The following is a 42,360-nucleotide window of genomic DNA, read 5'->3' as shown; positions in this document are numbered from 1 at the left end:
CGACCAGCACAAACGGGTTAAAACGCCAGCGTCCGGCGAGGACGCTTTTTCTCTTTTACCTTCCTGGTCAGGTGTTATCCAACGCGGTCCGGTTCGGCGTGGTATCGGTGACGTCGATGGTGTCGGTGACGTCGGCGGCCTCGACGACACGGGTCGGGTCGGCGGCGGCCTCCACGGTGTCGGCGCTGGTGACGGTGGTGGTGACCATCGGGGTTTCCGGTGCCAGCCAGAGGACGCCCGCCGGAGGCAGTTGCAGCACGGCCGAAGCCGGGCGGCCGTGCCACGGGTGCTCCTCGGCCTCCACCACGCCGAGGTTGCCGACACCGGACCCGCCGTAGACCTCCGAGTCCGTGTTCACCACCTCGCGCCACCGCCCCGCCACCGGCAGACCCACCCGGTAGTCGTGGTGCGGCATGCCGGCGAAGTTGGCCACGCACGCGAGCACCGAGCCGTCCTCACCGATCCGCAGGAAGCTCAGCACGTTGCCCGCCGAGTCGTTCGCGTCGATCCACGAGAACCCCTCGGGCCGGTTGTCCGCGCTGTACAAAGCGGGCGAGGAGCGGTAGACGCGGTTCAGGTCGCCGATCAGCCGGTGCAGGCCGCTGTGCAACGGCGACTCCAGCAGGTGCCAGTCCAGCGACCGGCTCTCCGACCACTCCTCCCGCTGCCCGAACTCACCGCCCATGAACAGCAGCTGCTTGCCCGGGTGCGCCCACATGAACGCCAGCAGCGACCGCAGCCCCGCGGCCTTGTTCCAGCCGTCGCCGGGCATCCGCTGCCACAGCGACCCCTTGCCGTGCACGACCTCGTCGTGCGACAGCGGCAGCACGAAGTTCTCGCTCCACGCGTACACCAGCGAGAACGTGATCTCGTTGTGGTGGAACGACCGGTGCACGGGCTCGCGCGACAGGTAGTGCAGCGTGTCGTGCATCCAGCCCATGTTCCACTTGAACCCGAACCCGAGGCCGCCCAGGTGCGTCGGCCGCGACACGCCGGGCCACGCCGTCGACTCCTCCGCCACCATCACCACACCGGGGTGGCGCTTGTAGACGGTCGCGTTCAGCTCCTGCAGGAACCGCACCGCGTCCAGGTTCTCCCGCCCGCCGTACTGGTTGGGCAGCCACTGCCCTTCCTGCCGCGAGTAGTCCAGGTACAGCATCGAGGCCACCGCGTCGACCCGCAGGCCGTCGATGTGGAACTCCTCGATCCAGTACAGCGCGTTGGCGACCAGGAAGTTGCGCACCTCGTTGCGCCCGAAGTCGAACACCAGCGTGCCCCAGTCGGGGTGCTCACCGCGGCGCGGGTCCTCGTGCTCGTACAGCGCGCTGCCGTCGAACCGGGCCAACGCCCACGAGTCCTTCGGGAAGTGCGCCGGCACCCAGTCCATGATCACGCCGACGCCGCGCTGGTGCAGCACGTCCACGAAGTGCCGGAAGTCGTCCGGCGAGCCGAACCGCGACGTCGGCGCGTAGTACGACGTCACCTGGTAGCCCCACGACCCGCCGAACGGGTGCTCGGCCACCGGCATCAGCTCCACGTGCGTGAACCCGGCGCCGACCACGTAGTCCGCCAGCTCGTCGGCCAGCTCCCGGTACCCCAACCCGGGTTTCCACGAGCCCAGGTGCGCCTCGTACACGCTCATCGGCGCGTTGATCCACTGCGTCGCGTCCCGCTTGGCCTGCCACTCCGCGTCACCCCACTCGTGCGCGGACCGGGTGACGACCGACGCCGTCGCGGGCGGTGTCTCGGTCGCGAACGCCATCGGGTCGGCCTTCTCGTGCCACCCGCCGTCCCGGCCGAGGATGCGGAACTTGTACCGGGTGCCCTCCGGGATGCCGGGGATGAAGATTTCCCACACCCCGGACGAGCCGAGCGACCGCATCGGGTTCGCCCGCCCGTCCCAGCCGTCGAAGTCGCCGCACACCCGCACACCGCGCGCGGTCGGCGCCCACACCGCGAACGAGACGCCCGAGACGGTGCCGTTGGGCGTGTCGTAGGTGCGCACCCGCGCGCCCAGCACGTCCCACAGCCGTTCGTGCCGACCCTCGCCGATCAGGTGCAGGTCCAGCTCGCCGACGGTCGGCAGCCACCGGTACGGGTCGTCCACCTCGACGAGGTCGTCGCCGTACTCGACCTCCAGGTGGTAGTCGCCTGCCGGGTGCTCGGGCAGCTCGCCCTCGAACAACCCGTCGGTGACCCGGTCCAGCTCGAAGCGCTTGTCACCCGCGATCACGGCCACCGCGGTCGCCCCCGGCCGCAGCGCCCGCGCGACCACGCCCTCGGGGACGTGGTGCACGCCGAGCACCGAGTGCGGGTCGTGGTGCGCCCCGGCCAGCAGCCGGTCGACGTCCTCGGGCGAGATCATGACTGCACCGCTCCCTCTCCAGTGATCCGCGCGATCGACGACAACGGGACCGTCAACCACTCCGGCCTGTTGGCGTGCTCGTACGCGACCTCGTACACGGCCTTGTCCAGCTCGAACGCCCGCAGCAGGTAGCCCCGCTTGCGCGGGTCGCCGATCGACTCCGACGCCGCCTCCGCGTAGCCCTCGGTGAACGCCGCGCGGTTGCGCCGCGCCCACTCCAGCGCCCGCACGGTCAGCTGGTTGTCCTCCGGCTGGCCGACCAACAGCTGGTGCGCCGCGTAGTCGAAGGATCGCAGCATCCCCGCCACGTCGCGCAACGGCGAGCGCAGCTCGGTCCGCTCGGCGATCGGCGAACCGGGCTCGCCCTCGAAGTCGATCAGCAGCCACCCCTGCACGGTCCGCAGCACCTGGCCGAGGTGCAGGTCGCCGTGGATGTGCTGCACGGCCACCGCGTCCGGGGTGTCCCTGGCCTGCTCGAACGCCTCCCGCAACGCGGGCACGTACGGCCGCAGCTCGGGCACCGCGGCGGCCACCTCGTCCAGCCGCGACACCATCGCCCGCACGGTCCGCTCGATGTCCTCGGCGTCCGCGTGCTGCGTGCCGAGCGCGCGCTCCAGGTCCGCGTGCACGGTGGCCACGGCCTGCCCGAGCCGCTGCGCCTCGCCCGCGAAGTCGCCGCCCACCTCGTCGGCGTGCAGGTCGGCCTCGGCCATCAGGTCCCGCACGCTCGTGGTGGCCATCGCCCAGCCGTCCACCGCGTCAGGCATGAACTGCTGCAGCATGCCGACGGTGGTGGTCTGGCCGTCGAGCCGACCCGTGATCGACCCGAGCGGCTGGGCGATGTGCTCGCACCCGACCTGGCGCAACGCCCGGTGCAGCACCAGGTCCGGGTTGTCGCCGTAGGTCAGCTTGCGGAACAGCTTGAGGATGTACTGGCTGCCGAACACGATCGAGGTGTTGGACTGCTCGGACGTGATCGGCCTGCCGCGCAGCCCGGTCTGCAGCTCCACGTCCGGCTCGTGCGCGAACCGCAGGCCCTCGACCTCGGCGCCCTCGGCGATCAGGTCGAGCAGCGCGCCGGTCAGCTCCGGCACGTGCGTCGCGTCGTAGTTGTCCACGTGGTCGGTGACCAGCAGCTGGTACGGCTCGCGCCGGTCCGGCTGCTCGACCTCCACCACCAGGTGCACCAGCACGGGCTCCTCGGCCCGCAGGACCGCCGTCCGCAGCGGGCGGATCGAGGTGACCGGGCGGTCCTTCCCGCCGAACCACCGCTGCGCGGGCAGCCACTCGGGCAGCTCGGCCATCACCTTGTCGACCAGGTCGTGCGGTTCGGTCACGTCCATCACCTCGGCTCGCTGTCGTCGCCGGCTTCCACGAGCTGGAACCAGTAGAAGCCGTGACCGGGCAGGGTCAGCAGGTAGGGCAGGTCACCCACGGTCGGGAACACCACCCCGCCGGTCAGCTCCACGGGCCTGCTGCCGTGGTGCTCCGACAGGTCCAGCTCGACCGGCTGCGGGAAGCGCGACAGGTTGTTCACGCACAGCACCACGTCCTCGTGGCCGTCGGGCCGCAGCCACCGCCGCCGGTAGGCCAGCACGCTCGGGTTGGAGCCGCCCAGGTCGGTGAAGTCGCCCTCGGCGAACGCGTGGTGCTGCTTGCGCACCTCGATCATCCGCCGCGTCCAGTGCAGCAGGGACGACTGGTTGTTCAGCTGCGCCTCGACGTTGAGCCCCTGGTAGCCGTACACCGGGTCCATGATCACCGGCAGGTAGATCCGGCCGGGGTCGCAGCTGGAGAACCCCGCGTTGCGGTCCGGGGTCCACTGCATCGGCGTGCGCACCGCGTCGCGGTCGCCCAGCCAGATGTTGTCGCCCATGCCGATCTCGTCGCCGTAGTAGAGGACCGGCGAGCCGGGCAGCGACAGCAGCATCGCGGTGAACAGCTCCTGCTGGTTGCGGTCGTTCTCCAGCAGCGGCGCCAGACGTCGTCTGATGCCGATGTTCGCCTTCATCCGCGGGTCCTTGGCGTACTCCGCGTACATGTAGTCGCGCTCTTCGTCGGTGACCATCTCCAGCGTCAACTCGTCGTGGTTGCGCAGGAAGATGCCCCACTGGCAGCCGTCCGGGATCTGCGGCGTCTGCGCCAGGATCTCCGAGATCGGGAACCGCGACTCCCGCCGCACGGCCATGAAGATGCGCGGCATCAGCGGGAAGTGGAACGCCATGTGGCACTCGTCGCCGCCGACCTCGGGGTTGCCGAAGTACTCGACCACGTCCGACGGCCACTGGTTGGCCTCCGCGAGCAGCACCCGTCCCGGGTACTCGTCGTCCACGACCTTGCGGCAGCGCTTGAGGAAGTCGTGCGTGCGCGGCAGGTTCTCGCAGTTCGTGCCCTCCGCCTCGAACAGGTACGGCACGGCGTCGAGCCGGAACCCGTCGATGCCCAGGTCGAGCCAGAACCGCAGCGTGTCCAGCATGGCTTCCTGGACGTGGGGGTTCTCGAAGTTCAGGTCGGGTTGGTGGGAGAAGAACCGGTGCCAGTAGAACTGGCCGCGCACCGGGTCGTAGGTCCAGTTGGACGACTCGGTGTCCACGAAGATGATCCGCGCGTCCGCGTAGCGCTGGTCGTCGTCGCTCCACACGTAGTAGTCGCCGTAGGGGCCGTCCGGGTCGATCCGCGACTGCTGGAACCACGGGTGCGCGTCGCTGGTGTGGTTGAGCACCAAGTCGGTGATCACCCGGATGCCGCGCCGGTGCGCCTCGTCCAGCAGGTACACGAAGTCCTCGACCGAACCGAACTCCGGCAGCACCGCGCGGAAGTCGGAGATGTCGTAGCCGCCGTCGCGCAGCGGCGAGGCGTAGAACGGCGGCAGCCACAGGCAGTCGACGCCGAGCCATTCCAGGTAGTCCAGCCGGGACGCCAGGCCCCGCAGGTCACCGGTGCCGTCGCCGTTCGAGTCGCTGAACGCGCGCACGAGCACCTCGTAGAACACCGCGCCCTTGAACCAGTCACGCTCGCGCGGCACGAGCTTGGCCGACCGGAAGTCCTCGGCCTGCGGTTCGACCAGCAGGCCGTCGGCGCCGATGGCCTCGCCGGTGTGCGGCACGTTCTCCAGGCCTACCAGCGCGGCGTCGGGTCGGGCCTCTTCTTGCATGTGTGCTCCACCTCGTCCCACCTCATTGGGGGTGCGTTCGGTCGCCCCTCGTGCTCTTCGGCGGGCACGGGGGCTGGGTAAAGGGGACCGGGCTGAGTTGTTCGCGCTAGCTGCTGAACCGCGCCCTAGGAGAATCTGCGCTGGACGCCCACGATGTGCGCCGCGGCGCGCCAGGGTTCCAGGCGGACGTAGTTGGCCTGACCCCAGTCCCAGGTCTCCCCGGAGACCTCGTCGTGCGCGATCAGCCGCTCGTGCCAGTCGACGCCGAGCGCGGGCAGGTCCAGCCAGACGGTGCCGTCCTGCGCGTTGTGCGGATCCAGGTTGACCACGACGACGACCGTGTCGCCGGTGCCCGGGTCCTGCTTGGAGTAGGCGATCAACGCCAGGTTGTCGATGTGGTGGAACCGGAGTGTTCGCATCTGCTGCAGCGCCGGGTGCGCCCGGCGGATCGCGTTCAGCTTGCGCAACCACGGTTCCAGCGACCGTCCCTCGGCCACCGCCGCCGCGTAGTCGCGGGGGCGGAGCTGGTACTTCTCCGAGTTCAGGTACTCCTCGCTGCCCGGACGCACGGCCTCGTGCTCGAACAGCTCGTAGCCCGAGTACACGCCCCAGGTCGGCGCCATCGTCGCCGCCAGCGCCGCGCGCAGCGCGAACATGCCCGGACCGCCGTGCTGCAGCGATTCGTGCAGGATGTCGGGGGTGTTCACGAACAGGTTGGGCCGCGCTTCGTCCCAGTGCTCGACCAGTTCGGTGCCGAACTCGGTCAGCTCCTCCTTGGTCGTGCGCCAGGTGAAGTAGGTGTAGCTCTGCGTGAAGCCGAGCTTGGCCAAGCCGTACAGGCGGGCCGGTCGGGTGAACGCCTCGGACAGGAACAGCACGTCCGGGTAGCGGTCCTTGACCGCCCAGATCAGCCACGCCCAGAAGTCCGGCGGCTTGGTGTGCGGGTTGTCGACCCGGAAGATCCGCACACCGTGGTCCACCCAGTGCAGCACGACGCGCAGCACCTCGTTGTAGATGCCCTGCGGGTCGTTGTCGAAGTTGACCGGGTAGATGTCCTGGTACTTCTTCGGCGGGTTCTCCGCGTAGGCGATCGAGCCGTCCGGCCGGGTGGTGAACCACTCGGGGCTCTTCAGCACCCACGGGTGGTCGGGGGCGCACTGGATCGCGAGGTCCAGCGCCACCTCGAGGTTCAGCTCGCGGGCACGGGCCACGAACGCGTCGAAGTCCTCGATCGTGCCCAGCTCGGGGTGGATCGCGTCGTGCCCGCCCTCGTCCGCGCCGATGGCCCACGTCGAGCCCGGGTCGTCCTCGGTGGCGGTGAGCGTGTTGTTCGGGCCCTTGCGGTTCACTCGCCCGATCGGGTGGATCGGGGGCAGGTAGGCGACGTCGAAGCCCATGGCCGCGATGCGGTCCAGCTCCTTGGCCGCGGTGACGAACGTGCCGTGCACCGGGACGCCCGCCTCGTCCACGCCGCCCGTGCTGCGGGGGAAGAACTCGTACCAGGACCCGAACGCCGCCCGCTTGCGGTCGACCCACACCTTCTGCGGCTTGCCCTTGGTGATCAGCTCCCGCACCGGGTGGTCGTGCATGATCCGCCGGACGTCGCTCGCGAGGGCGGGTGCGACGCGCTCGGCGAGGGGGCGGTGCTCGTCGCGCAGCGCGGTGGCCGCGTTGACCAGCAGCGGTTTGTCCTTGCGCCGGTCCGGGCGGCGGCTGACCCGGTCGAGCAGCAGCGCGCCGGTTTCCAGGTCGTTGGCCAGGTCGTCGGCGCTCTGGCCGGCGGCGATCTTGACCTCGACGGCGTGCTGCCAGGTGCTCCAGGGGTCGCTCCAGGCGTCCACGCGGAACGTCCAGGCGCCCTCGGCGTCCGGCACGACCGTGGCGGCCCAGCGGTCCAGGCCCACGCCCTGCGGCACCATCCGGGTTTGTCTGGCGACCCGGTCGTTCGGCCCCCGCCACACCACCGTGGCGGCCACGGCGTCGTGGCCCTCGCGCCACACCGTGGCCTCGACCGGGACGTGTTCGCCCACCACGGCCTTCGCCGGGTAGCGACCGCCGCTCACGGTCGGGGAGACCTCGTCGATTCCGAGTCGTCCGCTCATCGGCAGCGCCCCTCTCACCTGGTGTGACGCTTGCGCGTGCAAGTCTGCCCGCAGCGATCGGACCAGCCGTCACCGGGACCCGTACCTGCTGTTCCTACCCCTTCTGGTTGGATTGCACACTTGGCGGTGGTGTCCGTCTCGCGATGGAAGAGCAGATTCCCAGGTCGTGATCAGCTCTCGAGTCGAGCCACGCCGGACCGATCGGGCGAATCTTGATCACACGGTCGTGTTCATGATCGCCGCCGTCGTCACGCAGCGGCAGCCGCGTTGCCGTTTGCGCGCTGTGGTTGAAATAACTTGCGGCGCGCCGTTTCCGCTGGTGAGGCTGGATCGGTCCCTGCATCGGTTCGGGTGACCGTTGTCCCGCACCGCTGGATGGGGGATAAGGTCCGACGCCATGCGAGCACTTCGCCGGTTCACCGTCCGAGCCAGTCTGCCCGAGCCGCTGGCGGCCCTGGGCACCCTCGCCACGAACCTGCGCTGGACGTGGCACCAGCCCACCCAGGACCTGTTCGCGTCGGTCGACCCCGAGTCGTGGGCCGAGAGCGGCGACCCGTTGCGGCTGCTGTCCGTGGTCGCGCCCGAACGCCTCGAAGCGCTCTCCCGTGACGAGCAGTTCCTCGCGCACGCCCGCGCGCTGGCCGACGACCTGCACCGCTACACCACCGGACCCCGCTGGTTCCAGCGCCGCCAGGACGAGATCGCGCAGCGCCGCGACCACGACGCGCACCCACTGCCGAACGCGATCGCCTACTTCTCGATGGAGTTCGGCGTCACCGAGGCGCTGCCGAACTACTCCGGCGGCCTCGGCGTGCTGGCGGGCGACCACCTCAAGGCGGCCTCCGACCTGGGCGTGCCGCTGATCGCGGTCGGCCTGCTCTACCGGTCCGGCTACTTCCGCCAGGCCCTGTCCCTGGACGGCTGGCAGATCGAGCACTACCCGGTCCTCGACCCGCGCGGCCTGCCGCTGGAGCTGCTCACCGAGCCGTCCGGCGCGCCGATCCTGGTCCACGTCGCCATGCCCGGCGACCGGGTCCTGCGGGCCAAGGTGTGGAAGGCGCAGGTCGGCCGCATCCCGCTGCTGCTGCTCGACTCCGACGTGGAGGAGAACGACGAGGACCTGCGCGGCGTCACCGACCGCCTCTACGGCGGCGACCAGGACCACCGCATCCGGCAGGAGATCCTGGCCGGCATCGGCGGCGTCCGCGCCGTGCGCACGTACTGCGACCTGACCGGCCACCCCGCGCCCGAGGTGTTCCACACCAACGAGGGCCACGCGGGCTTCCTCGGCCTGGAACGCATCCGCGAACTGGTCACCGGCGAGGGCCTGGACTTCGACCAGGCGCTGGCGGCGGTCCGCGCGGGCACGGTGTTCACCACGCACACGCCGGTCCCGGCGGGTATCGACCGGTTCCCCGTCGACCTGGTGCAGCACTACTTCGGCGCCGAGACGCTGCTGCCGGGCGTGAACACCCAGCGCATCCTGGCGCTGGGCGCGGAGGACAACCCCGGCCTGTTCAACATGGCGCACATGGGCCTGCGGCTCGCGCAGCGCGCCAACGGCGTCTCCAAGCTGCACGGCACCGTCAGCCGGGACATGTTCCGCGCCCTGTGGCCCGGCTTCGACGCCTCGGAGGTGCCGATCGGCTCGGTCACCAACGGCGTGCACGGCCCGACGTGGGCGGCGACCGAGATGAGCAGGCTCGTCGGCGACGCGGAGGACTCCGGCGTCGGCCCGCACGGGTTCGAGCCGGTCACGGACCAGCGGCTGTGGGAGCTGCGCAACGACCTGCGCGCCAAGCTCGTCGACGAGGTCCGCCGCCGCACCCGCCAGTCGTGGCTGCAGCGCGGCGCGTCGGCGCTGGAGCTGGGCTGGACCGACTCGGTGTTCGACCCGGATGTGCTGACGGTGGGCTTCGCCCGCCGCGTGCCGACCTACAAGCGGCTCACGCTGATGCTGCGTGACGCGGACCGGCTGCGCGCCCTGCTGCTGCACCCCGAACGGCCGGTGCAGCTGGTCGTGGCGGGCAAGTCGCACCCCGCCGACGACGGCGGCAAGGCGTTGATCCAGCAGATCGTGCGGTTCGCCGACGACGCGGGCGTGCGGCACCGGATCGTGTTCCTGCCCGACTACGACATGTCCATGGCCCGGTACCTGTACTGGGGCTGCGACGTGTGGCTGAACAACCCGATGCGCCCGCTGGAGGCGTGCGGCACGTCCGGCATGAAGTCGGCGCTCAACGGCGGGCTGAACCTGTCGATCCGCGACGGCTGGTGGGACGAGCTGTACGACGGCAGCAACGGCTGGGCCATCCCGACCGCGGACGGCGTCACCGACCCGACCCGGCGCGACGACCTGGAGGCCGCCGCGCTGTACGACCTGCTCGGCAGCCAGGTCGCGCCGCTGTTCTACGACCGCGGTGAGGACGGCGTGCCGACCCGGTGGCTGGCCATGGTTCGGCACACGCTGGCGTCGCTCGGCCCGGCGGTGCAGGCGTCGCGGATGGTGCGCGAGTACGTGGAGAAGCTGTACGCGCCCGCCGCGTCGTCGGCCTCCTCGGTGGTCGGCGAGGGTTTCCGTGGCGCGAAGGAGCTGGCCGCGTACCGGCAGCGGCTGCGGGCGTCGTGGACGCGGGTGCGGGTGCTGGACTCGGAGATGTCGCTGAACGGGTCGGCCACGCCGCAGCTCGGCGCGCCGGTGGGCGTGCGGGCGCGGGTCGAGCTGGCCGGGCTGGAACCATCCGAAGTGGACGTTCAGGTGGCGCTGGGCCGGGTCGGCGACTCCGACGAGCTGTACGACGTGGTCACGCACGGGATGCGTTACGCGGGCAACGGCAACTACGAGATCGAGGTGCCGCTGCCGCACGCGGGCGCGGTCGGCTACACGGTGCGCGTGCTGCCGCGGCACGACCTGCTCGCGTCACCCGCGGAACTCGGTCGGGTCGTGCTGGCGAGCTGACATCGCTCGACCGGATGACCGTCGGCGTGACCGGCGGTCATCCGGTTCGGCGCTTTTTCACGCTTCCGCCCGGGGGTTTCTTCGGTCGGGTGAACTCGGCTTGTTCGCCGAGAGGTGTCGGTGTGTTCGTGCCTACGCTTGCGGCGTGAGGAAATTCGCGACGATCGGCACGGTGCTCGCCGTGGTGCTCGCGGTGGCCGTCATCCCGGCCGCGTCGGCGCCACGGCACTCGGCGGAACCTCCCGCCGCGTGCGCGGGACTGGTGACCCAGCTCGCGGACACGCTGAAGAAGGCCATCGAGCCGTTGGCCGCGAACCCGCCCGCGCCGGACAAGGTCGCCGCGCCGCTGGGTGACGTGCTCCGGTTGCTGGTGGCGATGACGGCGGCGAAGTGCCTGCCCACGCCGCCGACGACCGCACCGGCCGAGGTCCGGGCGCAGGGGCCGGAGCTGTGCCTGTCCCAGTCCATGGCGGTGTTCGCCGGGCTGTTCAGCGTGCTGAGCAAGGTCGTGCCCGGTGCCGTGGCGCCGGATCCGGGGAAGCTGCGCGGTGAGGTGCAGGCGTGGTTGAAGACGGTGGCCGACGCGGTGCAGACGTGCGGCCTGCCGGTGCCGCCCGACGGGATGCCGACCTTGCCGAATCCGCCGGCCTAGTTCGGTTCAGGAGATGTTGAGCCGGGCCGTGGTTTCCGCGACCCGGGGCATCCAGCCGGCGAGTTGTTGTGCCTCGACCAGGGTCTCGCGTGCCGCCGCGTTGTCACCCGCAGCCATCTGCGCGCGGGCGATCGTGGCGAGGGCGTCGGCGCGGGCCAGTCCGGTCTCGCTGGTGGCCTTGGCCTGCCTGGCGAGGGCGAGGGCGGCGGCGTGGTCGTCCTCGATCAGGGCGAGTTGTGCCAACGTGCCCGTGCAGCGGTAGCGCGGGTAGCCGAGGCTCATCGCGCCGTCGGCGGCTCGTCTCGCGGCGGGCACGCCGACGTCCGCGGGCAGTTGGCCGCCCTCGACGGCGTTGGCGGTGGAGCTGGCCATCGCCGCCAGGACGAACGCCATGTCGCGAGGTTCCAGGTCGGTGCGGCCCACCAGGCGGCTGACCGCGTGCAACGCCTCGCCGTACTTGGCGCGCAAGGTCAGCACGGAGGCGTGCGCGCCGATCGCGACCAGCAGCGTGGGGTGGCGTTCGACCAGTTCGTCGGCGATCGCCTCGGCCCGGTCGAGGTCGCCGACCGCAAGGGCGTCGGTCACCTGGTTGACCAGCGGTGTTGCCTCGTACTCCGCGGTCGTGCGGGCCGACGCGCGGGGCAGGCCGAACAGGAACCAGCCGGGTGAGGTGGTGCCCGCGCCGCGCCGCGGCCACAGGCCGTTGACCAGCACCGCCGTGCCCGCGACGGCGAAACCGCGCAGGAACGGCTGGTCGGTGTCCGACCAGACCAGCGCGCCGAGCCAGACCACCGCCACGACGGCCGAGGACAGCACCGCCGCCGTGAGGCCGGTGAACCACAGGCGATGGCGGACCGGCGCCTTGATCGACGTGAGGCCGACCGACATCAGCAGCGGGACCGTCCGCCACACCACCCGCCGCTGCGGCCGCGTCCACGTGCCGATCTCACCGCCGACACCGATCTCGACCAGTGACACCCGCACCCGGAACACCAGCGCGCCGACCAGCAACCCGAGCTGCAGCACCGCGTGCAACGCCCACGCCCCGACCGCGGCCCCGCCGAACGTCGCGACACCCGGCCGCCAGACCACGAGGACGACCAGGACCAGCCCGGTCAGCACTTTCCACACGACCAGGAGACGCGACCGCCGCGCCCGCGGTTCCCGAACGTTCAACTCGGGGGTCCTGAACGTAGGACACGGCCGTTCCGAACGTAGGACACGCGCGGGCTCAACGTACGACTCTCGCGCGTGTCCTACGTTCGGAACGCGTGTGTCCTACGTTCAGGTGCGGTGAGTTGAACGTTCGGGTCAGGTGACGGCTTGGGTGGCGCCCTGGCGGACGGGGAGGCCGGCGGCGGCGTAGGCGCGGAAGCCGCCGACCAGGTCGGTGGCGCGGGACAGGCCCACGCGTTGCAGGTCGCGGGCGGCCAGGCTGGAGGCGTAGCCCTCGTTGCACAGCACGACCACGGTGGTGTCGGCGGTGAAGCCGGGGATCCGGTGCTCGCCGCCCGGGTCCAGCCGCCACTCCAGCACGATCCGCTCCACCGGGATCGAGCCGGGCACCTCGCCCTCCGCCGCACGGTCGTGGTGCGGTCGGATGTCGACCACCAGCACGTCCGGCAACCCGGCCGGCTCCTCCGGCGACACCCGGCTCAACGACCGGCGCGCCTCCTCCAGCAACTCCTCGGCACTCACGGGCCCTCCTGGTCGGCCAGAACGCGCAGCTGCTCCAACGGCAGCCGCCGGGCGGGCAACGGCTGGATCTCGTGCGGGATGTCGGCGACGCTGCGGTACTCCCGGGTCGGCACCAGCGGCGGGGAGTGGGCGTGCACGCTCGCCGCGCCCACGGCACCCCCGGTTCACCACCTGGTGCGCACGCCCGGCGCCGAACCCCAGCGCGCTGTCCACGGGCCGCGAAGCACTGCGGATCGGCCCGCCGGGGTGGCGGTAGTCCTCCGCCAGCTCGCCGGTGAGCACGGTGAGCACGGTGAGCGAGCCCGCCGCGCCGCCGTGGTCGTGCGGCTCGGTGCCCTGACCGGGCAGCCGGCTCAGCAGCCACAGCTCGACGCCCTCGGTCAGCCCGAGCCGCGCCCACCAGCGCCGCTCCGGGTCGAACCGGAGGATCTCCGGCAACGGGGTGGTCAGTTCGGCACGCGCAGCAGCAACAGCGAGCGGCCCTCCAGCACGACGGTCGCTCCTGCCGCCAGGCTGCCCTCCAGCGCGGGCGTGCCGTCGGCGGTGGTCGAGTCGATCGTCGGCTCGTAACGCCCGCCGTACTCGGGCCCCGGCAGGGTGACCTCGATCGGGTCCGCACCCGCCTGCACGAGCAGCAGCCACGAGTCGTCCGACACCAGTTCGCCGTCACGGGAGCGCGAGAGGCTGTTCGACCCGTCGATCCACATGCCCAGGAACCGGCGGCCCTCGTCGAACCAGTCGGTCTCGGCCATCTCCTCGCCGTCCGGCCGGAACCACACCAGGTCGGGCGCGCCGGAGGCGGTGGTGCGGCCGTCGAAGAACTGCGGCTGCCGCAACGCCGGTGACGCCCAGCGCACCGCGATCACCCGCCGGGCGAACGCCAGCATCGCCTCACCCTCGCCGGCGAGCTTCCAGTCGACCCACGACGTCTCGTCGTCCAGGCAGTACGCGTTGTTGTTGCCGCCCTGCGTGCGCCACTGCTCGTCACCGGCGGTGAGCATCGGCGTGCCGGTGGACAGCATCAACGTGGCGAACAGGTTGCGCGCCTGCCGTGCTCGCAGCGCCAGCACCTCGGGGTCGTCGGTCTCGCCCTCGACACCGCAGTTCCACGACCGGTTGTCGTTGGTGCCGTCACGGTTGTCCTCGCCGTTGGCCAGGTTGTGCTTCTCGTTGTACGACACGAGGTCGCGCAGCGTGAACCCGTCGTGCGCGGTGATGAAGTTGACCGACTGCCACGGTCGCCGCAGGTCGTCGGCGTACAGGTCGGACGAGCCGGACAGCCGGTAGGCCAGGTCGCGCACGCTGGTCATGCCGCGCCAGAAGTCGCGCACGGTGTCGCGGTACCGGCCGTTCCACTCGGCCCACTGCACCCCGAAGTCACCCACCCGGTAGCCGTCACCGGTCGCGTCCCACGGCTCCGCGATCAGCTTGCACCGCGACAGCACGGGGTCCTGCGTGATCGCGGTGAGCATCGCCGACGCCCGGTCGAACCGCCCGCCGCCCGGCCTGCCCAGGGTGGACGCGAGGTCGAACCGGAACCCGTCCACGCCCATCTCGGTGGCCCAGTACCGCAGCGAGTCGGTCACCAGCCGGACGAACTGCGGCGACCCGGCCTCGGTGGTGTTGCCGCAGCCGGTGATGTCGAGCGTGCCGCCGCCGTCGATGTGCAGGTAGTAGCCGGGTGCGTCGAAGCCCCGGTAGGACAGCGTGGGACCCTCCGGCCCGCCCTCGCACGTGTGGTTGAACACCACGTCGATGATCACTTCGATCTCGGCGTTGTGCAGGGCGGCCACCATCGTGCGGAACTCCTCCACCTCGCGGCCCGGCTCGCTGGCGTAGGCGGGGTGCGGCGCGAAGTAGCTCAGCGGCGAGTAGCCCCAGTAGTTGTGCCTGCCGCCGCGGATCAACGACGGCTCGTCCACGAACGCGTGCACGGGCAGCAGCTCCACCGACGTCACGCCGAGCCGCGTCAGGTGCTCCAGCACGGCCGGGTGCGCCAGCCCCAGGTAGGTGCCGCGCTGGTGCTCGGGCACGGCCGGGTGCTGCTTGGTGAACCCGCGCACGTGCAGCTCGTAGATCACCGCCTCCTCGAACGGCACCTCCGGCTTCACGCCCGTGTCCGGCCCGCCGGGCGAGGTGACCACGGACAGCGGCACGCTGCCCAGCGAGTCGACCGCGGACGGCCCGCCGAGCATCGGGTCGCCCACGTAGCCCAGCGCCGCGTCCAGGGCGGAAAGGGTGCCCGTGATCCGCGTCGCATACGGGTCGACCAACAGCTTCGCCGGGTTGCACCGCAGGCCCCGGGACGGGTCGTATGGGCCGTGCACGCGGTAGCCGTAGCGCTGACCGGGCGTGACGCCGGAGATCAACCCGTGCCACACGCCGAACGTGCGCTCGGTCAGCTCGACCCGTTCCTCGGTGCCGTCTTCGCTGATCAGGCACACTTCCACCGCGTGCGCGGGTGGTGCCGAGACCGCGAAGCGCACACCTCCGGCCTCGGGGTGCGCCCCGAGGGGGAACGGTCGGCCCGCGAGCAGGATCGAGTCGGCAGCCATACGCCCGATCTTTCCAGCAGACACGACCGCTGTGGGCATGAGCGCGCTGAGGTTCACCGACCCCACCCATACCTCCCCCCGCCGGACCACCGGCGGTAGGGGGTGAAGAACAATGGCGGCGGCGATGCACCGACGGGGCGAGGGCAGGCGTGGAAAACGAAGATCTGGTCATCCACATGCAGGGTGTTTCGGTTCGACGTGGCAAGACCACGCTGGTCGGGGACGTCGACTGGAGCGTGGAGCTGGACGAGCGCTGGGTCGTGCTCGGCCCGAACGGGGCGGGCAAGACCACGCTGTTGAGGCTGGCCGGCGCGGAGCTGCACCCGACCAAGGGGAAGGTGCACCTGCTCGGCGAGCGGATCGGCCGGACCGACATGGCCGAGCTGCGGCCCCGGATCGGGCTGTCGTCGTCGGCGTTGAACGGGCGCATCCCGGCCGACGAGAAGGTGGTCGACCTGGTGGTCAGCGCCGGGTACGCGGTGCTGGGCCGCTGGCGCGAGGAGTACGACAAGCTCGACACCGGCCGCGCCAGGGAGCTGCTGGCCACGATGGGCATCGAGCACCTGGCCGACCGCACCTACGGCACGTTGTCGGAGGGTGAGCGCAAGCGCACGTTGGTCTCCCGGGCGTTGATGACCGACCCCGAGATGCTGCTGCTGGACGAGCCGGCGGCGGGCCTGGACCTGGGCGGTCGCGAGGACCTGGTGGCCCGACTGTCGGAGCTCGCGCTGGACCCGGACGCGCCGGCGATCGTGCTGGTCACGCACCACGTGGAGGAGATCCCGCCCGGCTTCACGCACGCGCTGCTGCTGCGTGACGGCGGCATCGTGGCGCAAGGCCTGCTGGACGACGTGCTGACCGAGGAGAACCTGTCGAAGACGTTCGACCAGCCGTTGGAACTCCAACGGTCGGGTGACAGGTACTTCGCCCGGCGCAAAACTACCGAGGGGTAACCTGCGAGGCGCACCGACGTCAGGTCGAGGAGGACCGCGTGGCTGAGTTCGTGAGGCTCGAAGTCGAGGACGGGATCGGCACCATCCGGCTGGACCGCCCGCCGATGAACGCGCTCAACCGGCAGGTCCAGGAGGAGATCCGGTCCGCCGCGCTGGAGGCGACCGACCGGGCCGACGTCTACTCGGTGATCGTGTACGGCGGCCCGAAGGTGTTCGCGGCGGGTGCGGACATCAAGGAGATGGCCGAGCTGTCCTACGCCGAGATGGCGGCCCGCGCGGGCGCGTTCACGTCGGCGTTGCGCGCGGTGGAGGAGATCCCCAAGCCGACCGTGGCCGCCATCACCGGCTACGCCCTGGGTGGCGGGTTCGAGCTGGCGCTGTGCGCGGACCGGCGGATCGCGGGCGACAACGCCAAGGTCGGCCAGCCGGAGATCCTGCTCGGCGTGATCCCCGGCATGGGCGGCACGCAGCGCCTGCCGCGGCTGATCGGGCCGTCGCGGGCCAAGGACCTGATCTACACCGGCCGGTTCGTCGGCGCTGAGGAGGCGTTGCGGATCGGCATGGTGGACGAGGTCGTGGCCCCCGACGACGTCTACGAGGCGGCGAAGCGGTGGGCGGGCCAGTTCGTCAACGGCCCGGTGCGCGCGTACGCCGCCGCGAAGGCCGCGATCGACGGCGGGCTGGACACCGACCTGGGCAGCGGGCTGAAGCTGGAGAGCCAGCTGTTCGCCGCGATGTTCGCCACCGAGGACCAGAAGACCGGCATGGCGTCGTTCATCGAGAACGGCCCGGGGAAGGCGAAGTTCAGTGGCCGTTGATCCCAAGCCGAACCCGCACGCCACCGCCGAGGAGATCGAGGCGGCGTACAAAGACCCCAAGCTCGCGAACGTGCTCTACCACGACTGGGAAGCCGGCACGTACGACGAGAAGTGGTCGATCTCCTACGACGAGCGCTGCATCACCTACGCCAAGGACCGCTTCCGGGCGGTCGCGGGTGACACGGGCCCGTACGAGCACGCGCTGGAGCTGGGCTGCGGCACGGGGTTCTTCCTGCTCAACCTCATGCAGGGTGACGTGGTCAAGCGCGGCTCGGTCACCGACCTGTCGCCGGGCATGGTCGAGGTGGCGCTGCGCAACGCCGAGCAGCTGGGGCTGCCGGTGGACGGTCGGGTGGCCGACGCCGAGCGCATCCCGTACGACGACGACACGTTCGACCTGGTGGTGGGGCACGCGGTGCTGCACCACATCCCGGACGTGCCCGCCGCTATGCGCGAGGTGCTGCGGGTGCTCAAGCCCGGCGGGAAGTTCGTGTTCGCGGGCGACCCGACGAACGTCGGCAACTTCTACGCCCGCAAGCTCGGCCAGCTGACCTGGTGGCTGACCACCAACGTGACCAAGCTCGGCCCGCTCAACGACTGGCGCCGGCCGCAGGAGGAGCTGGACGAGTCCTCGCGCGCGGCGGCGCTGGAAGCGGTCGTGGACCTGCACACGTTCGACCCGTCGGACCTGGAGCGGACCGCGCGGTCGGCCGGGGCGGTCGGGGTGCGGGCGGTGACCGAGGAGCTGTCGGCGGCGTTGTTCGGCTGGCCGGTGCGCACGTTCGAGGCCGCCGTGCCGCGCGAGAAGCTGGGCTTCGGCTGGGCGATGTTCGCCTACAAGACCTGGCAGCGGCTGTCCTGGGTGGACGAGAACGTGCTGGCCAAGGTGCTGCCGCGCGAGGTGTTCTACAACGTGTCCGTGACGGGCCGCAAGCCGCTCTAGTGGCCTACGCGTTCAGCCTCGACGACGTGGCGTACCTGCGTTCGGACGCCGGGTGCGCCGCGTTGTCGGCGCTGGCCGACCTGCCGCTGACGCCCGCGTCGCGGCTGGCCGACGTGAACCGGGCCAAGCAGGTCTCGCCGACCCACTTCGCGGCCGTGCTGGAGACGTTGCTGCTCCGGCGCAAGGCAGCGGCGAAGGTCGCTTTCCCCGACGGCCTGTTCACCTCCGACGCGTTGCAGCAGGCCACCGCGCACCCCGTGGCGGTGCACCGGGCGCGTCGGTTCACCGGGCCCGCGCACGACGTGACGTGCTCGATCGGCGCGGACCTCGCGGCGTTGCCGGAGGGCTCGATCGGGTCGGACCTCGACCCGGTGCGGCTGGCGATGGCGCGGCACAACCTGGGCGACGCGGTGCCGCTGGTCCGGGCCGACGCGTTGCGGCCGGTGTCGCGTGGCACGGCGGTGCTCGCCGACCCGGCCCGGCGGGACGCGAGCGGGCGGCGCACGTGGCACCCGGCGGACTTCGCGCCGCCGTTGGACGAGCTGGCCGACGCCTACGCCGGGCGTGACCTGGCGGTGAAGTGCGCGCCGGGCGTGGACTTCGCGGTCGCGCCGTGGGCGGACGAGGTCGAGCTGGTGTCGTTGGACGGGCAGGTGCGCGAGGCGTGCCTGTGGACCCGTGGCCTGGCCACGCCGGGCGTGACGCGGCGGGCGACCGTGCTGCGGTCGGACGGTCCGGAGTGGACGATCACCTCCGCCGAGCCGGACGACTGCGGGGTCGGCGAGCCGGGTGAGTGGCTGGTCGACCCGGACGGCGCGGTCGTGCGGGCCGGGCTGGTGCGGCACTACGCGGCGCGGCACGGGCTGGCGCAGCTGGACGAGCGGATCGCCTACCTGACCGGGCCGGTGCCGCCGCCGGGCGTGCGCGCGTTCCGGGTGGTGGAGCACGGGCACTACAGCGAGAAGGCGTTGCGGTCCGTGCTGCGCGCGCACGACGTGGGGCGGCTGGAGATCCTGGTCCGCGGGCTGGACGTGGACCCGAACGCGGTGCGGCCGAGGCTGAAGCTGTCCGGGTCGGGTGAGGCGACCGTGGCGCTGACGCGCATCGGCCGCCGTCCCGTCTACCTACTGGCGCACGCCGAGCGCACTTAGCCTGTCGAACAGGAACGCGCGCAGGCCGTCGAGGTCGGCGTCCAGCGTGATGTCGAGGGTCTTCGGCGCGTCCACCTCCAGCCGCTGGTCGACCACGAGGCCGCCCCGGTTCGGGCCGAACGAGCAGTCGACGTCCACCGGGAACGGGGTGCCGCTCAGGATCCCCGGCCGCACGGCCTCGGCCACCGCGACCGCGTCGTGCACCGCCATGCCGTCCCAGCCGAGGAACCGCCGGTAGGTCTCCAGGTAGGACGGCGTGAGGCCGACGAGCGTGGCGGCGACGTCGGACGTCTTCGCCAGCGCGTCCAGCCACTCGGCGCTGACCGCGCACCGGCGGGTGAGGTCCATCGGGACCAGCGTCGTCGGCACGTCCTCCTCGACCAGCACGCGGCGGGCGGCCTCGGGGTCGCTCCAGACGTTGAACTCGGCCGTGGCGGTGACGTTGCCGCCGCCGACCCCGCCGCCCATGGCGACGATCCGGCCGATCTTCGGCTTGAGGTACGGGTGCGCGGCCAGCAGCAGGGCGATGTTGGTGAGCGGGCCGATGGGCACGATCGTGACGGGTCGGTCGGCCTGGTCGAGGAGTTCGCGCAGGAGCGTGACGGCGTCGCGGGCGTCCGGGCCGCGGGTGGCTTCGGGGAGCGTGTCGGCGTACCCGGAGAGGCCGTCCGAGCCGTGTGCGCTGGACAGGTGCGGGTGGGGGTGGATCAAGGGCCGGGACGCGCCCACGCCCACCGGCACGTCGTCGCGGCCGAGCAGGGCGAGCAGGCGCAGGGCGTTGCGGGTGGTGTTCTCCAGCGAGACGTTGCCGAAGACCGTGGTCACCCCGATCAGGTCGACCTCGGGGCTGGCGGCGGCGAGGGCGAGGGCGAACGCGTCGTCCACGCCGGGGTCGGTGTCGATGATCAACGGAGTCGTCACGGGCACCACTGTGGCACGGCGTGCGAATCACGTGGCCGGGTCGTCAGCAGCGCGGCAGCAGCGGCGGGTTGGGCCGGCGGTGGATCGCGAGCTTGTAGGCCGGGGTCGTCAGCGCGTGGCCGATCGTGCCGGGCCGCACGTCGGTGAGCGTGCACAGCGTCCGGGCCCGGACCGAGTCCTGCCGCAGGATCTCCGGCCGGCGCGTGTCGTGCGCGATGAACGTCAGGTCGTGGTCGCCGGACTCGACCACGTAGCCCACCAGCCGCGTGCCGTCGGTCCGCTCGACCGCCTCGGTGGGCAGCCAGAACTGCACACCGTAGAGGTTGATCGCGAGCGTGCCGGCGATCAGCGGGACGGCCAGGATGGTCGTCACCGTGCGACGGCTGAACCCGTGCGCTTCGCGCATGTTCCGCACCTGCAGCCAGGTGGCCGCCACCCCGAGCACCATCATCCCGGCCAACAGCAGCGGGAGCAGGGCGCAGGACAGGAGGACCACCGTGAAGAGCGCACCGCGGACCACGCGGCCCTTCGTGGTCTTGGGGACCACGGCGTACAGCGCGATGAACGCGAACGCGGGCAGCACCATGAACGTCGGGCTGAAGGCGCTGAACGCGACCGCGGCGAAGTCGATGTGCCGGCCGAGCACCCGGATCAGCCGGGCGTCGAAGTCGGCGAACAGCAGCGTCTTGAGCACCACCATGGCGATCGGGACACCGGTGAGCAGCAGCGCGGCCAGCTCCAGCCAGGTCCACGACCTCGCGGGCCGCCGCACGTCGCCGCGCCGGTGCTGCCCGGCCCGGAGCCGGCTCAGCCTGGACCGGTCGGCGGGCCGTCTGCGAATCCGGATCCCTGGCACGCGTCCCCCAGTTGTGCGTCCAACGGCACGGCGACCTGGCACTTTACTGGTCGGGACCGGAAGTTAGAGTGCCGTTCGTGACGAGCATGTGGGGTGCGCCGGTGTGGACGAGGTGGCGTCGGTCGCGCCGCGACCCGGCGCAGGCCAGGTTCCTCACCCTGGCCTCGCTGCGCTGGGTGCTGCGGCACCGCGCGTACACGCCCTGGTACCTGGTGCGGTACTGGCGGCTGCTGAAGTTCCGGATCGCGAACCCGCACGTGGTGCTGCGCGGCATGGTGTTCCTGGGCAAGAAGGTCGAGCTGCACTGCCGCCCCGGCTACGGCCGGCTGGAGATCGGCCGCTGGGTGCACATCGGTGACGGCAACGCCATCCGCTGCCACGAAGGTTCCCTGCGGATCGGCGACAAGGCCGTGTTCGGCAAGGACAACACGGTGAACTGCTACCTCGACGTGGAGATCGGCGCCGCCACGCTGATCGCCGACTGGGTCTACATCTGCGACTTCGACCACGTGACGGCGGACATCACGCTGCCGATCAAGGACCAGGGCATCGTGAAGTCGCCGGTGCGCATCGGGCCGGACTGCTGGCTCGGCACGAAGGTCACCGTGACCCGCGGCACGCGGATCGGGCGCGGGTGCGTGATCGGCGCGCACGCCGTGGTGCGCGGTGACGTGCCGGACTTCAAGATCGCCGTCGGCCTGCCGGCGCGGGTCGTCAAGGACCGCCGCGCCGACTACGAGGCCGACGCGGTGCGCCGGGCCGCCGTCGCCGACATGGCCCGCAAGGCGCGGGAAGCCCTGGAGCAGTCCCGCAACGGTTCCTAGTGCCACGACCGGCAACCTTCACCGCGTCTTCCGGCGCTCAGCAGGGCGCCTCGCGGCACCGCCCCCACGCCCCCATCCGGCCAGGATGAGGACGTGGGGCCGGCACCGCGATCCACCCGTCTGACCGTCGGAACACGGGGCAAAGGCTGCCGGTCGCGGCACTAGACCGGCTGCAGCTCCTCGCCGGCCTTGCGGTCGTACGCCTCCTGCGCGGCGCGGATGTCCTCGATGTGGTTCTCCGACCACGCCCTGATCGCGTCCATCAGCCCACCCACGTCGTCACCCAGCGGCGTGAGGCTGTACTCGACGCGCGGCGGCACGCTGGGGTACACGGCGCGGTGCACGAGACCGGCCCGTTCCAGGTCGCGGAGCGTCTGGGTGAGCATCTTCTGGGTGATGCCGTCGAGGCGGCGGCGGAGTTCGCCGAAGCGCATGGTGCCGGGCCGCAGGGCGGCGACGACCAGGCACACCCACTTGTTGGCCAGCAGGTCGAGCACGGCTCGTGAGGCGCAGGTGCGGAGGTAGGCGTCCGCGCCGCCGTGAGCGCGCAGGTCAGTGACGGTATACACGAGGTACCTAGATACCATTCAGGTGCCTTCTTCACAACAGGTACCACCGTGGATGATCCTTTCGACCATGACGAACGAGATGCGTGCGGTTGTGGTCGAGGCCTTCGGCGAGCCCGAGGCGATGCGGGTGCGGACGGTCGCGAAGCCGGAGCCGGCGATGGGCGAGATCCTGGTGGAGGTGCGCGCGGCGGGCGTGAACGCGTTCGACTGGCTGGTGCGCCGTCACGGCTACTGGTTCACCACGCCGTGGGTGCCGGGGTGGGACGTCTCCGGCGTCGTGGCGGCCGTGCCGGCGGGGGAGAACCGGTTCCGGGTCGGTGACGAGGTGTTCGGGATGCCCCACCTGCCGCGCCCGGCCGGTGCGTACGCCGAGTACGTCGTCGCGCCCGCGCGCCACTTCGCCCGCAAGCCCGCCAACGTCGACCACGTGCAGGCGGCGGCGTTGCCGCTGGCCGCGCTCACCGCGTGGCAGGTCCTGACCGAGGCCGCCGAGGTCAAGCCGGGCGATCGGGTGCTGGTCCACGCCGCCGCGGGTGGTGTCGGGCACGTCGCCGTGCAGCTGGCGAAATCCCTCGGCGCCTGGGTGATCGGCACCGCGAGCGCGGGCAAGCACGACCTGCTGCGCGAGCTGGGCGCCGACGAGCTGGTGGACTACCGGACGCGGGACTTCGGCGAGCTGGGCGGCGTCGACGTGGTGGTCGACCTGGTCGGCGGCGACTACGAAGAGCGGTCGATGCGGGTGCTCAAGCCGGGCGGGGTGTACGTGGGCCTGACCGACCCCAGCCGGCTGCCCGAACTGCTCGTCAAGGCCGAGGCGCTCGGTGTGGGCGCCAAGACCGTGTCCGTGGCGCCGGACCACGCCGCGCTGGAGCACCTGGCCGGGCTGGTGGAGCGCGGAGAGCTGCGGGCGGTCGTCGCCGAGACGTTCCCGCTGGAGGACGTCGTCAAGGCGCACGAGGTCGGCGAGGCCAACCGGACCACGGGCAAGCTGGTGCTCACCGTCTGAGGCCGTCCACCACCAGGTCGACGGTGGCGACCAGGAACTCGTCGGTGACCAGCCGGCCGGTCACCAACAGGTGGAAGTAGGGCGGCCCGAGCACCGCCTCGATCACCCGCTCGGGGTCGACGGGCGCGATCTCGCCGCGTTCGACGGCACGGCGGACCACCTCGCCGTCCACCGCGAGGCGTTCGGTCCAGAACGCGCGGCTGGTCGCGGCCACCGCGTCGTCGTGCGGCGAGAGGGCGACGGCGACCCGCACCATCGCCTGCACCTCGACCGCGGTCAGGTTCGCGATCGCGGCTCGGACCAGGGCGAGCAGGTCTTCCCGCAGGTCACCGGTGTCCGGGATGGGCACCCGGTCGGTCGCGCGGGCGCGGATCGCGTCGAGCAGCAACGCCTCCTTCGTGCCCCAGCGCCGGTAGACGGTCGTCTTGTTGACGCCCGCGCGCCGGGCCACGCCTTCCAGGCTCAGGTTGTGGTAGCCGGCCGCGGCCAGTTCGGCGAGGCCGGCTTCCAGCACGGCGGCGCGGACCTGCGCGCTGCGACCACCGGGACGACGGCGTGGCTCGGGCACGGCGAGGACCTTAACGCAACTCGTTGTTGCGCGAAGGACGATCCGCCGGGAGACTAAAAGCAACATCGTGTTGCTTTTAGTCCTGGGGGTTGTGATGAACGCTGACCACAGCAGGCGTGCCGTGCTGGGCGGGATGCTCGGCGCGGGGGTCGTCGGGGCCGGCCTGGCCGCGGTGCCCGGCCTGGCCGCGGCCGAGGACCGGGGTGCGCGGGGCCGCTACGCGGGCAAGGTCGTGCAGATCACCGGCGCGACGTCGGGCATCGGCGAGGCCACCGCGCGGGCGTTCGCGGCGGCCGGTGCGAAGGTGGCGTTCTGCGGCAGGCGGACCGCGCTGGGGCGGCAGGTGGAGCGGTCCATCCGCGAGGCGGGCGGTGACGCCACCTACATCGCCGCCGACGTGCGGGTGCCGTCGTCCGTGCGGGAGTTCGTGGATGGCGCGGTGCGGCGGTACGGGCGGGTGGACATCGCGTTCAACAACGCGGGCGTGCAGGTCAACGCCGACCTGGACGACGTCACGGTCGAGCAGTGGGACGACGTGATGAACACGAACGCGCGCGGCGTGTTCCTGGCGATGAAGTACCAGGTGCCGCACCTGCGGGCGGGCGGCGGCGGGCACATCATCGTCAACTCGTCCGTCGGCGCGATCGTCGGCAGGCCCGGCCTGTCCACCTACCAGGCGACGAAACAGGCCGTGCGCGCGCTGGTGCAGTCGGCGGCCCTGGAGTACGGCGTGGACGGCATCCGCGTGAACGCGATCATGCCGGGCATCACCGACACCCCGATGATCCGCCCGGCCGAGTTGGACGAAGCCACGTGGAACCAGGCCAAGGTCGCGCTGGGCCGGTTGAACGTGGACGGCCTGAAGCGGATCGCGTCACCGGACGACATCGCCCGCGCCGTGCTCGCCCTGGCGTCCGACGACCTGGCGTACCTGACCGGCGCCGCCATCCCGGTGGACGGCGGCATCGTCGCGGGCCGCCGCATGCTCCTGCCGCAGCTGCCTTCGTGACCCCTAGGATCGGCTGAAATCCGCCGTCCCGCCTCGTGGAGCGCCCGTGTCACGACCTGAGTTATTCACGTACACGGGCGCTCTTCGCGTGCTGGGGAAGTACGAACGGCCGTGGTTGGAGAAGTTCGACATGGCGTTGGGCGGCGCCATCCTGGCCGGTGGCGCGCTCGGCGGGGCGGACGTCCTCGGGCTGATCGACCCCAAGAACGAGGCCATGTCGTCGTTGCGGAAGGTGCTCGACGGAGTCTCGGCCAAGATGACCGGCTTGTCCGGCGTGCACCGCCAGGAACTGGTGTCCGCCGCACACACCGTGATCGCCGTGAACTCGGTGTTCGACGCCTTCCGCGACCAGCTCGGGCCCGCGTTCGACCGGCTCGACATCACCGATCGCGAGAAGTTCCGGATGCTCGGCGTCGAGCCGGCGGGGAAGAACGAGGCCTCCGCCCTGCCCGCGTTGGCGGAGCTGGACGTCCCGGCCCCCGACGCCACGCGCGGTTTCCAGCAGAACCTCGAAGGCCCGCTCAAGCACTTCTTCTCCAGGACCGCGGCGGCGGTGGCGGACTTCCTCTCCGGGCTGGCGCAGTGGCCCGCCCTGTCGGCCGGGTTGGACCACGGCTGGCTGTCGACGGTCGCCGGGGGAAGCGTCGAGCACTACGAGCACCACTACCTCGGACTGGCGTCGGCGATCCCGGAGTTCGGGGTCTGGACGTTCATCGGCGAGCACTCGGCCACGCGCGCCGCCGTCGAGGCGGGTAACGCGCAGCTGGCGCGAGCCCTGGCCGCACAGGCCGAATCGCTGGAGCGCTTCGCCCTGCTGCTGTCGGCCACGTCGTCGAGGTCCCAGCCGGACCGTTCCTACCGGGCGAAGCTGGAGCGGGCGGCGACGGCCACGCTCGCCAAGCCCTTGCTCCGGACCGACCAGGACACCCACCCCGTCAACGCCCGCTTCCCGTCCGTGGAACGCGGTTTCGTCGCACCCCGCTACCGGGTCGCCGTGCACGACGAGGAAGCCGTGCCGTCGTCCGAGGAGTGGTGGTCGTCGCACACCGCGGTCGAGGAGGACATCGACGCGTTCCTGGCGGCGCACCTGTCGAGCCCGACCAGCACCGATCGGCCGTCGCTGGTGCTGGGGCACCCCGGCGCGGGCAAGTCGCTGCTGATGGAGGTGCTCGCGGCCCGGCTGCCCGCGTCCGGGTACACGGTGGTGAACGTCCAGCTGCGCAAGGTCAACGCCGACGACGCGGTCCGGGCGCAGATCGAGACGGCGTTGACCGATGTGCTGGCGGAGAAGGTCGACTGGGGCAGGCTCGCCGACGAGTGCGACGACAGCATCCGCGTCGTGCTGCTGGACGGGTTCGACGAGCTGGTCCAGGCGAGCGGCGTGACGCAGTCCAACTACATCAAGCAGGTGCGCGACTTCCAGCAGGGCGAGGCCGCCGTGGGTCGGCCGGTGGCGGTCGTCATCACGTCGAGGACCCTCGTCGTGGACCGGGCGCGCATCCCGCACGGTGTGCCGATCGTGAAGCTGGAGGAGTTCGACAATCCCCGCATCGGCAAGTGGCTCGACGCGTGGAACACCGCGAACACCGCCACCCCGGACTTCCGGCCCCTCGCTCTGGAGGACCTGCTCCGCCACGGCGACCTGGCCCGGCAGCCGCTGATCCTGCTCATGCTGGCCATCTACGCGGCCGACGCGGAGAGCGGTCGGCTGGACGACGAGAACCTGTCCCAGGCCGAGCTGTACGAGCGGCTGATCGACTCGTTCGTGGTGCGGCAGGCCCGCGGGAGGGGCCCGCCGCCGAGGAGGGCATTCTCGGCTTCGTCCAGGACTACCTTTGCCGCGCACAAGGTCGTGGGGACCTTCCCTGACCTGGCCTCGGCGCTCGATGCGCTCCGGCGCATGGAGGCCTAGAGGAACACGTTGCCGGTCGGGATCTTGGGGCGGCCCAGCGGCGGGTGGTCGTGGATGGTGGCGGAGTGGTAGACCGCGACGGTGTCCTCGGCGATCTTCGACCAGTCGAAGTCGGTGCCCAGGCGGGACTTCGCGGCGCGGGCTCGGCGTTGGGCGGCGGGGCGGTCGTCCAGGACGGAGCGGACCGCGCCGGCCAGGGCCTCGATGTCGCCGGGCGCGAAGGACAGGCCGGTGACGCCGTCCAACACGACTTCGCCCAAGCCGCCCGCGGTGGACGCGACCAACGGGGTGCCGGCCGCCGCCGCTTCCAGCGCGACGATGCCGAACGGCTCGTACTTGCTCGGCAGCACGACCGCGTCCGCCGCCGCCAGCGCCGCCGCCAACGCGCGGTCCGGCAGGTGGCCGACGAAGTCGACCGCCCGCCGCACCTTGTGCTTGCGCGCCTGCTCCACGAGCCAATCCCGGTGCGTCCCGGTGCCGGCCACGACCAGCCGCGTGCCGGGGTGGATGCGGCGGATGCGGGGCAGGGCGGCGATCAGGTCCTGCACGCCCTTCTCCCACTCCAGCCGACCGAAGAACAGCAGCAGCGGCGCACCGGACGGGCTGTGCGCGGCTCGCGCGGCGGCCACGTCGGAGGAACGCACGCGCCACCGGCGTGGCTCGATGCCGTTGTGAAGCACCGTGACGGACGACGGGTCCACCTCGAACAGGTGCGCCACCTCGGTCCTCATCGCCGACGAGCACGTGATCAGCGCGTCCGCCCGGTTCGCCAGCCACCACTCGACCGAGTGCACCTGCTGGTTCAACGTCTGCGACAGCCACCCGCTGTGCCGCCCGGCCTCCGTCGCGTGCACGGTCGCCACCAGCGGCGCGCCACACACCTCCGACAGGGCGATCGCGGGGTGCGTGACCAGCCAGTCGTGCGCGTGCACGACGTCCGGCCGCCAGTCCGCCAGCAACCTCGACCCGGCGCGCGTCATCGCGTGACCCATGGCCAGCGTCCACGCCACCAGGTCCCGCTCGAACACCAGGTGCGTCGGGTCCTCGGCCACCCGGATGAGGCGCACGCCGTCGACCACGCTGTCCGTCGTCGGGTGCGTGATCGCGTCCGACCCGGCGGGCTGCCGGCACAGCACGACCACCTCGTGCCCCTGCGCCGCCAGGTGCCCGGCCAGCGCGTGCACGTGCCGGCCCAATCCGCCGACGACGACCGGCGGGTACTCCCAGGACAACATCAGCACGCGCATGGGCCATCCTCGTGTTCGACTGCCGCTGCTTTCCGGACGGCCGCCTGATCGACGCGACCTCGCACGGCGGTCCAGTCTGCGGGCAGTGTGCCGGTGGCGGCTAGGGGCAGGGGTTCGCGGGCCCGGGGCGGCGTCACCTGGCCAGCCCTCGCGCGTCGAGGTGGCCGAACGGGCCGTCGACCAGGCGCAGTTCGGCCGCCCGCGCACGCCCGTGCCCGGCTCGCCGGAGCGCGACCAGCTCGCTGAACCGGTCCGCGTGCACCTTGGCCCGGTACCGGGCGTAGTCGGCGGCCGAGTCCTTGGTGACCATGAACGCCCAGTCGCTGGACAGCGCCAGCAACGCCTCCCGCACGGCCTGGTCGGCGACCGGGTCGCGCACCACGCCGGACAGGTCCAGCGCGAGCAGTTCCCGCTGCACCTCGGCGTTGCCGTGCACGATGTCGACGACCTGCGGCCCGTTCCACACCTGCCAGTCCTTGCCCGAGCCCCACGACGACGGCGGCACGTCGACCGGCGTGCCCACGTGCCCGGCCTCGACGGCGCCGCGCAACGTCGTCACCCGCACCCCCGCCGGGGGCAGCAGCCGCAGCACCGCTTCCAGCCACGCCGGACCCTCGTGCCACCAGTGCCCGTACAGCTCGGTGTCGTACGCGGCGACCACCAGGGACGGTTTGCCGTGCTGCTCCTTCAACGCCCGCAGCCGCCGCACCACGGTGTCCACGAAGTCCGCCGCGTGCCGCTGCACGGCCTGTGCCGCCAGGTCCGGGTCGTACGGCCGCTTGTCGGACGGCTCGACGTGCTTGCCCGTCACCCGCGACGGCTTGAGCCCGCTGGGGTGGTCGTAGGTGTGGAAGTCCCGGTACGCCGGGTCGCCCGGGTAGCCGACCTTGGGTGACCACACCCGGTACGACACCTCCAGGTCACGCCCGAACGCCACCACGTCCGACGTGCCGACCGGCCTGCCCGCGGCGGTGTCGCCGCGCAGCGACGGCCCGTCCACCAGGAACCGCCGCACACCGGCCCGCGCGTAGTCGTGCTCCAGGCCCGGCGCGTACGCGCATTCCGGCGCCCAGATGCCCTCCGGCGTCGTCCCGATCCGCAACGCGGTGTCGTCCAGGCCCGTCCGCAACGAGAACGCCCGCAGCCGCGGGTCGAGCAGCGGCTGGAACGGGTGCGCGGCCGGTCCGCCCAGCAGTTCGACCACCCGCGAGTCCACAAGGGACCGCAGGACCGGCGAGAAACCGTGCCGCCAGCGCGTTTCGAAGCGGTCCAACGCCCACGCCGACGCGCGGTGCTCGCGCGTGGCCAGGTCGGGCAGCCGGGACGACGCGCTGTGCGCCCGCAGCTGCCAGTTGCCCAACCAGTCGTGCAGGCCGCGCAGGCTGTACGGGTCGTCCAGCTGCGCGGCCAGGATCGGCGTGACGCCCAGCGTCAGCACGTCCTCGCGGCCCTCGGCGGCGAACCGCTCCAGCAGGTCCACCACCGGCAGGTACGAGTGCGCCCACGCCTGGTACAGCCACTCCTCGCCGACCGGCCAGGCGCCGTGGTGCGCCAGCCACGGCAGGTGGCTGTGCAGGACCAGGCAGAACGTCCCCTCGTGCGTCACGGGCGCACCGCCACGGCCACCAGGTCCAGGCTCGCGTCCAGGTCGTCGGTGGTGATCTCGAAGTCCTCCGCGCGCACCGACGCCACGGCGGCCAGCAGGTCCTCGGGCCAGTCGCCACCGTCCACCACCACGGCCACCTGCGCGTCGATGATCGACCCGCCGAACCGCTCGTCGAGCGCGCGCAACGCCGGGCCGTGCCGCAGACCGGCCAGCAGCTCGACCCGCAGACCGGCGCCGACCAGCAGCTCGTGCAGCTCGGCGGGCGCCAGTTCCCGGGTGTGGAACGGGTTGAGCGGCGTGTCGCGGCCGGGGGAGAACGTGATGCGGTTCGGCGTGGTGACCAGCAGCCGCCCGCCGGGTCGCAGCACCCGCGCGCACTCGGCCAGGAACCCCTCCTGGTCCCACAGGTGCTCGATGACCTGCAGGTTCGCCACCACGTCCACGCTCGCGTCGCGCAGCGGCAACGACGCCAGGTTGCCGCGCAGCACCGCCAGTTCCGGGTACGCGCGGCCGGCGTGCGTCGCGGTCAGCTCGTCGTAGTCGAGCGCGACGACCCGTTCGGCGTGCCGGGCGATCAGCGCGGCGCCGTAGCCCTCGCCGCAGCCGGCCTCCAGCACCACCGCGCCGCCGCAGTGCCGGACCAGGTCCAGGTACGCCGCCTCGTGGCGCCGGAACCAGTAGTTCTCCTCGGCGATCCCGGGCACGGTGCGCTCACCGGTGAGGGGCAGCGGCTCGACGGTCACCCGACCAGACTAGTTGCTCGTTACTCGTGGGTAGGCATCGCCCGTCCGTTGGGCTGTCACTGTTTCGTGTGAACTTGTCGCCACTCGATTGTCGGTATTTGTTGCTGTGTGCATTAACAATGAATCGGTCGATTCGGGAAAGCAGCACTATCGGGTGACCTAAGCCGAGGCTGGGCCGATCTTCCCTGATGGTGTTTCCGCAGCCAGCGGCACGCATCGACGGTATCGCACCAGGGTAGTCGAGGGTGGTCATGTGCCGGTTGGGTGCCTTACGCTCGGTACCCTCGGCCAATCTTCGAACGAGCGGGGCCGCCATGGGTGCGAAAGAGCCGGAGATTGTTCCGCTGCACGCGGGTTTCGACATCGTCTACCGAGGTTTCCACCGCCGTCAGGTGATCGAGCACCTGGAGAACCTGGACGAGCAGCTCAAGTACAACGCCCTCGACCGCGCCGAGGCGCTGGCCCAGGCCGCCGACCTCCGCAAGCTGCTGGAGATGACCCGCGGCGACCTGGACGCGGCGCGGGCCCGCATCGAGCGGCTGGAGAAGTCGCCCAACACGACCACCGGCGCGTCCGAGCGGCTGCACCGGATGCTGACGCTCGCCGAGGACGAGGCGAACGACCTGCGGCTGCGCGCCGAGCAGGACGTCGCGGCGTTGCGCGAGCGCACCGAGGCGGAGTTGGCGGACCTGCGGCGCCGGGTCGAGGAGGAGTTGGCCGCGCAGCGGGCCGAGGCCGACGCGCACGCGCGGGAACAGCGTGACGCGGCCAACCAGCGGGCCGCCGAGCTGGACCAGCGCGAGGTCGACCTCGAACGCCGTCAGGCCGAGGTCGAGGCGCACTTGAGGGCCCGGGCCGAGGAGGTCGAGGCCGAGTGCGCGGCCGCCGTGGCCAAGGCGAAGCAGGAGGCGGACCGCGTGCTGAGGGAGGCGGCCGAGCGGTGCGCGCAGCTGGAGGCCGACTCGGACGCCAAGCGCACCAAGGCGCAGAACTTCTTCGAGCTGACCATGAACCGGCGCCGCCACGAGGCCGAGCAGCACTTCGCGGAGCAGGAGGAGCTGGCGAAGGCGCGCGCCGCGTTCCTGATCAAGCTCGCCGCCCGTGAGGCGAGCAGGCGCATCGACGAGGTCCAGCGGCAGGCCGACGAGCTGCGCGAGTTGCGCCAGACGGTGGCCGCCCAGTTCGCCTCGGCCCGCGTCGCGTTGGACACGGCGGCCGACCGCGTGCCCAGCCTGATCCCGGAGCAGACGACCGCCGAGCAGGTGAACGCGGAACCGGTGGCCGTGGAAGCGGTGGAGGTCGTGCCGCCGGAGGTCGGGCAGGCGGCGACCGACGGCGCACGGGTCGGTGCTTGATGGCGTTGCGGCTCGTCCTGCTGTCCGCGGTGGGCTTGGCGGTCGTGGGCTTGGTACCGGTCTTCGCCGTCCACGGCGGCGAGGCCGCGGGCGCGGTCACGCGTCCGACGAAGGCGCCGGTGCGGCCGACGGTCGAACCGGCGGGGGAGTTCCCGATCGGGCCGGGCGGGCAGGCCGTCCGGTCGAGTGAGGATGGGTGATGTCCGGGGTGGCGGTGGTGTTCGGGCTGTGCGCCTTGTCGTTCGCGGCGGGCTGCGTGCTGACGGCGGTCATGCTCCGGCGCGAACAACCACCCGAACCCGCCGCCGAACCGACACCGCCACCGCCGGTGCCCCGGCCGGAACCGCTGTTCCCGCCGCAGGACTACGCGACCAAGCCGATCCACCGCAACCCGGTGATGGGCATCCCGACCGCGCTGCCCGCACCGCGATCCGCCCGACCGAACCTGGCCCTGGTGCCGGATCCGCCGCCGGGGACCGAGCTGCCGGTGCGGCAGGACGCCGTGCGCCGGATGCACGTGGTGCGCACCGGGCCGACGCCCGAACCGCTCGAACCACCCGCGGAGGATGCGACAACGGCCGACTTGGTGGCGGTTGCCGAACGGGGCGAGCCCGCCGCCGAGGTCACCGGGCCCGCTGAACCTGCCGGACCTGCCGAGGCCGTCGCCGAAGCGGCCGAGGGCGCCGAACCGGTCACCGAGCCGGCCGGGCCCGCGGCATCATCCGGGCCGGCCGAGCCTGCCGACGAAACCGGTGAGCCGATGGTCATCCAGGTGTCGGTGCGGTCGGAGCCGGTCCGGCGCACGGCCGAAGCGGCCCGCCGGGAATCCGACCGGTAGCGGGCCGCTGAACGGCGGCGGCTGTCAGCGCTTGCGGAACTTGCGCAGCAGCTGCTGGGCCTTGGCCTTGTTGCGGGGGTCGCGCGCCGCTTGCTTGACCTGCTCGGTGACCCGACGGCCCTGCGGACTGCGGGCGAACGCGGCGAGCTTGCTGAACAGAGATGCCATGTCCACCTCCTTCCCTGCACGCTCAACGCTCAAACCCCGCACGGAGTTCCTAAACCGGCGAAACGGTCACGCCCACCGCCCCGGGGCCGACGTGCGCGCCGATCGCCGAGCTCACCTGGGTCACCAGGAACCGCCGCACGTTGGGCAGCTTCGCGCGCAGCTGCTCCAGCACGCTGCCCGCGCGATCGGCCGCGTCGAAGTGCTCGACCGCGATGTCCACGGCCTCCTGACCGGCCCGCTTGACCGCGATCTCGACCAGCTTGCGCACCGCCCGCTCGGTGCCGAGCACCTTGTCCAGCGGCGCGATCCGCCCGTCGATGACGGTCAACAGCGGTTTCATCGACAGCGCCGAGCCGAGCAGGGCGGCGGCCTTGCCGATCCGACCACCGCGCCTCAGGTACTCCAACGTGTCGACGTACAGCAGTTCGCTGCTGCGCCGGACGGTGTGCTGCGCGGCCGACACGACGCGGTTCGCGTCACCTCCCGCGGCGGCCACGGTGGCGGCGGCGACGACCGCGTAGCCGAGGCTCATGCCGCACGTCTGCGTGTCCACGACGTGCACCGGGACCTGCGCCTGGGCGGCGGCCTGCCGGGCCGCCTCGACGGTCTGGGACAGGCCGGTCGACACGTGCAGCGACACGATCGCCTCCGCGCCGGAGGCGGCCGCGTCGGCGTAGGACCAGAAGAACGCGCCGGGGTCGGGTGGCGCGGTGGCCACGTCCAGCTGCCCGCGCAGGGCGTCGACCAGCTTCGGCACGGGCACGCGGACCTCGTCCTCGACCCAGTCGCCGATGCGCACCTGGATCTGCGCGACGGTCACGCCGAGCTTTTCGGTCAACTGCGGCGGCAGGCAGGCGGTGGAGTCCGTGACAATCGCTACTCGCCGTGACATGCGCTCGAACGTAGCCCAATAGGGGGAGTGTCTGTAACGCCATCGTGCGGACAGACGACATTGTCCGAATAGCCTGGAACGCACCAGTGAGCATCATCACCCGTCGGGGGTGCTTGCTGTCGTTTGCACCCGTGCTACCGGTGGGTAACATGCGGGTGGCAGACACCACCATGCCAATGCGGCGATGACATGGCAGGGTCACGAGCAATCCGGCGACCGCAGGCAACTACCGTCGCCCACCCACGTCGCCGCCCGTCCGCAGGAGGTCGAAGAGGACCCATGAACATTGTCGTCCTGGTCAAGCAGGTGCCCGACACCTGGTCCGAGCGCAAGCTCGCCGACGCCGACCACACCCTCGACCGCGAGTCCGCGGACGCCGTGCTCGACGAGATCAACGAGCGCGCCGTGGAAGAGGCGCTGCTGCTCCAGGAGGCGCACGGCGGCGAGGTGACCGTCGTCGCGATGGGTCCCGACCGCGCGACCGACGCGATCCGCAAGGCCCTCTCCATGGGCGCGGACAAGGCGGTGCACATCTCCGACGAGGCCCTGCACGGTTCCGACGCGCTCACCACCGCGAAGGTGCTGGCCAAGGCCATCGGCACGATCGAGGGCTACGACCTGGTCATCGCGGGCAACGAGGCCACCGACGGCCGCGCGGGCGCGGTGCCGGCGATGCTGGCCGAGCTGCTGGGCGTGCCGCAGGTCACGCAGGTGCGCAAGCTCACCGTCGAGGGCGGCACGGTGAAGGCCGAGCGGGAGACCGACGAGGGCGTCGCGCACCTGGAGGCGAGCCTGCCCGCCGTGGTCAGCGTGAACGAGAAGATCAACGAGCCGCGGTACCCGTCGTTCAAGGGCATCATGGCGGCGAAGAAGAAGCCGGTCAGCACGCTCACGGTCGCCGACCTGGGGCTGGACGCGGGCGAGGTCGGCCTGGGCGCCGCCTGGTCGCAGGTGCTGGAGTCGGCGCCGAAGCCGCCGCGCGGTGCCGGTCAGCGTGTCGAGGACTCGGGTGACGGCGGTGCGAAGATCGCCGAGTACCTGGTCGGCCAGAAGCTCATCTGAAGGCGAGGAATCCAATGTCTGAGGTACTCGTCCTCGTCGACCACGTCGACGGCGAGGTCAAGAAGGTCACCTATGAGCTTCTATCCGCCGCGCGCGGTCTCGGCGAGCCGGCCGCGGTGGTGGTCGGATCGCCCGGCACCGCGGGCAAGGTGAGGGAGTCCCTGGGCCGCTACGGCGCCGTGAAGGTGTACGCGGTGGAGTCCGAGGACGCCGTCAACCACCTGGTCACGCCGAAGGTGGACGCGCTCGCCGCGATCGCGGGCACCGCGTCGCCCGCCGCCGTGCTGGTGTCGGCGACGCTGGAGGGCAAGGAGGTCGCGGGCCGGCTCGCCGTGCGGCTGGACTCCGGCCTGCTCTACGACGCCGTCGACCTCGACGGCGAGGGCGTCGCCACGCAGTCGATCTTCGGTGGCGCGTACGTGGTGAAGTCCAAGGTCACCAAGGGCGTGCCGGTCATCGCCGTGCGCCCCGGTGGCGTCGAGGCGTCCGAGTCCCCGGCGGACGCGGTCGAGCAGGCCGTCGAGCTGCCGGCCGCGAACCCGGCGCTGGTCACCAAGGTGACCGGCCGCGAGCCGGTCGTCGGCGGCGACCGCCCGGAGCTGACCGAGGCGTCGGTCGTCGTGTCCGGTGGTCGTGGCGTGGGCAGCGCGGAGAGCTTCGAGGTCGTCGAGAAGCTGGCCGACAGCCTCGGCGCGGCGGTGGGCGCGTCCCGGGCCGCGGTGGACTCCGGCTACTACCCGCACCAGTTCCAGGTCGGCCAGACCGGCAAGACGGTCTCGCCGCAGCTGTACATCGCGCTGGGCATCTCCGGCGCGATCCAGCACCGGGCGGGCATGCAGACGTCCAAGACGATCGTCGCGGTCAACAAGGACCCGGAGGCGCCGATCTTCGAGATCGCCGACTTCGGCGTCGTGGGCGACCTGTTCGCGGTCGCGCCGCAGTTGACCGAGGAAGTCGCCAAGCGCAAGGGCTGACCTGCCGGTTCGTCCACGGGGGCCGTCTCGCCGCACGCGAGGCGGCCCCCGCGCCGTTCACGACCACACCGCGGCTTAACCGACCTGCCACTGAGGCGTCATCGGAACGACCTGCTCCCGGTCGCCAACCGGTCGGTAGACCAGAGCCATGACGCAGCCGCAACTGCTTGTCAGCACCGGTGACGCCGCTTCCGACGCGCCGCGCTACTCCCTGCTGGTCGCGCGTGACAGCGACGAGGTCGTGGCCGCGCAGCGGCTGCGGCACGAGGTGTTCGCCACCGAGATGGGCGCCGTGCTGCACAGCTCCGTGCCGGGGCACGACGTCGACTACTTCGACCAGTACTGCGACCACCTCGTGGTGCGCGACGACCGGACCGGCGACATCGTCGGCACCTACCGGATGCTGCCGCCCGAGCGCGCCGCCGAGGCGGGCCGGCTGTACTCCGACGGCGAGTTCGACCTGTCCGCCCTCGACGCGCTGCGGCCGTCGCTGGTGGAGACCGGCCGGTCGTGCGTGCACCCCGACCACCGCAACGGCGCCGTGGTGTCGTTGGTGTGGGCCGGGATCGCCCGGTACATGCTGCTGTCCGGGCACTCGTGGCTGATCGGCTGCGCCTCCGTGCCGCTGCACGACGGCGGTTCGTTCGCGGCGGGCGTCTGGGACGTGGTGCGGGCCAAGCACCACGCGCCCGAGGAGTACCGGGTGACGCCGTTGACGCCGTGGGACGTCGACTCCGTGGCGCGGCCGGACAAGACCGTGCTGCCGCCGCTGCTCAAGGGGTACCTGCGGCTGGGCGCGTGGGTGTGCGGGCGGCCCGCGCTGGACGCCGACTTCGGCGTGGCCGACCTGCCCGTGCTGCTCGGGATGGAACGCGTCGACCAGCGGTACCTGAAGTTCTTCCTCGGGGAGACGGCGTGAGCAAGCACGCGTGGATGCCCGTGTCGCCGTGCGGCGACGGGTGCGTCGACCACTCGACGGCCTCCGTCGGCACGGTGCGGGTGGTGTGGCGGGTGGTGACGGCGTCGGCCGTGATGCTGTCCGGGGTGCTCGTGGTCCTCGCGGTCCTCTGCGTGCGCGGGCAGGCGCGTTCGGTGCTGCTGCGGCGCTGGTTCCGGGCGCTGCTGCGGGCGTTCGGCGTTCGGCTGCGGGTGGTCGGGCCGGTGTTCCAGGACAACCCGGGACGTGGTGTGCTCGTGGTGTCCAACCACGTGTCCTGGTTGGACGAACTGGCGATCGACGCCGTGCAGCCGATCCGGATGGTGGCCAAGCGCGACATCCGCGACTGGCCGGTGCTGGGCCGGCTGATCACCGCCGCCCGGACGGTCTACCTGGACCGGGAGCGGCTGTCGCTGCTGCCGGGGACGGTGGCGGAACTGGCGGCGGCACTGCGGGACGGCGCGGCCGTCGGCATCCACGCCGAGGGGACGACGTGGTGCGGCGTGGCGTCCGGGCGCTACCGGCCGGCGCTGTTCCAGGCCGCGCTGGACGCCGGCGTGCCGGTGCGGCCGGTGGTGCTGCGGTACCTGCAGGGTTCCACGACGTCCACCCGGCCCGCGTTCATCGGGTCCGACACGCTGGTCGACTCGATGCGGCGGGTGCTGCGCTCGCGCGGGCTGGTGGTGGAGGTGCACGTGCTGGACGAGGTCGCACCCGGCCGCGCGTCGACCCGGCGGGAACTGGCGGCACTCGTGCAGCAGGAGTCCGAACGGGTCGCGTACAACCCGGTCGCGGTGCCCGCGCAACGGGTGCACGCCACCTCGAAGACCGCACAGGCCGCCTGACGGGTCCGCGGGTGGCCCGCACCCCCAGTGCGGGCCACCCGCGGACCGCGGGGCACCGCCTCAGCAGGCCTTCACCGACACGGAGTGGACCCGGCCGGAGATGTTGTAGATCGTCACCTTGCCCCAACTGCCGCTCTTGGTCACGTTGTAGGTGTAGCCCGACTGGACCTGCCGGCTGCGCTTCGCGCCGGCGGGCACGTCGGCCTGCTGCACGACGAGCTCGCCCGCCTTCGACCCGCTGGCGTAGATGATGGAGAACAACCTCGGGCCGCTGCAGTTGTTGGTCCAGTTGATGTAGCCGTAGCTCGCGGCGGACGCCGGGACCGCCGTGACGGCGAGCCCGCCGAGGGCCAAGCCGAGGGAAGCGAGCAGGACGGTCAAGCGCTGACGCACGGGTTCTCCTTCGGGCACGAATGGATCACCGGCGAACCTAGTGCCGCGACACCGACCACCACGTGGGCTGTTCGCACCACACGTGCGCGCGGACCGGACGCGTCCTGAACTGCGTCATATGGCCTTGACCTCGACCTGGGTGGAGGTTGAACCATTGAGCCGTGACGACGACGACCGACGCGCCCGCCAAGAGCAACCTGTGGACACCTGAACGGCGAGGCCCGACGGTCGGGATCATCCTGCTCGTCACGCTGCTCGCGTTCGAGAACATGGGCGTCAGCACGGCGATGCCGCAGATGGTCGCCGACCTCGACGGCAACGACCTCTACGCGTGGCCGTTCCTGGCGTTCCTCGCCGCCAGCGTGGTCGCCACCGTGCTGTCCGGACGGCTCAGCGACCTGCGCGGGCCGCGGCCGTCGTTGCTGGTCGGACCCGCGCTGTTCCTGGTCGGCCTGCTCGTCGCCGGACTCGCCCAGGACATGTCGCTGCTGCTGCTCGGCCGGGTGCTGCAGGGCTTCGGCGGCGGTGCGCAGGTGGTCGCGGTCTACGTACTGATCGGGCTGGTCTACCCGGAACGGGACCGGCCCGCGGTGTTCGGCATGCTCGCGTCGGCGTGGGTGGTGCCGTCGCTGGTCGGACCGGCGGTCTCCGGGTGGCTGACCGAGGCGCTGAGCTGGCGCTGGGTGTTCCTGGGACTGGCACCGTTCGTGCTGCTGGGCGTGCTGCTGCTGGTGCCCGTGCTGCGGAACCTGCCGCCGCACACCCCGGACTCCAACACCCGGCGCGGGCTGCCGTTGGCCGCGCTCGGCGCCGGGCTCGGTGTCGCGGCGCTGAGCTGGGCCGCGCAGCACCCGCACGGCCTGAACCTGGTGATCGGCCTGGTCGGACTGGCGGTGCTGGCACCCGCGCTGCGCGTGCTGCTGCCCAAGGGAACCCTCACCGCGCGTCGCGGCCTGCCGGTGACGATCCTGGCCCGAGCGCTGCTCGCCGGCTCGTTCTTCGCGGCCGAGGCGTTCATCCCGCTGACGCTGACCGCCGTGCACGGCTACTCGGCCATCGCCGCCGGCATCCCGCTCACGCTGAGCGCGCTCGGCTGGTCCAGCGCCGCCTGGTGGCAGTCCCGCAGGCCGGACATCCCGCGCGAGAAGCTGGTGCGTTGGGGGTTCGTGCTCAACGCCGCGGGTATTTCCGGAGTGACGCTCATCGCACCGGCATGGGGTCCGGCGTGGGCGACCCCGGTGCTGTGGGCGATCGCCGGAGCGGGAATGGGGATGGCCATGTCGAGCCTGAGCGTGCTCACCCTCGGCGCGTCGTCCGAGGTCGACCGGGGGTTCAACTCCTCGGCCCTGCAGATCAGCGACATGCTCGGCTCGGCGCTGCTGGTCGGCCTCGGCGGTGTGCTGGTCACCACGTTCGCCTCGGCCACCGCGCCGACGGCCGCCGTGGTGCCGTTCGACCTGCTGATGGTGGGGGTCGCGGTGCTCGGTGCGGTGCTCGCCGGGCGGCTGGGCAGGGCTACCCTGGAAAGCTGATGGCCTACTTCGACCACGCCGCCACGACCCCCATGCTCCCCGAGGCGATCGAGGCGATGACACGGGCGTTGTCCACGACGGGCAACGCCTCGTCGCTGCACACCTCGGGACGGCGGGCGCGGCGGCTGGTCGAGGAAGCGCGGGAGGACATCGCGGACGCCCTCGGCGCGCGCCCCTCCGAAGTGATCTTCACCAGCGGCGGCACGGAGAGCGACAACCTCGCGGTCAAGGGCATCTACTGGTCCCGCCGCACGTCCCGCCGCCGTCGCGTGGTGGCCACGTCGGTCGAGCACCACGCCGTGCTGGACGCCGTGCAGTGGCTGGCCGAGCACGAGGGCGCCGAGGTCACCTGGGTGGAGCCCGACGGACTGGGCCGGATCAGGCCCGAGGCGCTGCGCGACGCCCTGGACGACGACGTGGCCCTGGTCACCGCGATGTGGGCGAACAACGAAGTCGGCACGATCAACCCGGTGCCCGAGCTGGCGGAGCTGGCCGCCGGGCGCGCGATCCCGTTCCACACCGACGCGGTGCAGGCCGTCGGCGCGGTGCCGGTCGACTTCGCCGCCTCCGGCGCGTCGGCGCTCACGCTCACCGGACACAAGCTCGGCGGGCCGTACGGCGTCGGCGTGCTGCTGCTGGGCCGTGACGTGACGACGACACCCGTGCTGCACGGCGGCGGGCAGGAACGGGAAGTACGGTCCGGCACGCTCGACGTGCCGTCGATCGTGTCCCTCGCCGCGGCGGTGCGGCACGCGGTGGACCACCAGGCCGAGTCGGCGGCGGAACTCGCCGCGCTGCGCGACGAGCTGGTGGCGTCGGTGCGGCGCGTGGTGCCGGACGTGGCGGTGAACGGCGACCCGGTGCACCGGCTGCCCGGCAACGCGCACCTGACGTTCCCCGGCTGCGAGGGCGACAGCCTGCTGATGCTGTTGGACGCCAAGGGCATCGAGTGCTCCACCGGTTCGGCCTGCACGGCGGGCGTGGCGCAGCCCAGCCACGTGCTGCTGGCGATGGGCGTGGACCCCGTGTTGGCGCGCGGTTCGCTGCGGTTCTCGCTCGGCCACACCTCCACGGCGGCCGACGTGCGCGAACTGGCCGAGGTGATCGGCCCGGTGGTGGAGCGGGCCCGCACAGCGGGCATCGCTGGGTTGAAGAGGCTTGCGGGCAAGGCGACGGCGGAGGTGTGACGGGCATGAGGGTGCTGGCGGCGATGAGCGGCGGGGTGGACTCCGCCGTGGCTGCGGCGCGGGCGGTGGCGGCGGGGCACGAGGTGACCGGCGTGCACCTGGCGCTGTCGGCGAAGCCGGGCACGTTGCGCACCGGCGCGCGCGGCTGCTGCACGATCGAGGACGCCCGGGACGCGCGGCGCGCGGCGGACGTGCTCGGCATCCCGTTCTACGTCTGGGACTTCGCGGAGCGGTTCACCGAGGAGGTCGTGGACGAGTTCGTGGCCGAGTACGCGGCCGGCCGCACGCCCAACCCCTGCCTGCGGTGCAACGAGAAGATCAAGTTCGAGGCGTTGCTGGACAAGGCGATCGCGCTCGGCTTCGACGCGGTGTGCACCGGGCACTACGCCCGGTTGTCCACTGTGGACGGTGTGCTGGAGCTGCGCCGTTCGGCGGACGACGGCAAGGACCAGTCGTACGTGCTGGCGTCGTTGACGCACGAGCAGCTGTCGCACGCGATGTTCCCGCTGGGCGACTCGACCAAGGCACAGGTGCGCGCCGAGGCCGCCGAGCGTGGGCTCCAGGTCGCGGACAAGCCCGACAGCCACGACATCTGCTTCGTCCCCGACGGCGACACCCGCGGCTTCCTGACCCGGCGGTTGGGCGAGCAGCCCGGTGTGCTGGTCGACGACGAGACCGGCGCGGTGCTCGGGCGGCACGTGGGCGTGCACGAGTTCACCGTCGGCCAGCGCAAGGGCCTGGGCATCGACGCGCCCGCGCCCGACGGGCGGCCCCGGTACGTGCTGTCGCTGGAGCCGGTGAGCGGCACGGTGCGGGTCGGCGCGGCGGAGAAGCTGAAGGTGACCGAGATCGTCGCGCGGCGGCCCGTGACGCGGATCGAATTCGACGGGCCGGTGGAGTGCGTGGCGCAGGTGCGCGCGCACGGCGGCCTGGCGCCTGCGGTGGCCGAAGTCGTCGATGGTGAGCTGCTGGTTCACCTTCGGGAGCCGTTGAGCGGCGTCGCCCCTGGTCAGGCGGTCGCGGTGTACCGGGAGGACGCGGCGGCGGGCGACTTGGTGCTCGCCAGCGCCACCATCAGTTCGACCCGTTGACCTCGAGGCTTGTGGATTTGTCGGTGTCGCCTGCGACACTGCGTGCGTGCCGTATGACAACGCACGACGCCGGAGGTCGCTGGTGGACATCGGGACCCGGGTGAGGGTGCTCTCGAGCAAGCTCGACCACCCGTCCGCGCAACGTCTCGACGCGGAGCAGTTCGAGCGGCTGCGGGCGGAGGTCCGCACGCTGCGCTGGGTGGTCCGGGAGCGCCTGCACCGGCCCGAGTGGGCCGACCTGATCGCGCAGGTGGAGGCCATGGTGGAACGGGTGGAAGGGCTCGACCCGGCGCTTGCGCGCGAGGTCGAGGTGCCGTCGCAGGCGGGGATGTCGCAAGGGGGAGTGTCGGGGCGCGTTTCGCCGGAGTTGGGGGCGGTGGAGCGGGTGACGGAATGTCGGTGAGGGGCCGGTCGTTGAGCTGCGGCTCGGTGGTGAGGTCGGGCTCGGTGGTGGGGTCGGGCTCGGTGGTGGGGT

At 71.8% G+C, this 42,360-nt stretch carries 38 protein-coding genes and 1 pseudogene; 21 read left to right on the top strand and 18 right to left on the bottom strand.

What is annotated here, in order from left to right:
* Positions 1-67: 67 nt before the first annotated feature.
* The 4 genes from glgB to A6A25_RS18590 all read right to left on the bottom strand — a co-directional run bounded on the left by glgB (position 68) and on the right by A6A25_RS18590 (position 7,621).
* Entirely contained in the window at positions 68-2,365 is a 2,298-nt protein-coding gene (glgB, locus tag A6A25_RS18605; protein WP_241828777.1) for a 1,4-alpha-glucan branching protein GlgB, read from the bottom strand.
* Positions 2,362-3,702 (bottom strand): maltokinase N-terminal cap-like domain-containing protein, encoded by a 1,341-nt coding sequence (locus tag A6A25_RS18600; RefSeq protein WP_073891805.1) that lies wholly within the window; start codon positions 3,700-3,702, stop codon positions 2,362-2,364. Before A6A25_RS18600 ends, glgB begins: the two co-directional genes overlap by 4 nt.
* Before the next feature lie 5 nt (positions 3,703-3,707).
* Positions 3,708-5,519: a maltose alpha-D-glucosyltransferase gene (gene treS, locus A6A25_RS18595; protein WP_073891773.1), complete on the bottom strand. Its 1,812-nt coding sequence runs from the start codon at positions 5,517-5,519 to the stop codon at positions 3,708-3,710.
* Positions 5,520-5,644: 125 nt separating this feature from the next.
* A complete protein-coding gene (locus tag A6A25_RS18590; RefSeq protein ID WP_073891771.1) occupies positions 5,645-7,621 on the bottom strand; it encodes an alpha-1,4-glucan--maltose-1-phosphate maltosyltransferase in 1,977 nt (658 codons plus the stop codon).
* Positions 7,622-8,018: 397 nt separating this feature from the next.
* Between A6A25_RS18590 and glgP the strand changes: the two genes are divergently transcribed.
* Together glgP and A6A25_RS18580 are read left to right on the top strand one after the other, a co-directional pair.
* Entirely contained in the window at positions 8,019-10,580 is a 2,562-nt protein-coding gene (gene glgP, locus A6A25_RS18585) for an alpha-glucan family phosphorylase (protein ID WP_073891769.1), read from the top strand.
* Between the two features lie 145 nt (positions 10,581-10,725).
* A complete protein-coding gene (locus A6A25_RS18580; RefSeq protein ID WP_073891767.1) occupies positions 10,726-11,232 on the top strand; it encodes a hypothetical protein in 507 nt (168 codons plus the stop codon).
* Positions 11,233-11,238: 6 nt separating this feature from the next.
* Here the strand turns inward: A6A25_RS18580 and A6A25_RS18575 are convergent, their stop codons facing one another.
* The 4 genes and pseudogenes from A6A25_RS18575 to glgX form a co-directional block, all read right to left on the bottom strand.
* Positions 11,239-12,408: a hypothetical protein gene (locus A6A25_RS18575; RefSeq protein WP_241828776.1), complete on the bottom strand. Its 1,170-nt coding sequence runs from the start codon at positions 12,406-12,408 to the stop codon at positions 11,239-11,241.
* A 135-nt stretch (positions 12,409-12,543) separates the two neighbouring features.
* Positions 12,544-12,930 carry a rhodanese-like domain-containing protein gene (locus A6A25_RS18570; protein WP_073891802.1) on the bottom strand — a complete coding sequence of 129 codons (387 nt, stop codon included), beginning with the start codon at positions 12,928-12,930 and terminating at the stop codon, positions 12,544-12,546.
* Positions 12,927-13,383, bottom strand: a pseudogene (locus tag A6A25_RS42275) (cysteine dioxygenase); the annotation flags it as partial. The pseudogene A6A25_RS42275 and the gene A6A25_RS18570, both read right to left, overlap by 4 nt.
* The gene (glgX, locus tag A6A25_RS18560; RefSeq protein ID WP_198932759.1) at positions 13,377-15,485 is read right to left on the bottom strand and encodes a glycogen debranching protein GlgX; all 2,109 of its coding nucleotides are present in this window, start codon (positions 15,483-15,485) and stop codon (positions 13,377-13,379) included. The gene glgX and the pseudogene A6A25_RS42275, both read right to left, overlap by 7 nt.
* 176 nt (positions 15,486-15,661) lie before the next feature.
* On the opposite strand from glgX, the gene A6A25_RS18555 reads away from it, so the two are divergent.
* From A6A25_RS18555 to A6A25_RS18540, 4 genes are read left to right on the top strand one after another with little or no spacing between them, the layout of a single operon-like run.
* The gene (locus A6A25_RS18555; protein ID WP_073891765.1) at positions 15,662-16,438 is read left to right on the top strand and encodes an ABC transporter ATP-binding protein; all 777 of its coding nucleotides are present in this window, start codon (positions 15,662-15,664) and stop codon (positions 16,436-16,438) included.
* Between the two features lie 38 nt (positions 16,439-16,476).
* On the top strand, positions 16,477-17,256 hold the full coding sequence (locus tag A6A25_RS18550) for an enoyl-CoA hydratase/isomerase family protein (RefSeq protein WP_073891763.1): 780 nt from the start codon (positions 16,477-16,479) through the stop codon (positions 17,254-17,256).
* A complete protein-coding gene (locus tag A6A25_RS18545) occupies positions 17,246-18,199 on the top strand; it encodes a class I SAM-dependent methyltransferase (RefSeq protein ID WP_073891761.1) in 954 nt (317 codons plus the stop codon). Before A6A25_RS18550 ends, A6A25_RS18545 begins: the two co-directional genes overlap by 11 nt.
* Positions 18,199-19,350, top strand: coding sequence for a THUMP-like domain-containing protein (locus A6A25_RS18540; RefSeq protein ID WP_073891759.1), 1,152 nt, complete (start codon positions 18,199-18,201; stop codon positions 19,348-19,350). The genes A6A25_RS18545 and A6A25_RS18540 overlap by 1 nt, the downstream gene beginning before the upstream one ends.
* Here A6A25_RS18540 and A6A25_RS18535 read toward each other — a convergent pair.
* Together A6A25_RS18535 and A6A25_RS18530 are read right to left on the bottom strand one after the other, a co-directional pair.
* Complete coding sequence (locus A6A25_RS18535) at positions 19,324-20,271, bottom strand: nucleoside hydrolase (protein WP_073891799.1); 948 nt, start codon at positions 20,269-20,271, stop codon at positions 19,324-19,326. The two genes, A6A25_RS18540 and A6A25_RS18535, sit on opposite strands and share 27 nt — an antisense overlap.
* A gap of 43 nt (positions 20,272-20,314) precedes the next feature.
* Positions 20,315-21,127, bottom strand: a complete 813-nt coding sequence (locus tag A6A25_RS18530; protein ID WP_143193238.1) for a hypothetical protein — start codon at positions 21,125-21,127, stop codon at positions 20,315-20,317.
* Between the two features lie 77 nt (positions 21,128-21,204).
* On the opposite strand from A6A25_RS18530, the gene A6A25_RS18525 reads away from it, so the two are divergent.
* Positions 21,205-21,951: an acyltransferase gene (locus A6A25_RS18525; protein WP_073891798.1), complete on the top strand. Its 747-nt coding sequence runs from the start codon at positions 21,205-21,207 to the stop codon at positions 21,949-21,951.
* 161 nt (positions 21,952-22,112) lie between these two features.
* On the opposite strand, the gene A6A25_RS18520 is transcribed toward A6A25_RS18525, so the two are convergent.
* Positions 22,113-22,520, bottom strand: coding sequence for a winged helix-turn-helix transcriptional regulator (locus A6A25_RS18520; RefSeq protein WP_241828775.1), 408 nt, complete (start codon positions 22,518-22,520; stop codon positions 22,113-22,115).
* Positions 22,521-22,587: 67 nt separating this feature from the next.
* Between A6A25_RS18520 and A6A25_RS18515 the strand changes: the two genes are divergently transcribed.
* Complete coding sequence (locus A6A25_RS18515; protein ID WP_073891753.1) at positions 22,588-23,526, top strand: NADP-dependent oxidoreductase; 939 nt, start codon at positions 22,588-22,590, stop codon at positions 23,524-23,526.
* Here A6A25_RS18515 and A6A25_RS18510 read toward each other — a convergent pair.
* Positions 23,516-24,094 (bottom strand): TetR/AcrR family transcriptional regulator, encoded by a 579-nt coding sequence (locus A6A25_RS18510; protein WP_073891751.1) that lies wholly within the window; start codon positions 24,092-24,094, stop codon positions 23,516-23,518. The genes A6A25_RS18515 and A6A25_RS18510 overlap by 11 nt on opposite strands.
* A gap of 94 nt (positions 24,095-24,188) precedes the next feature.
* Here A6A25_RS18510 and A6A25_RS18505 point away from each other — a divergent pair, with 94 nt between their 5' ends.
* Positions 24,189-25,103, top strand: a complete 915-nt coding sequence (locus A6A25_RS18505) for an SDR family NAD(P)-dependent oxidoreductase (protein WP_073891749.1) — start codon at positions 24,189-24,191, stop codon at positions 25,101-25,103.
* Positions 25,104-25,149: 46 nt separating this feature from the next.
* A complete protein-coding gene (locus A6A25_RS18500; protein ID WP_143193237.1) occupies positions 25,150-27,015 on the top strand; it encodes an NACHT domain-containing protein in 1,866 nt (621 codons plus the stop codon).
* Here the strand turns inward: A6A25_RS18500 and A6A25_RS18495 are convergent.
* The 3 genes from A6A25_RS18495 to A6A25_RS18485 all read right to left on the bottom strand — a co-directional run bounded on the left by A6A25_RS18495 (position 27,012) and on the right by A6A25_RS18485 (position 30,611).
* Positions 27,012-28,262, bottom strand: coding sequence for a glycosyltransferase family 4 protein (locus tag A6A25_RS18495; protein WP_073891745.1), 1,251 nt, complete (start codon positions 28,260-28,262; stop codon positions 27,012-27,014). The two genes, A6A25_RS18500 and A6A25_RS18495, sit on opposite strands and share 4 nt — an antisense overlap.
* Positions 28,263-28,395: 133 nt before the next feature.
* Positions 28,396-29,868: a 1,4-alpha-glucan branching protein domain-containing protein gene (locus tag A6A25_RS18490; protein ID WP_073891743.1), complete on the bottom strand. Its 1,473-nt coding sequence runs from the start codon at positions 29,866-29,868 to the stop codon at positions 28,396-28,398.
* Positions 29,865-30,611: a class I SAM-dependent methyltransferase gene (locus A6A25_RS18485; protein WP_073891741.1), complete on the bottom strand. Its 747-nt coding sequence runs from the start codon at positions 30,609-30,611 to the stop codon at positions 29,865-29,867. The genes A6A25_RS18490 and A6A25_RS18485 overlap by 4 nt, the downstream gene beginning before the upstream one ends.
* Before the next feature lie 314 nt (positions 30,612-30,925).
* On the opposite strand from A6A25_RS18485, the gene A6A25_RS18480 reads away from it, so the two are divergent.
* Genes A6A25_RS18480 through A6A25_RS18470 form a run of 3 tightly spaced genes read left to right on the top strand, consistent with a single transcriptional unit; the run spans position 30,926 to position 32,804 of the window.
* Positions 30,926-31,966, top strand: coding sequence for a hypothetical protein (locus A6A25_RS18480; RefSeq protein WP_073891739.1), 1,041 nt, complete (start codon positions 30,926-30,928; stop codon positions 31,964-31,966).
* Positions 31,966-32,166: a hypothetical protein gene (locus A6A25_RS18475; RefSeq protein ID WP_073891737.1), complete on the top strand. Its 201-nt coding sequence runs from the start codon at positions 31,966-31,968 to the stop codon at positions 32,164-32,166. Before A6A25_RS18480 ends, A6A25_RS18475 begins: the two co-directional genes overlap by 1 nt.
* Entirely contained in the window at positions 32,166-32,804 is a 639-nt protein-coding gene (locus A6A25_RS18470; protein ID WP_073891735.1) for a hypothetical protein, read from the top strand. Before A6A25_RS18475 ends, A6A25_RS18470 begins: the two co-directional genes overlap by 1 nt.
* Before the next feature lie 24 nt (positions 32,805-32,828).
* On the opposite strand, the gene A6A25_RS44765 is transcribed toward A6A25_RS18470, so the two are convergent.
* Complete coding sequence (locus tag A6A25_RS44765) at positions 32,829-32,972, bottom strand: hypothetical protein (protein ID WP_181319953.1); 144 nt, start codon at positions 32,970-32,972, stop codon at positions 32,829-32,831.
* A 49-nt stretch (positions 32,973-33,021) separates the two neighbouring features.
* Entirely contained in the window at positions 33,022-33,864 is an 843-nt protein-coding gene (locus A6A25_RS18465; protein ID WP_073891733.1) for a DegV family protein, read from the bottom strand.
* 279 nt (positions 33,865-34,143) lie between these two features.
* Between A6A25_RS18465 and A6A25_RS18460 the strand changes: the two genes are divergently transcribed.
* The 4 genes from A6A25_RS18460 (at position 34,144) to A6A25_RS18445 (ending at position 37,682) form a co-directional block, all read left to right on the top strand.
* Positions 34,144-34,926 (top strand): electron transfer flavoprotein subunit beta/FixA family protein, encoded by a 783-nt coding sequence (locus A6A25_RS18460; protein WP_073891731.1) that lies wholly within the window; start codon positions 34,144-34,146, stop codon positions 34,924-34,926.
* Positions 34,927-34,940: 14 nt separating this feature from the next.
* A complete protein-coding gene (locus tag A6A25_RS18455; protein WP_073891729.1) occupies positions 34,941-35,900 on the top strand; it encodes an electron transfer flavoprotein subunit alpha/FixB family protein in 960 nt (319 codons plus the stop codon).
* A 148-nt stretch (positions 35,901-36,048) separates the two neighbouring features.
* Positions 36,049-36,819 carry a GNAT family N-acetyltransferase gene (locus A6A25_RS18450; RefSeq protein ID WP_073891727.1) on the top strand — a complete coding sequence of 257 codons (771 nt, stop codon included), beginning with the start codon at positions 36,049-36,051 and terminating at the stop codon, positions 36,817-36,819.
* On the top strand, positions 36,816-37,682 hold the full coding sequence (locus tag A6A25_RS18445) for a lysophospholipid acyltransferase family protein (RefSeq protein ID WP_241828774.1): 867 nt from the start codon (positions 36,816-36,818) through the stop codon (positions 37,680-37,682). Before A6A25_RS18450 ends, A6A25_RS18445 begins: the two co-directional genes overlap by 4 nt.
* A 60-nt stretch (positions 37,683-37,742) precedes the next feature.
* On the opposite strand, the gene A6A25_RS18440 is transcribed toward A6A25_RS18445, so the two are convergent.
* Complete coding sequence (locus tag A6A25_RS18440; RefSeq protein ID WP_073891725.1) at positions 37,743-38,075, bottom strand: hypothetical protein; 333 nt, start codon at positions 38,073-38,075, stop codon at positions 37,743-37,745.
* A gap of 161 nt (positions 38,076-38,236) precedes the next feature.
* Between A6A25_RS18440 and A6A25_RS18435 the strand changes: the two genes are divergently transcribed.
* The 4 genes from A6A25_RS18435 (at position 38,237) to A6A25_RS44075 (ending at position 42,288) form a co-directional block, all read left to right on the top strand.
* Entirely contained in the window at positions 38,237-39,607 is a 1,371-nt protein-coding gene (locus A6A25_RS18435; protein WP_073891723.1) for an MFS transporter, read from the top strand.
* Positions 39,607-40,794, top strand: a complete 1,188-nt coding sequence (locus A6A25_RS18430; protein WP_073891721.1) for a cysteine desulfurase family protein — start codon at positions 39,607-39,609, stop codon at positions 40,792-40,794. Before A6A25_RS18435 ends, A6A25_RS18430 begins: the two co-directional genes overlap by 1 nt.
* 5 nt (positions 40,795-40,799) lie before the next feature.
* Positions 40,800-41,885 carry a tRNA 2-thiouridine(34) synthase MnmA gene (mnmA, locus tag A6A25_RS18425; protein ID WP_073891719.1) on the top strand — a complete coding sequence of 362 codons (1,086 nt, stop codon included), beginning with the start codon at positions 40,800-40,802 and terminating at the stop codon, positions 41,883-41,885.
* 82 nt (positions 41,886-41,967) lie between these two features.
* On the top strand, positions 41,968-42,288 hold the full coding sequence (locus A6A25_RS44075; protein WP_073891717.1) for a hypothetical protein: 321 nt from the start codon (positions 41,968-41,970) through the stop codon (positions 42,286-42,288).
* Positions 42,289-42,360 lie beyond the last annotated feature (72 nt).

The sequence above is a fragment of the Saccharothrix sp. CB00851 genome, assembly GCF_001905065.1.
In the GTDB taxonomy this organism is placed as follows: domain Bacteria; phylum Actinomycetota; class Actinomycetes; order Mycobacteriales; family Pseudonocardiaceae; genus Actinosynnema.
The sequence above is the reverse complement of the archived record's forward strand: the minus strand, read 5'-3'. Positions and strand labels throughout refer to the sequence as shown.

Bases quoted from the DNA above. Each gene is read 5' to 3' on its own strand.
- A6A25_RS18470 (WP_073891735.1), top strand. From the start codon at position 32,166: ATGTCCGGGGTGGCGGTGGTGTTCGGGCTGTGCGCCTTGTCGTTCGCG.
- treS (WP_073891773.1), bottom strand. From the start codon at position 5,519: ATGCAAGAAGAGGCCCGACCCGACGCCGCGCTGGTAGGCCTGGAGAAC.
- glgP (WP_073891769.1), top strand. From the start codon at position 8,019: ATGCGAGCACTTCGCCGGTTCACCGTCCGAGCCAGTCTGCCCGAGCCG.
- A6A25_RS18555 (WP_073891765.1), top strand. From the start codon at position 15,662: ATGCAGGGTGTTTCGGTTCGACGTGGCAAGACCACGCTGGTCGGGGAC.
- A6A25_RS18460 (WP_073891731.1), top strand. From the start codon at position 34,144: ATGAACATTGTCGTCCTGGTCAAGCAGGTGCCCGACACCTGGTCCGAG.
- A6A25_RS18455 (WP_073891729.1), top strand. From the start codon at position 34,941: ATGTCTGAGGTACTCGTCCTCGTCGACCACGTCGACGGCGAGGTCAAG.
- mnmA (WP_073891719.1), top strand. From the start codon at position 40,800: ATGAGGGTGCTGGCGGCGATGAGCGGCGGGGTGGACTCCGCCGTGGCT.
- A6A25_RS44765 (WP_181319953.1), bottom strand. From the start codon at position 32,972: ATGGCATCTCTGTTCAGCAAGCTCGCCGCGTTCGCCCGCAGTCCGCAG.
- A6A25_RS18590 (WP_073891771.1), bottom strand. From the start codon at position 7,621: ATGAGCGGACGACTCGGAATCGACGAGGTCTCCCCGACCGTGAGCGGC.
- A6A25_RS18430 (WP_073891721.1), top strand. From the start codon at position 39,607: ATGGCCTACTTCGACCACGCCGCCACGACCCCCATGCTCCCCGAGGCG.
- A6A25_RS18480 (WP_073891739.1), top strand. From the start codon at position 30,926: ATGGGTGCGAAAGAGCCGGAGATTGTTCCGCTGCACGCGGGTTTCGAC.
- A6A25_RS18495 (WP_073891745.1), bottom strand. From the start codon at position 28,262: ATGCGCGTGCTGATGTTGTCCTGGGAGTACCCGCCGGTCGTCGTCGGC.
- A6A25_RS18450 (WP_073891727.1), top strand. From the start codon at position 36,049: ATGACGCAGCCGCAACTGCTTGTCAGCACCGGTGACGCCGCTTCCGAC.
- glgX (WP_198932759.1), bottom strand. From the start codon at position 15,485: ATGGCTGCCGACTCGATCCTGCTCGCGGGCCGACCGTTCCCCCTCGGG.
- A6A25_RS18475 (WP_073891737.1), top strand. From the start codon at position 31,966: ATGGCGTTGCGGCTCGTCCTGCTGTCCGCGGTGGGCTTGGCGGTCGTG.
- glgB (WP_241828777.1), bottom strand. From the start codon at position 2,365: ATGATCTCGCCCGAGGACGTCGACCGGCTGCTGGCCGGGGCGCACCAC.
- A6A25_RS18465 (WP_073891733.1), bottom strand. From the start codon at position 33,864: ATGTCACGGCGAGTAGCGATTGTCACGGACTCCACCGCCTGCCTGCCG.
- A6A25_RS18505 (WP_073891749.1), top strand. From the start codon at position 24,189: ATGAACGCTGACCACAGCAGGCGTGCCGTGCTGGGCGGGATGCTCGGC.
- A6A25_RS18515 (WP_073891753.1), top strand. From the start codon at position 22,588: ATGACGAACGAGATGCGTGCGGTTGTGGTCGAGGCCTTCGGCGAGCCC.